Annotated in this window: 42 protein-coding genes and 2 pseudogenes; 1 reads left to right on the forward strand and 43 read right to left on the reverse strand. The window is 29.5% G+C overall.

What is annotated here, in order from left to right; translation table 11 throughout:
- On the reverse strand, positions 1–245 hold a 245-nt coding region (locus tag KPL38_RS07185), incomplete at its 3' end, for a transposase (RefSeq protein ID WP_512699145.1).
- 157 nt (positions 246–402) lie between these two features.
- On the opposite strand from KPL38_RS07185, the gene KPL38_RS07190 reads away from it, so the two are divergent.
- Positions 403–1,602 (forward strand): pyridoxal phosphate-dependent aminotransferase, encoded by a 1,200-nt coding sequence (locus KPL38_RS07190; RefSeq protein WP_216288469.1) that lies wholly within the window; start codon positions 403–405, stop codon positions 1,600–1,602.
- Positions 1,603–1,649: 47 nt separating this feature from the next.
- Here KPL38_RS07190 and KPL38_RS07195 read toward each other — a convergent pair whose 3' ends face one another.
- From KPL38_RS07195 to rpsB, 42 genes and pseudogenes are all read right to left on the reverse strand, one after another.
- Complete coding sequence (locus KPL38_RS07195; protein ID WP_216288470.1) at positions 1,650–2,519, reverse strand: GNAT family N-acetyltransferase; 870 nt, start codon at positions 2,517–2,519, stop codon at positions 1,650–1,652.
- A 438-nt stretch (positions 2,520–2,957) separates the two neighbouring features.
- Positions 2,958–3,794, reverse strand: a pseudogene (locus KPL38_RS07200) (4-hydroxy-3-methylbut-2-enyl diphosphate reductase); the annotation flags it as partial.
- A 41-nt stretch (positions 3,795–3,835) separates the two neighbouring features.
- Positions 3,836–4,498 carry a (d)CMP kinase gene (gene cmk, locus KPL38_RS07205; protein ID WP_246577855.1) on the reverse strand — a complete coding sequence of 221 codons (663 nt, stop codon included), beginning with the start codon at positions 4,496–4,498 and terminating at the stop codon, positions 3,836–3,838.
- Between the two features lie 46 nt (positions 4,499–4,544).
- On the reverse strand, positions 4,545–5,768 hold the full coding sequence (locus tag KPL38_RS07210; protein ID WP_216288472.1) for a BaiN/RdsA family NAD(P)/FAD-dependent oxidoreductase: 1,224 nt from the start codon (positions 5,766–5,768) through the stop codon (positions 4,545–4,547).
- A 402-nt stretch (positions 5,769–6,170) separates the two neighbouring features.
- Positions 6,171–7,049 carry a MurR/RpiR family transcriptional regulator gene (locus KPL38_RS07215; protein ID WP_216288473.1) on the reverse strand — a complete coding sequence of 293 codons (879 nt, stop codon included), beginning with the start codon at positions 7,047–7,049 and terminating at the stop codon, positions 6,171–6,173.
- 200 nt (positions 7,050–7,249) lie between these two features.
- Positions 7,250–7,960 (reverse strand): pseudouridine synthase, encoded by a 711-nt coding sequence (locus KPL38_RS07220; RefSeq protein WP_216288474.1) that lies wholly within the window; start codon positions 7,958–7,960, stop codon positions 7,250–7,252.
- A 325-nt stretch (positions 7,961–8,285) separates the two neighbouring features.
- Complete coding sequence (gene msrA / locus KPL38_RS07225; protein WP_216288475.1) at positions 8,286–8,762, reverse strand: peptide-methionine (S)-S-oxide reductase MsrA; 477 nt, start codon at positions 8,760–8,762, stop codon at positions 8,286–8,288.
- Between the two features lie 142 nt (positions 8,763–8,904).
- Positions 8,905–9,234: a single-stranded DNA-binding protein gene (locus KPL38_RS07230; protein ID WP_216288476.1), complete on the reverse strand. Its 330-nt coding sequence runs from the start codon at positions 9,232–9,234 to the stop codon at positions 8,905–8,907.
- A 302-nt stretch (positions 9,235–9,536) separates the two neighbouring features.
- Positions 9,537–10,781: a UV DNA damage repair endonuclease UvsE gene (gene uvsE, locus KPL38_RS07235; protein WP_216288477.1), complete on the reverse strand. Its 1,245-nt coding sequence runs from the start codon at positions 10,779–10,781 to the stop codon at positions 9,537–9,539.
- 414 nt (positions 10,782–11,195) lie between these two features.
- Positions 11,196–12,173 (reverse strand): tyrosine-type recombinase/integrase, encoded by a 978-nt coding sequence (locus tag KPL38_RS07240; RefSeq protein ID WP_216288478.1) that lies wholly within the window; start codon positions 12,171–12,173, stop codon positions 11,196–11,198.
- 87 nt (positions 12,174–12,260) lie between these two features.
- On the reverse strand, positions 12,261–12,521 hold the full coding sequence (locus tag KPL38_RS07245; RefSeq protein ID WP_216288479.1) for an HPr family phosphocarrier protein: 261 nt from the start codon (positions 12,519–12,521) through the stop codon (positions 12,261–12,263).
- A gap of 96 nt (positions 12,522–12,617) precedes the next feature.
- Positions 12,618–13,814, reverse strand: coding sequence for a pyridoxal phosphate-dependent aminotransferase (locus tag KPL38_RS07250; protein WP_216288480.1), 1,197 nt, complete (start codon positions 13,812–13,814; stop codon positions 12,618–12,620).
- A 331-nt stretch (positions 13,815–14,145) separates the two neighbouring features.
- The gene (gene rny / locus KPL38_RS07255) at positions 14,146–15,702 is read right to left on the reverse strand and encodes a ribonuclease Y (RefSeq protein ID WP_376769025.1); all 1,557 of its coding nucleotides are present in this window, start codon (positions 15,700–15,702) and stop codon (positions 14,146–14,148) included.
- Positions 15,703–16,014: 312 nt separating this feature from the next.
- Positions 16,015–17,085 (reverse strand): recombinase RecA, encoded by a 1,071-nt coding sequence (gene recA, locus KPL38_RS07260; RefSeq protein ID WP_216288481.1) that lies wholly within the window; start codon positions 17,083–17,085, stop codon positions 16,015–16,017.
- A 161-nt stretch (positions 17,086–17,246) separates the two neighbouring features.
- Positions 17,247–17,822 (reverse strand): CDP-diacylglycerol--glycerol-3-phosphate 3-phosphatidyltransferase, encoded by a 576-nt coding sequence (gene pgsA, locus KPL38_RS07265; RefSeq protein WP_216288482.1) that lies wholly within the window; start codon positions 17,820–17,822, stop codon positions 17,247–17,249.
- Positions 17,806–19,143, reverse strand: a complete 1,338-nt coding sequence (gene rimO, locus KPL38_RS07270) for a 30S ribosomal protein S12 methylthiotransferase RimO (RefSeq protein ID WP_216288483.1) — start codon at positions 19,141–19,143, stop codon at positions 17,806–17,808. The genes pgsA and rimO overlap by 17 nt, the downstream gene beginning before the upstream one ends.
- Positions 19,144–19,326: 183 nt before the next feature.
- A complete protein-coding gene (locus KPL38_RS07275; RefSeq protein WP_216288484.1) occupies positions 19,327–21,633 on the reverse strand; it encodes an FtsK/SpoIIIE family DNA translocase in 2,307 nt (768 codons plus the stop codon).
- A 182-nt stretch (positions 21,634–21,815) separates the two neighbouring features.
- A complete protein-coding gene (locus tag KPL38_RS07280; protein ID WP_216288485.1) occupies positions 21,816–22,523 on the reverse strand; it encodes a ClpP family protease in 708 nt (235 codons plus the stop codon).
- A gap of 55 nt (positions 22,524–22,578) precedes the next feature.
- On the reverse strand, positions 22,579–23,769 hold the full coding sequence (gene dapG, locus KPL38_RS07285; protein WP_216288486.1) for an aspartate kinase: 1,191 nt from the start codon (positions 23,767–23,769) through the stop codon (positions 22,579–22,581).
- A 15-nt stretch (positions 23,770–23,784) separates the two neighbouring features.
- Complete coding sequence (locus KPL38_RS07290; protein WP_216288487.1) at positions 23,785–24,060, reverse strand: YlmC/YmxH family sporulation protein; 276 nt, start codon at positions 24,058–24,060, stop codon at positions 23,785–23,787.
- Positions 24,061–24,145: 85 nt separating this feature from the next.
- Positions 24,146–25,420, reverse strand: a pseudogene (locus KPL38_RS07295) (M16 family metallopeptidase).
- A gap of 92 nt (positions 25,421–25,512) precedes the next feature.
- Positions 25,513–27,648 carry a polyribonucleotide nucleotidyltransferase gene (locus KPL38_RS07300; RefSeq protein WP_216288488.1) on the reverse strand — a complete coding sequence of 712 codons (2,136 nt, stop codon included), beginning with the start codon at positions 27,646–27,648 and terminating at the stop codon, positions 25,513–25,515.
- A gap of 95 nt (positions 27,649–27,743) precedes the next feature.
- Positions 27,744–28,007, reverse strand: a complete 264-nt coding sequence (gene rpsO / locus KPL38_RS07305) for a 30S ribosomal protein S15 (protein ID WP_216288489.1) — start codon at positions 28,005–28,007, stop codon at positions 27,744–27,746.
- Positions 28,008–28,143: 136 nt separating this feature from the next.
- Positions 28,144–29,061, reverse strand: coding sequence for a bifunctional riboflavin kinase/FAD synthetase (locus tag KPL38_RS07310; protein WP_216288490.1), 918 nt, complete (start codon positions 29,059–29,061; stop codon positions 28,144–28,146).
- Between the two features lie 13 nt (positions 29,062–29,074).
- On the reverse strand, positions 29,075–29,944 hold the full coding sequence (gene truB / locus KPL38_RS07315) for a tRNA pseudouridine(55) synthase TruB (protein WP_216288491.1): 870 nt from the start codon (positions 29,942–29,944) through the stop codon (positions 29,075–29,077).
- On the reverse strand, positions 29,941–30,903 hold the full coding sequence (locus tag KPL38_RS07320; RefSeq protein ID WP_216288509.1) for a DHH family phosphoesterase: 963 nt from the start codon (positions 30,901–30,903) through the stop codon (positions 29,941–29,943). The genes truB and KPL38_RS07320 overlap by 4 nt, the downstream gene beginning before the upstream one ends.
- Entirely contained in the window at positions 30,893–31,300 is a 408-nt protein-coding gene (gene rbfA, locus KPL38_RS07325) for a 30S ribosome-binding factor RbfA (protein WP_216288492.1), read from the reverse strand. Before rbfA ends, KPL38_RS07320 begins: the two co-directional genes overlap by 11 nt.
- Before the next feature lie 21 nt (positions 31,301–31,321).
- The gene (infB, locus tag KPL38_RS07330) at positions 31,322–33,397 is read right to left on the reverse strand and encodes a translation initiation factor IF-2 (protein ID WP_216288493.1); all 2,076 of its coding nucleotides are present in this window, start codon (positions 33,395–33,397) and stop codon (positions 31,322–31,324) included.
- 23 nt (positions 33,398–33,420) lie between these two features.
- On the reverse strand, positions 33,421–33,732 hold the full coding sequence (locus tag KPL38_RS07335) for a ribosomal L7Ae/L30e/S12e/Gadd45 family protein (protein WP_216288494.1): 312 nt from the start codon (positions 33,730–33,732) through the stop codon (positions 33,421–33,423).
- Positions 33,725–34,009, reverse strand: coding sequence for an RNase P modulator RnpM (gene rnpM / locus KPL38_RS07340; RefSeq protein WP_216288495.1), 285 nt, complete (start codon positions 34,007–34,009; stop codon positions 33,725–33,727). Before rnpM ends, KPL38_RS07335 begins: the two co-directional genes overlap by 8 nt.
- Positions 34,010–34,019: 10 nt before the next feature.
- Positions 34,020–35,150 carry a transcription termination factor NusA gene (nusA, locus tag KPL38_RS07345; protein ID WP_216288496.1) on the reverse strand — a complete coding sequence of 377 codons (1,131 nt, stop codon included), beginning with the start codon at positions 35,148–35,150 and terminating at the stop codon, positions 34,020–34,022.
- A 13-nt stretch (positions 35,151–35,163) separates the two neighbouring features.
- A complete protein-coding gene (gene rimP / locus KPL38_RS07350; protein WP_216288497.1) occupies positions 35,164–35,625 on the reverse strand; it encodes a ribosome maturation factor RimP in 462 nt (153 codons plus the stop codon).
- A gap of 202 nt (positions 35,626–35,827) precedes the next feature.
- A complete protein-coding gene (locus KPL38_RS07355) occupies positions 35,828–40,156 on the reverse strand; it encodes a PolC-type DNA polymerase III (protein ID WP_216288498.1) in 4,329 nt (1,442 codons plus the stop codon).
- Between the two features lie 23 nt (positions 40,157–40,179).
- On the reverse strand, positions 40,180–41,238 hold the full coding sequence (ispG, locus tag KPL38_RS07360) for a flavodoxin-dependent (E)-4-hydroxy-3-methylbut-2-enyl-diphosphate synthase (protein WP_216288499.1): 1,059 nt from the start codon (positions 41,236–41,238) through the stop codon (positions 40,180–40,182).
- 12 nt (positions 41,239–41,250) lie between these two features.
- Entirely contained in the window at positions 41,251–42,300 is a 1,050-nt protein-coding gene (gene rseP / locus KPL38_RS07365; RefSeq protein WP_216288500.1) for an RIP metalloprotease RseP, read from the reverse strand.
- A gap of 14 nt (positions 42,301–42,314) precedes the next feature.
- Positions 42,315–43,475 (reverse strand): 1-deoxy-D-xylulose-5-phosphate reductoisomerase, encoded by a 1,161-nt coding sequence (dxr, locus tag KPL38_RS07370; protein WP_216288501.1) that lies wholly within the window; start codon positions 43,473–43,475, stop codon positions 42,315–42,317.
- A 570-nt stretch (positions 43,476–44,045) separates the two neighbouring features.
- A complete protein-coding gene (locus tag KPL38_RS07375) occupies positions 44,046–44,852 on the reverse strand; it encodes a phosphatidate cytidylyltransferase (protein ID WP_216288502.1) in 807 nt (268 codons plus the stop codon).
- An 11-nt stretch (positions 44,853–44,863) separates the two neighbouring features.
- A complete protein-coding gene (gene uppS, locus KPL38_RS07380; protein WP_246577860.1) occupies positions 44,864–45,568 on the reverse strand; it encodes an undecaprenyl pyrophosphate synthase in 705 nt (234 codons plus the stop codon).
- 144 nt (positions 45,569–45,712) lie between these two features.
- On the reverse strand, positions 45,713–46,270 hold the full coding sequence (frr, locus tag KPL38_RS07385) for a ribosome recycling factor (protein WP_216288503.1): 558 nt from the start codon (positions 46,268–46,270) through the stop codon (positions 45,713–45,715).
- A gap of 23 nt (positions 46,271–46,293) precedes the next feature.
- Positions 46,294–47,013, reverse strand: a complete 720-nt coding sequence (pyrH, locus tag KPL38_RS07390; RefSeq protein WP_216288504.1) for a UMP kinase — start codon at positions 47,011–47,013, stop codon at positions 46,294–46,296.
- An 87-nt stretch (positions 47,014–47,100) separates the two neighbouring features.
- Positions 47,101–48,021 (reverse strand): translation elongation factor Ts, encoded by a 921-nt coding sequence (gene tsf, locus KPL38_RS07395; RefSeq protein WP_216288505.1) that lies wholly within the window; start codon positions 48,019–48,021, stop codon positions 47,101–47,103.
- Between the two features lie 120 nt (positions 48,022–48,141).
- Complete coding sequence (gene rpsB / locus KPL38_RS07400) at positions 48,142–48,843, reverse strand: 30S ribosomal protein S2 (RefSeq protein WP_216288506.1); 702 nt, start codon at positions 48,841–48,843, stop codon at positions 48,142–48,144.
- Between the last annotated feature and the right edge of the window lie 281 nt (positions 48,844–49,124).

Here is a 49,124-nt window from a genome sequence, read left to right on the forward strand (position 1 = left end):
AAGGAGATATCTGGGATAGAAAGTATCATTTTTATAATCAAAGCAGTTAACATGGATGATAATTTATAATCTCTAGGGTGACCAGTTAGAGCATAATAATGATTAGTGAATGTTTGAGGAATTAACTCTGATAAATCAATATATTGGTCAAAAAGTTTTATTAATCTGGGTTTATCTTGCTGAAAGTAATCATCGATATCTGTGTAAATATCAGTAAGAGATAATTGTTTTAAATTCGATTGCATGGAATTTTCTCCTTTCTGTGAATTTAGTTGTGATGAATATAAATTCGACAAAAGTTGGGGGAATTCCTGTATATATATGATTGTAAACCCTTGTAGTCGCTTGACTACAGGGTTATGCAATTAACTAAGTTTTTAATTACTGATGGGGGGAAACATTATGAAATTATCTAACAGACTTGAATCAATGGAATTTTCAGCAATTCGTAAACTAGCTCCTTTTGCAGAGGATGCGACAAAAAGAGGTGTAAGTGTCTATCATCTTAACATAGGCCAGCCAGATATACCTACTCCAAGTGCATATATGGAAGGAGTTAACAACTATACTGACAAGGTACTTAAATATGTTAATTCACAAGGAATGGATCCTTTAATAGAAAGTTTTATAAAGTATTACAAAGAATGGAATATAGAATTTTCTAAAAGTGAAATACTTGTAACTAATGGTGGTTCAGAAGCTATACTTTTCGCATTAATGTCTATATGTGACCCAGGTGACGAAATCTTAATTCCTGAACCATTTTACACAAATTACAATGCATTAGCCGATTTAGCTTCCGTAAAAGTAGTTCCATTTATTACAAAAGCGGAAGATGGTTTCCATTTACCGTCTAAAGAAGTTATTACAAATAAGATTACAAAAAAAACTAAAGCAATAATGGTATCAAATCCTGGAAACCCAACAGGTGTCGTATATACTAAAGAAGAAGTACGAATGCTTGCAGATATTGTAAAAGAGAACGATATATTTCTAATCTCTGATGAGGTATATAGAGAATTTGTTTATGATAATTTAAAATATACATCTGCTTTATACATGAAAGACATTGAAGAAAAAATAATATTAATCGACAGTATATCTAAGCGTTACAGTGCTTGTGGCGCAAGAATTGGTCTAGTTGCATCAAAACATAAGCATCTTATGGCTCAAATGCTTAAATTAGGACAATCTAGGCTTTGTGTTCCTGTGATAGAGCAAGTAGCTGCAACTAATTTAATCAATACCCCCAAATCATACTTTATAAAAACCCAAAAAGAGTATGAGGAAAGAAGAAATATTCTACATAAGTACTTACTGAAAATACCAGGAGTAGTTTGTGAAAAACCAAGTGGCGCTTTTTATGTAATTGCTAAACTTCCAATAAAAAATGCTGAAGATTTTGCAAAATGGTTATTAACAGATTTTAATTATAATAATAAGACTGTTATGGTTGCACCTGCAGAGGGATTTTATGCAACTGATGGTCTTGGTATAAACGAAATTAGATTATCCTATTGTTTGAATACTACTGCACTAAAAGATGCTATGGGAATTTTAAAAATTGCACTTGAAAAGTATATTTCATTAAATAAAAATTAAAAATATAAAAGGAAATAGATAATTATCATCTATTTCCTTTTATATTTTTATACATTAGTTCTTTGCCAAGTATACAATTCTTTTTTTACATTAAATCCTAAAGAAATATATAATTTATAAGCAACAATATTATTAGAGTCTACCCTTAATGAGACTTCAGAAAAGTTATTATCTATAGCTATATCAAGCAAGAATCTTAAAAGTGCCTTCCCATATCCTTCTTTTCTATATTTTTCTATTATTCCAAAATTCACTATGTTTGCTATTTGATTTTCCACTATTATTTGACCATAACCTACAGTCACATTATCTAATTTGATAAATATAGCACCTTTGTCAAAATAATATTCCTGTGCTTCATCATAATATATATCTTCTATATTTATTGGAATTCTATCATCATTCTTAAATATTTCATTTTGTATAAAGCAACGTGCTTTTTCATCTTTATCTTTTTTCACTATAGAAAAAGTAATCTTTTCTGGAACAAAAATGTTCACATGTTCATTACATTTTTTTTCAAGCTCAAAAAAACCTTTCATTCTTTTAAAACCTAATTTGCTTAAAATATTTATATTTACTTCATTATCCTCACATTCATAAGTTATTAAACTGCTATTAGATAATGAACCAATTAATACTTTATAAAAACTTATTGAATTACTATTATCTAAAACATTAATTGACTTAATAGAACTATGATATTTATTAAGCTTTTGAAACCATATATACCCTATATAATCATTTTCTTTTAATAATAAATTTACATTTCTTCTTAAAAAGATTTTTTGAATAATATTGCTATTATCATACTCTTCAAAAAAATTTTTATTTGATAAACTAAAATTACTGTTAAAATGATTAATTTTTCTGAAATCATCAATATTCTTTAGCCTTAAACTCGTTGATTTGTACATTTAAATTTACTCCATTTTCTTTATTTTTTTAGCAAATTCTATCATTAATATAAATGTAATTATAAATCTATTTTCAATACTTTTACAAGAAAATTATAAAAATTAATTATATTCTTTTATAAAATTAGTATAATCATTATAAAAAGTTTGCTGGTTTTCATTATAGTTTATTATTTTACTTTACCCTTTAATTTTATCACTCCCTATTATAATACTATTACATTATATTAAATAAATGTCTTTAATATTCAACAATAAGTAAATTTATAATTGCCTAGCCTATAGTATACATTCAAGTAAATAACATGTTAATTTTCTAAGCTATTATAATTAGCTCAATCATATAAAATAAAAGGGCATAAAAATATCTATAAATTAAACATCCTAGTTAGTGTTTAGTCTATAGATATCTTTATAATTTTATACCTATCATGTTTAATTCATTTTTAATATTGCTTCCTTAATAATCCAATCAGGTGTTGAAGCACCAGCTGTAACGCCTATTCTTTTTATATTATCATCTTTTATAAACTCATTAGGAATACCTAATAAATTTTCTACATATATTGTGTTTTTACAATTTTTTTTACAAATTTCATAAAGTTTAGTAGTATTAGAACTATTGAATCCACCAATAACAACCATTGCATCAACTTTATTAGAAAGATCTTCTGCTGATTTTTGACGCACTTCTGTAGCACTACAAATAGTATTAAATGCAACTATTTCCTTACTAGTTTTTATGACTTTACCGAGCACATTCTCCCAAGTAGATTGTCTTTCAGTTGTCTGAGATACTACACATATTTTGTTTGTAATGCTATTAAACTCAGTATCATCTTTCAAAATCACTGCAGAATTATTACACCATCCGTTAATTCCAATAACTTCAGGATGATTTTTATCTCCTACAATAATTATAGTATATCCTAAGTCATAATATTTTTTTACTTTTTTGTGTATATTTTCTACATGGGGGCATGTAGCATCTATAATATTAAGATTGGTTTTATTTAATTTATCCAATGTTTCTTCAGATATTCCATGTGATCTTATTATAAGTGTGTCATTATCTTCTAGTTTATCAATTTCATCAAACTCTATAGGATATATTGAGTTGTCCTTTAAAAATTTTACAACATCGTTATTATGTATAAGTGGTCCTAGAGTATAAATTTCTTTATTATATTTGTGTTTCATGTTTAAAGCTGTATCTACAGCTCTCTTAACACCAAAACAAAAACCAGCTGAGTCCGCAAGTGTTATTATTTTCATTCTTTCACGTCCTTAAATAAAATATCATATTAAATTTTATACTAGTTATTTTTAGTATTAGAGTTAATATATGTTGCTATACTTTCGACTACTGTATTAATACTCATAGAAGATGAATCTATTTCTATGGCATCATCAGCCTTTGTTAATGGGTTAATTTCTCTGTGGGTATCGATATAATCTCTTTTTATAATATCATTTAAAATAGTATTGTAATCAACATCTAATCCTTTTGAAATTAATTCATCATATCTTCTTTTGGCTCTCTTATCATTACTAGCAGTTAAATAAAATTTAAAAGTAGCATCAGTAAGCACTACTGTACCAATGTCTCGCCCGTCCATAATAACATTAAACTTTTTAGCAATATTTTGTTGTAACTTTACAAGAATTTCTCTTATTTCGGCAACTGCCGCATACTTTGAAACATTATTGCTTATAGTAGGCATATTTATCATGTCTGTTAAATCTTCATTATTGACAAATAAACGATCCTCAACAAAATGCATTTCTAAAGATTCAATTAGGTTAATCAATTTGTCTACATCTTTCTCTGTAATATTTGCATCCATCGCTTTTAACGTAACTGCTCTATACATTGCTCCAGTGTTAATATACATGAGATTAAATTTTTCACCTATAATTTTAGCTATAGTACTTTTGCCTGCACCTGCAGGGCCATCTATGGCAACAGAAAGTTTCATTATACTCCACCCTTCATTTATAAAATTTATATTTTAATTGTAATTACTATATGCCCACATTATTTCCAGCTAAATATCCTGTTGATAAAGCTATTTGCAAATTATACCCTCCAGTGAAACCATCTACATCAATCATCTCACCTGCAAAATAAAGATTATCAATTATCTTTGATTTCATGGTTGATGCATCTATATCTAAAGTATCTATTCCACCACTAGTTATAATTGCTTCTTCTATTGGTCGAAGACCCTTAATACTAAGAGGTAAATTTTGAAGCAATTTAACTACAGTTTTTCTTTCTTCTTTAGTAATTGAATTAACTTTTTTGTTTTCATCAATGTTTGATAAATGTATTATAGTGTTTATTAGCTTACTTGGGAGTAAATCATTTAATGAGTTTTTAAAGTCTTTGTTTGCATACTTTAAGAAATCATTACGAACACGTTTATCAAGTTCAAGTTCACTTAAAGCTGGTTTTAAATTTATTAAAGCCTTTAAATTCTTTTCTTCTTTTACAAAACTACTACCACTTAAGACAATAGGTCCTGAAATTCCATAATGAGTAAAAATCATTTCTCCAAAGTCCTTATAAATAATCTTATTCTTTTCGTTAATAATTTTTAATTCTACATTTTTTAGAGATAGACCTTGTAAATCTTTAACCCATTCCTCATTAACAGCTATTGGCACTAATGAAGCTTTAGGTTTAATTATATTATGGCCTAAAACACGAGCATATGTTAAACCTTCACCAGATGAACCTGTCTGTGGGTAAGATAAACCACCAGTACATAATATAAAATAATCTCCGTATATTATAGTTCCATTTGCAAGTTCAACTCCAATTACTTTCTGATTATCTCTAATTAACTTCATTACTTTTGAATTTAATTGTACTTCAACTTTCTTGTTTCTTAGTTCCGTATTAAAAACTTTTATAATATCTGAAGACTTATCCGACACAGGAAATACTCTATCTCCTCTTTCAACTTTTACGTTAACCCCAGCCTCTTTAAAAAAATTCATTGTATCTTCATTAGTAAAGGAATATAAAGAGCTGTATAAAAAATGAGGATTACATGGTATATGTTCAAAAAAATCACCTATCTCCTTAGCATTTGTAATATTGCATCTACCTTTACCAGTTATATATAGTTTTCTTCCAAGTTTTTCATTTTTTTCAACTAGTACCACTTCGTGTTTTGATGAAGCTGCAACAGCTGCCATCATGCCTGATGGTCCTCCTCCGATAACAATTACCTTTGACACTAAATCACTCCCCTAAAATATTTGTTTGTGCACTAAAATGTTTAACTCTATCAAAAGCAAATACAACAACTGTATTTGCTTTTGATAGTCTTTTTTGTTAATAAAATCATAAAATGCTAAGAGACCCTACTAATAAAGGATTCTCTTAGCATTATTCATACAAAATTAATAATGCTATTGTGTTTGCGTACAATCTTTAGCTAACCCATCCACAACAATATTAACTTATGAAACTAAATCTGTTTGCTTCTAAAACAGTTTTATAACTATAAATGTGTGTGTAAACAATACATTGTTTTATGTTTGTAACATTATATAGTACCCTATGCATAATGTTTTTCAGACAAAGGTTAGAATTATTTTTTAAAATTCTTTTAAATATATGTATTTATATTACATTGTCTATCTTTCATCTCTATCCTTCAAAGAATAAACTTGATATTCTTCCCATATATCCTCTAAAGTAGAAAACGTTCTTGATATCTTTTCCTTTTCTCTTAAGCCAACAGCGATTATTAGTGCATTGATAACACTAAGTGGTGCAACTAAGGAGTCAACAAAAGATGCCATATTGCTTTGTGCTATTAATGTATAGTCAGCTTTCGCTGCTAATGGAGATAACAGACTATCAGTAATTGCTATAACGTTAGCATTTTTGCTTTTTGCGAAAGCTAAAGCTTCGATAGTTCTTGTAGTGTATCTAGGAAACCCTATCCCTATCACTATGTCTTGTTCATCAACATTAAGCATTTGCTCAAATATGTCACTAACACCATAAGCAACTACTTTAACATTATCTAATATTAGATTTAAATAAAAGGCTAAAAATTCAGCTAATGCAGATGAACTTCTAAGTCCGATTATATATATTTTTCTAGCTTTAAATAATGAATTAACAATATCTTCAAAAGATTGATAATTTATTTTTTCAAGAGTTGCTCTAATATTTTCCATATCAGCTTTTAATACACCTTTTAGCGCATTCTCTTGAGTCATGAAGTCATTTGATAATTCAATTCTTTGCACAGTAGTTAATTTGTTTTTGATTAATTCTTGTAAAGATTTTTGTAGTTTGGGATAGCCACTAAATCCTAATTCATTGGCAAATCTTACAACAGTTGACTCACTCACACCTACACTAATTCCTAATTTAGCAGCTGTCATAAATGCTGCTTTATCATAGTGTTTTAGAATATATTCAGCAATTAATTTTTGACCTTTACTTAAACGTGGAAACTTGATTTGAATAGATCTCATCAAATCTTGTTTATTATTTTCCATAATCAGCTCAATCCTTTCTATGTTAATTTCAATTAAATGAAATAAAAATTTCAATAGATGATAAAATGAAATATTAATTTCATTTTATCATCTATTGAACATAGTTTCAACGAATTATTCAGTTTATATAGAACTTTTTCAGCAGTATTGTATAGTTAGCTAAAAATATTTTCATTTTTTACAAATACTGAAGTTTTAGATTATAAATTCTTCAAATATTTAACTTCATCTTCTTCTAGATTTCTCCATGTTCCCTTTTCCATATTTCCAAGTGTAATTTCTCCTACAGAAACTCTCTTTAATGCAATTACTGAATGACCAATCACTTCACACATCTTTCTGATTTGACGATTTTTACCTTCGTGAATTGTAATTTTAGCTCTGCAGTTAAAACCAACTCTCCTAGTTATTTCAAAATCTGCATGTGCTGTAATGTATCCGTCAATATCAACCCCATTACAAAACTGATCTATTTCTTCCTCAGATGGACATCCTTCAAGTATTGCTAAATAGACTTTGTTAATTTCTTGTCTTGGATGAATTACTTTATTATAGATATCCCCGTCATTTGTTAATATAATTAGACCACAAGTATCATAATCCAAACGCCCTATTGGATATATTCTTTCTTTTACCTTAACTAAATCCAGAATAGTTTCCCTATCCTTTTCATCCTTTACAGTAGATACTACCCCTTCTGGTTTGTTTAATGCAATATAAACCTTATTTTCTTCTATGTTAATGATTTTATTATCTACACATACACTATCTTTTTCAGAGTCAATTTTATGTCCAAGTTCTTCTACTACAATATTATTTACTTTTACTCTTCCTTCTGTAATTATTAACTCACACTTTCTTCGTGAAGCAACACCACAGCTTGCCATGTATTTTTGCAAACGTTCTTCCACTATACCACTTCCTAATATTATTTTAGTTATTAGACATATATTAATTTTTCAATCTATTTTGAATAAAAAGATCAACTATATATAAATAAGTCTCATTATGAATTATATAAGTATATTAATAAAAAATCAATTGCTATAATATTAAAATAAGTGAATTATATTAAAATAATCTCATTATCATATACTAAATCTTGATAATATTGTAACAAGTACATAATTAAATTTAATAAATATGTACGTATAATAATTTACTATTAATTATGAGGTTAAATATTATAAAGCAAGGAAATGTATAGTTTACATTTCCTTGCTTTATAATTCTAATTTAATTATCTAAATTAATGTGACAGTAACCACCAGGGTTTTTCTGTAAATATTTTTGATGATAATCTTCAGCATTATAAAAACAATGTAGAGGCTGAACTTCCGTAACTATTGGTTTATCGAATCTACTTTGTGTTTCTTTTTTTGTTTTTAATATAATATCTAAATCTTTCTCATCTTTATAATATATTCCACTCCTGTATTGATTACCGATATCATTCCCTTGTCTGTTCGTTACAGTCGGATCTATAATTCCCCAAAACTTATTTAATATTTTTTCTAAAGTTACCTTCATTTCATCATATGTTATTAAACAAGCTTCAGCATGACCTGTGTTTCCAACACAAACTTCATCATAAGATGGATTATTTTTTTTACCATTAGCATACCCTACTTTTGTTTCAAAAATCCCACCTATTTGGGACATATAAGCTTCTACGCCCCAAAAACATCCTCCTGCTACAACAATAGTTTTCATTAAAACACCCCGCCTTTTGTATTATCCGTCCGAAATAAATTACTAAAACCTAATAAATAATTATTTTCTTCCAGAGTCCATTAAATACAAATTTATATTATTAACTATACTAAATTATACCACAGGAATAATCTTATGAATACTATACTACTTGTTGTTTATTATCTAAAAATTTAAAATCCTCAGCTACAACCTCAGTACTATATCTTTTATTCCCATCTTTGTCTAAATAACTGCTACTAGAAAGTCGACCTGTTATAGCTAATTGGCTTCCTTTTTTTAAGTGCTTACATATTGTCTCAGCAAGTCCACTCCATGCCACAATATTAATAAAATCAGCCTCAGGTTGTAATTCTTTATGTGATACCCTATTAATAGCTATTGTAAATCTAGTATAAAACCCTTTTCCTTCGTTAAAACTCTTAAGTTCTAAATCTCTTGTTATTCTTCCAATTATTGATACTGTATTCATATAATATCTCTCCTTTTGTTTATAGTATAGTAGAATGGGTTATTCAATACATAACAAGATTTAATCTCTAAAATGTAATTAAACAACTTTTAAAATTGTTGACAATAAAAAGGATTTTTATACAAACAAACGTTTGCTATTTTTAGAAGATTTTCAATTTTTTTATTATTTCATGGTTAAAATCGATAATATTTAGTTTACATTTTAGTGTTAGTTTACATAATAAAAGTTACGTGAACTAACACTAAATAATTAAAGAACACCCTATGCTAGGTGTTCTTTAATTTACAATATTTACACATTTAATAACAAAAATAGTATGAGTTAAGCATATATTCAGCGTTATACCTATCACATAGCTTTTTTAAATAAAGTTTGACATTTTGTTTATGATCTATATCTAAAATAAGTTTATTAAAATGATTTTTTTCTCTATCTGTAGCTTCATTTTTAACATAACCCCATACATGCTCTGAAGTATTTATAAAACTTCCATTATCTTTATCAAGGTTTATTATTTCATCAACATAATCATAGAATTCTTCATAACTACATTTATCTTTTACCAATTTACTGCAAACTTTATAATATCTATAATTTCTTTCCATTAACACATATTTATATTTAGACCACTGTTTTTCTATGATTGTACCATTTGTTAACTTACCAATGTTATCAACTATAATATTACATTTTATTGCCGAAATATCCTTGTCTTTTACTTCTAGCATAATATCGGGATTAAACTCTTTAACTTCATCGTAATATTTTAAAAATTTTTTAACTATTATAGTATCAGAATGTGCACCCGTTTGTCTCTGGAGATTTTGCTGACTATAATGAACTTTTATATGCCCATCCTTTTTATACCATGTTTTAGAAACCTTCACCAATATATCTTTAATAGACTCATTGCCTACGTGATTACACTCATGATGAAGATTATCAAATATTACTGGTATATTAATTTCATTGCTTACAAAAAGCACATCATCGATATTAAATATTTTATCATCATTTTCAATTACAAGCCTATCTTTTACCGATTGTGACAATCTCTTGAAATTTATAATAAACCTATTCATGGAGGCGCTCTTATCTCCATAACCTCCTCCAATATGAAGGATAATTTTATTACTCGAATCAACACCTAGACAATCAAGGAATCTAGCGTGATATTCTAAATCTATAATTGCCTTTACTACAATCTCTTCTTTTTCAGCATTTAGTACTGTGTACTGACCTGGATGCATAGATACCCTCATACCACATTCTTTTATAAATTTTCCTATTTCATTTAATTCATTTTTAAAATATTTGTACCATTTAATCTTATTAATGCTATGACTACCTAACGGAACTATATCTGAGCTTATTCGAAATAAATTTATATTATACTTTTTATTATTTTCTAATATTTTTCTTAAATCTAATATATTTTGTTCAAGAACTTCTAAAAGCATTTTTTCTGAAAACTTTTTTACAGTTAATCTTCTATTTGTTCTTTCATTTATTGTAAGTGGAATGCATGCATATCCTATTTTCATAATTATCTCCTATTTATATTTCATTATTTTTTATATTTAAACATGTTGACATTAATGAGCAATACAAATATTATCCTCATTTCTACAACATTTATTTTTCCTCATTTGAGCACATAAATACTTCTAAAACACTAAAGAGTTACGAAAGTATATATAACTTTTATAACTCTTTCATTGTCTCGCGCTATTTTATATTTAGATATAAATTAGTATTTTTTAATATGCTTATACTTCTTTGCTTGTTGTCTACTTTAATCACGTCTACGGCTACTCAGAAGTAATATATCTCATTGAATGAATGAATGCTTAGTGAAATTGTTATGTATCTATACGAGCTTCCTAATCAATAATTTTGATATGCATGAATTTTAAAGTTTTACATTTAAAACTTAACCTCAAAACTCAAATATCTAACTAAGACAAATCAATCAAATCCCCAGCATTATGTTTTAACTTATCTATTGAATGGATATACCTATTAGTGGTAGCCAAATTTTTGTGTGCAGCAAAATCTCTAACTTTTTCTACTGTAGCTCCTGCGAGTATTGCTAATGTTATTGCTGTATGTCTAGTAGAATGAACCTTTAAATTTTTATGTATACCAGCATTTCTAGCTACTTTTTTTATCATGTAATTTAAAGTGCTTGCATTTAATTTTTCTTTGTTTTTGCCATTAGACGAATGACCAATAAACAAATACTCCTCACCATTTACTATCTTATCTCTTTTAGTCAATTTAATATATTTATCAATCATATTTAGAACACTGCTTTGAAGCTTCACTATGTCATCTTTCCCACCTTTCCGTCTTACTTTCACTACATTATATCCCGTATATGTAGTGATATGTTTTAGTTTAATGTTTATAATCTCAGATTTTCTTAACGCAGTAGTTAAAGCAAGCTCTAATATAGTTTTATTCCTATGCCCTAGTATTGTGGAAGTATCAATACTTCCCAATAAAACCTTACACTCTTCCTTTGTTAAAAATTCAGTTTCTTTATTGTTAATTACTGGTTTTTCATCTTTTAAGTTTCCAAAAGGATTATATTTTATTATTTCAATACCTGTAGAATTGTCTTGATATTTTAATAACCATTTATAAAGTGCACTTAATGATGATATTTTTCTATTTATGGTAGCCGAGGACATGTTTTGATCCATTAATTTCATTATAAAATTTTGTGTATGTACTATAGTCACCTTTCTAATGTCCTCAATTCTAATATCTAATATAGAATCAACACAAAAAAAATCTTTTATATCACGTTCATAACTTTTAGAAGTATAAATACTTTTCCTAGCTTTTATTTCAAGGAAATAGCATATAAAATGTTCGTTATTTATTTTTATATCTGAATTACAGTTATTATCTATAATACTATCTATCATATATGTATTCTCCTTTAATATATTTATATACATTTTAAAAAGCTGCAAACAGAAAGTTAGCAGCTTTTTAAAATGTATAGGTTATAATTATTCCTCTAAAGATTTAATTAGTTTTACTATTTCCTCTAATGCCAATTTTTCATCGGTGCCATTAGCTATAACGTTTACAGTAGTGTCTGGTCCCACTCCTAGAGATAAAATACCTATTAAACTTTTAATATTAGCTTTCTTCCCCATAAATTCTATTCCTATATCTGATTTGAAAGAAGCAGCCTTTCTTACTAATAATGTAGCCGGTCTAGCATGTAGTCCTTTAGAATTACTAACTTTAACTTCTTTTGTAACCACTTTACTTCACCTCAATATTTTTATAGTAGTATGAACTAATAATAGACAAATTACTATTAGTTCATGATAATATAATATCATTAAAAAGTTTCTAAATCAATTCTGAATTTTTTTAACAAATTTTGCTATTCTATCAAGTCCATTTTTTATGTTTTCCACGGAAGTAGCATATGATATTCTAATATAATTATCTACGCCAAATGCTATACCTGGAATAACAGCAACTTTTTCTTTTTCAAGTAAAATGTTCGAAAAAATAATTGAATTTTTTATAACCCTTCCATCCACAGATTTGTTCAATGTTTTACATATATTTACCATAACATAAAAAGCTCCTTCGGGTTTTATGCAGGATAAATTATTAATGCCATTAATTCTTTCTACCATATAGTCTCTTCTTAACTTAAATTGCTCAATCATTTTGTAGACTTGATCTTGATTACCATTTAATGCTTCAACAGATGCATATTGAGCAATTGAATTAGGATTAGATGTAGTATGACTTTGAATATTAGACATCAATGATATTATTTCTGAATTTCCTGCTGCATAACCTATTCTCCATCCTGTCATAGCATATGCTTTAGAAACACCATTAATTACAATAGTTCTGTTGTAAGCATCTTCTGAAAGACTTGCTATGCTAATATGTTTACTACTACCATATAATAACTTTTCATAAATTTCATCTGATATTATAATCAAGTTGTTTTTTTTCGAAAATTCAGCAATTTCTGTAAGTTCTTCACTTGAATATACTGTCCCCGTAGGGTTATTGGGACTATTTAGCACTATCGCTTTAGATTTAGAAGTTACTACTTGTTTAAGATTTTTAATTGTTAATTTAAATTTATTAATTTCTTCTGTTTCTACATAAACAGGTTGTCCATCTGCTAATTTAACTAGTTCTGGATAACTAACCCAATATGGAGATCCAATAATAACCTCATCTCCAGGATTTAAAATAGCTTGAAAAACATTAGCTAAACATTGTTTTGCTCCAGTAGAAACTATAATTTGAGATGGCACATAATTTAAGTTATTATCCGTGTTGAATTTTTTAATTATTGCTTGCTTTAGTTCAATAATACCTGAAGTTGCTGTATATTTAGTCATTCCGTTTTTAATTGCCTCTATCGCCGCTTCTTGAATATTTATTGGTGTATTAAAATCTGGTTCACCAGCACCAAATCCTATGACATCTATACCATTAGCTTTCATCTTTTTAGCCTTAGCAGTTATGGATAATGTCAAAGATGCTGATATTTGTCCAGCTTTTTTAGATAATAACATTTTTTTACCCCCATACTTATATTCGCTTATGTTACTTATATGTCTTATTAATTTGAGTATAGATTACATAATCCAACTAATATTTTATTTTAAATCAATTAATATTTAAAAACATACGCTACTAATATATCATTTCTTTTTAGTAATGTAAATGGAACAACTATATTTTGCATCCTTAAAATATGCAAGAAGTAAAATATTTACTTTAATTAAAAAATAATTTACTATCTTATAAGTCCTATTTATACTTATTATTTAAATTCTTTTATATTAAAAAATCCTCTTGTAATTTAGAAATATTCTAAATTACAAGAGGATTTTTTCTAGTGACTTATTTAGCATAATCTATAGCTCTTGTTTCTCTAATTACATTTACCTTGATTTGGCCTGGATATTCTAGTTCATTTTCAATTCTTTTAACTAGATTTCTTGCCAATTCAGCCGCTCCTGCATCATCAATTACATCTGGTTTAATCATAATTCGAACTTCTCTTCCAGCTTGAATAGCATAGGACTTCTCCACGCCTTCATAAGAATTTGCAATTTCTTCTAATTTTTCTAATCTTTTAATGTATGCTTCTAAGGTCTCTCTTCTTGCACCTGGTCTTGCAGCTGATATAGCATCTGCCGCTTGAACTAATATTGCTTCAAGAGATTGTAATTCAACATCGCCATGATGTGCTGCAATAGCGTTCACTACTATAGGTGATTCATGATGTTTCTTCGCTATTTCTGAACCAATAAGTGCATGTGGTCCTTCGACCTCATGGTCTACTGCTTTACCAATATCATGAAGTAATCCACATCTTTTTGCGAGTGTTGGATCAATTCCAAGTTCTGACGCCATAAGTCCAGCTAAATACGAAACTTCTATTGAATGTTTTAATACATTTTGGCCATAACTAGTTCTGTATTTGAGTCTTCCAAGTAACCTAATAATTTCTGAATGAAGACCATGTACTCCCGTTTCAAAAGTAGCTTGTTCGCCTTCTTCTCTTATGTCGCTCTCAACTTCTTTTTTAGCTTTTTCTACCATTTCTTCAATTCTAGCAGGATGAATTCTTCCATCTACTATTAATTTTTCAAGTGCTATTCTAGCAACTTCACGCCTTATAGGATCAAATGCTGAAAGAATTACCGCTTCCGGTGTATCATCTATTATTAAATCTACACCCGTAAGTGTTTCTAGAGTTCGAATATTTCTACCCTCTCTACCTATTATTCTTCCTTTCATCTCATCATTAGGAAGAGACACTACGTGGACTGTTGTTTCTGCAACATGGTCAGCCGCACATCTTTGAATTGCATAAGTAATAATTTCTCTTGCTTTTTTATCAGCTTCTTCTTTTGCTTTAGTTTCAATTTCTTTAATCATAATTGCAGCGTCATGTTTAATTTCTTTTCTTATTTCTTCTAATAAAACTTGTTTTGCTTCTTCTGCAGTTAATCCTGATAATCTTTCTAATTCCCCTCTTTGCTTTTTGTATAAATCTTGTACACTTTCTTCAACTGTCTCAATTTCCTGTTGTTTTTTACTAAGATTTTCTTCTTTTCTCTCTAGCACATCACTTTTCTTATCTAAAGATTCCTCTCTTTGGATATTTCTTCTTTCTAACCTTTGAACCTCGTTACGTCTTTCTCTTGTTTCTTTTTCCAAATCGGTTCTAAGTCTGTGAACTTCTTCCTTTGCCTCTAAAATCGCCTCTTTTTTTCTTGTTTCAGCATCTTTTACACTTTCATCAAGAATTTTTTTGGCTTCTTTTTCTGCCTTGGAAATATTTGCTTGAGATATATTTTTTCTTATATAAATTACAACAAAAATACCTACTAAAACAACAACCAAAATAGCACTTGCTAATATGAGCATTGTTTGACTTTTAGCATCCATTGATTATCAACACCTCCTTTTCCTATTTTCAAATCTATTTAAGAGTAAACATGAAAGCTAGAAAAAGGTGTCATACTTATTAATTGGTAGCAATTAAAATATGCTAAACCAGTATTTGTATTTATTTTATATTACTTTTCAATTAATGTCAAGATTATAACATTTAAATAAATCATATTACTATTATAATATAGTCTACTAATCATTAGCATATTATTACTTGTTGAAAAATTCAAATTAATATATAAATTCAAAATAGTCAAAATATATATTAATAATTAACTAAAGAAAAAAGCAAGTAAAAACTCGCTTTTATGCTTCCTTTTTATTTGCTTCTTTTTTAGAAGTTTCCTTTTTAGAAGTTTCTTTTTTAGAAGTTTCAGGGCCTTTTGATAATGGTAAATTATGTTTTGTTCTAATTTTATTTTCTATCTCCAACATAACCAAAGGGTTTTCTTTAAAATATTGTTTTGAATTTTCCCTTCCTTGTCCAAGACGTATATCTCCATAAGAAAACCATGCTCCACTTTTTTGTACAATTTCTTCTACAACTCCTATATCTAGAACATCTCCCTCGCGAGATATGCCATGACCATACATAATATCAAATTCAGCCTTTTTAAATGGAGGAGCTACTTTGTTTTTAACTATTTTTATTCTTGTACGATTACCCATAAATTCATCACCTTGTTTAATTGTATCAATTTTTCTGATATCCAATCTAACAGATGCGTAAAATTTTAATGCTCTTCCACCTGGTGTGGTCTCTGGATTACCAAACATAACTCCAATTTTTTCTCTTAATTGGTTTATAAATACAAGAACACATTGGGATTTATTTATAGAACCAGCGAGTTTTCTTAAAGCTTGAGACATAAGTCTTGCTTGCAATCCTACATGTGAGTCTCCCATTTCTCCTTCTATTTCGGCTTTAGGTACCAATGCAGCTACTGAATCGACAACGATAACATCTATAGCCCCAGAGCGAACTAGTGCTTCTGTAATCTCTAACGCCTGCTCACCTGTATCTGGTTGTGAGACTATTAAATTTTCTATGTCTATTCCTAATGCTTTTGCATATTCAGGATCTAATGCATTCTCAGCATCAATAAATGCAGCTGTTCCTCCGTTTTTTTGAGCTTCTGCAACTATATGAAGCGCAACTGTAGTTTTACCTGAAGACTCTGGTCCAAAAACCTCAATAATTCTTCCTCTAGGGACTCCACCTATACCAAGTCCTATATCTAATCCTAAACAGCCAGTAGAAATAGCCTCTATGTTTAACTTGCTATCTTCCCCAAGTTTCATTATAGAACCTTTTCCAAATTGTTTTTCTATTTGACCCATAGCAACTTCTAATGCTTTTAATTTTTCGTTATTCATAAATTTCCCCTTTGGGTTCACCATCCTTCTATTAACGAACATCTGTTCTATTTGTAGTATACACTATTTGATTTATATGGTCAACATATAAATCAAACATCCTATTTTTGTCCATTATAGGAAACCTTTATCTGTATTATTAACAGTTTTTCTAAACTTAATCATTTATCAACTCTAATTGTCCCTTTATTTTTAACAAAATAGTCAACACCTGATATTATTGTAATGACTACAGCAGCGCCCATGAAAATATTAGTTAACATATTTAAAATTTCTTTTACATTCATTGACATGCCAATAGTTTTATTACCATAAGATAAATTTATCAATGCAGTAATTATTGCTATTATCTGAATAACGGTTTTTAATTTTCCCCATTTACTAGCAGCAATTACTTTTCCTTCTGCCGCAGCTATTGTTCTTAAACCTGTTACTGCAAATTCTCTAGCAATTATAATCATAGCCACCCAACCATACACAAGATGGAGTTCGACTAATGATACAAGAGCAGCAGTTACTAATAACTTATCGGCTAATGGATCCATAAATTTACCAAAGTTAGTTATTTGATTTCTACTTCTAGCTATATAACCATCCAATTTATCCGTAAGAGAAGCTATTATAAAAATGACTGTAGCTAATTCTCTTCCATAAGGTATTCCTTTAGCTGCTATAAAGAGTAAAAATATAGGTACTAAAAAAATTCTTATCAATGTAAGTTTATTTGCAAGATTCATAGTACACAACTCCTATTAGATCATATTCTAAAGCTTTGACAACTTTAACTTTAACAAATTCACCTCTATTATATAGCTTATCAGATTCAAAAAAAACAGTTCCATCTACTTCTGGTGCCATCTCATAATTTCTACCATAGTAAGTTTTTCCATCTAATCCATCTACTAGAACTTTGTATATTTTTCCTATTTTATTCTTATTTATCTCTTTAGATATATTTTGTTGCAAAATCATCAATTCTTCTTCACGTTTAACTTTTATTTCTTCTGGAATTTGATTTTTCATTTCCGCAGCTTCAGTTCCATCTTCCATTGAATATTTAAAGACTCCTAATTTATCAAATTTAGTATCTTTAATAAATTGTTTTAATTCTTCAAAATTTTCTTCTGTCTCTCCTGGGAATCCAACTATTAATGTAGTTCTAAGTGTTAAACCCTTAATACTTTTTCTCATCTTACTTATATTTTCTGTTATAACTTTTTTTCTTCCTTTTCTTTTCATCAACTTAAGTATATCGTCGCTTATATGTTGAATTGGTATATCTATATATTTGCATACTTTATTATTTGAAGATATCTCACTAATAATTTCATCAGTAATTTCTTCTGCATAGCAGTAAAGTACTCTAATCCACTGAATCCCACTTATTTTAGAAATCTTATTTATTAATATATGTAAACTTTTTTTGCCATATAAATCAATCCCGTATCTAGTAGTATCTTGAGCAACTAATATTATTTCTTTGCACCCATGTTCACTTAACTCTTTAGCCTCTTGTAATATATTCTCCATCTTTCTGCTTCTATATTTCCCTCTAATATTAGGTATTGCACAATATGTACATGCATTATCACAACCTTCAGAAATTCTAATATAAGCAGAATAAGTTGCTGTAGTTAATACTCTTTTACCCTCATTTATATTTTCATCACTGTAATTGCAATATTGTATTTTTATTTTTTTTAAAAGAACTTCTTCTATACTACTCAATAACTTATTATAATCATTGACCCCGAGCATTATATCGAGTTCTGGCATTAATTCAAGCAATTCTTTACCATACCTTTGAGTTAGGCAACCAGTTGCAATTAATACCTTACACTTATATTTTTCTTTATATTTTGACATTTCTAAAATAGTATCTATTGATTCCTGTTTTGAAGACTCTATGAATCCACAAGTATTTACTAAAATTATATCTGCTAGTTTAGGATCATTGGTCATATTATACTTCTCGCTTAAGCTACCTATTATAATTTCACTATCAATTCTATTTTTATCACAACCTAGATTTATAACTCCAACTCTTAAATTTTCCACCAGTCATCCTCCTTGTTTGTCTCCGCGCGTATATCTCATTTATAAACCATTACCTTCCTTGCTTAATTCCATAAGTAGATAATAATTTATTATCTACTTGCATTTGCACACATGAATTATTGTAATTGTGATTTACAAATTAAACAAGGGTATTTACAACTTTTTTTATAAATATTTATATCATTAATTATTTAATTCTGTGTTGCTTAATAATACTTCTCTAGGTTTGCTTCCATTTCTACCTGAAATGATTTTGCGATCCTCCATTTGTTCTATAATTCTTGCTGCTCTATTATACCCTATTTTTAACTTACGTTGCAATAAAGACGTGGATGCTTGATCATTTTCAACAACTATTCTAATTGCCTCATTCAGTAACTCATCAGTATCATCATCTTCATTTTTAGTACTTGAACTACTTTCTATTTCATCTATTATTTCCTTTTCATAATTAACTTCTGTCTTCTGGTCTTTTATAAAATTAACAACCCGCTCAACTTCTTCTTCAGACACAAAAGCCCCTTGTATTCTAATTGGTTTAGGTTCTCCCGTAGGATAAAAAAGCATATCACCTTTACCAAGTAATTTCTCTGCGCCAGAAGAATCTAAAATTGTTCTTGAATCTATTTGACTAGAAACTGCAAAAGATATTCTTGAAGGTATATTAGCCTTTATTACTCCAGTAATAACATCAACTGACGGTCTTTGCGTTGCAATTACTAAATGCATTCCTGCTGCTCTTGCCATCTGGGCTAGTCTTCCAATATATTCTTCTACATCATTAGCGCAAACTGTCATAAGATCTGCTAACTCATCTATTATAATTACAATCCAAGGTAGCTTGCTTTCAACAATGCCTTTACTAGCCAATTCATTATAGCCTTCAATGCTTCTAACATTATTTTCAGCAAAGCTCTTATATCTTCTTGACATCTCATTTACAGCCCAATTTAAAGCACCTGCAGATTTTTTGGGATCTGTTACAACGGGTATCAATAAATGAGGTATACCATTATAAATATTTAATTCGACCACTTTAGGATCAATTAAAAGTAGTTTAACATCCTCTGGTGAATATTTATAAAGTAAACTTATTATTAATGAATTTATACAAACACTCTTTCCAGAACCTGTAGCTCCAGCTACTAACAAATGTGGCATTTTAGTTAAATCTGAAACAACACAATTACCACCTATGTCTTTACCCAAACTAAATGATAAATTTTTGTTGGTTGCCAAAAACTCATTAGACTCTATTACCTCTCTTAAGTATACTGCACTTAACTCTTTGTTTGGCACTTCAATTCCTACAGCCGCCTTGCCTGGTATTGGCGCTTCAATTCTTACTCCTGATGATGCTAAATTAAGTGCAATATCATCAGCTAAGTTTACAATTTTGCTCACCTTTACACCTGCATTAGGCTGAAGCTCAAACCTTGTTACTGAGGGACCTTTCGTAACTTGAATAACTTTTGCTTCAACTCCAAAACTACTTAATGTTTCTTGCAACTTGTTAGCATTATTAAGTAATTCCTTCTTATCATTTTTATTCATTTTAGATGTATTATTTTCATTTAGTAACTCTAGCGTAGGATATTCGTATTTATAGTTTTGCTTTGTATTCGTAGTATTTAATAAAATTTCTTTCTCTAATTCTTGCTTAATAGAATTATCTATATGTTTTACTTTAGAACCTCGCACATTCCCATCTTTAGTATTCTTATTTGCTTCTTCATTATTCGGTATTTCTGAATCATCATCAATATTATTTGACTTAATAAAATCAATTATCTTAATTTTATTACTAATGTTTTTAATAAAACTATTTTTCTCTTCATTTGGAACTACTAATTCTTTTTTCTTATCATTATTTTCTATGTATAACTCCTTATTAGTATTTTTTGTCGCAGTTTTTTTACTAATCAAACTACCTCGAAGGCATACAAAAATATCACGAAGCGATATGTTTAATATTAAAATTAAGCATATAAAATAGATAGCAATAAAAATTATACAACTTCCAACAGCACCAAACAGCGTATACATTGGCACATCAATTGTATAACTTATAATCCCACCATGTAATGAACTTTGTGAGTTATAAATTTTTTTAATCCCCATCAAAAAATTTCCTTTAGAATAATACTTATTTAAAGATAACATTTGTATAAATAGTAATGTATTTATTATAAAAAGTATAATTCCATAAAACTTCTTACTAAAATTTATCTTACCCTTTTTTACAATATAGCAAACACCAATAAATATTATAAAAAATGGTGAAAGATATGCCCCTATCCCTAAAATTGCAAAAAGTACATGATTAACGAATTCACCTATCATACCTGATATAGAATCTGAACTTGAAAATATAGTTGAGAATATACTTAATAAAATTAATATGCCAACTGTTATTAGTATGATTCCAATTATTTCACTATCAGCATTGATACTCCTCGCTGCTTTAGATTTATTGCTTTTTCTAGCCAAAGTATCACCTCTATTTTTATTAGTTCTATCTTTATTATTTCTACAAACTTTATAAATTTCCTCTAACTTTCAATAGATTTGTAAATGAATTTTGGATTAATAATATAAAAATCATATTATATATAGTTAAATTTCATAAAAATAGATATAAATAGATCAAAATGACCTATTTATATCTATTTTTATGCTTTATCTATCATTTCATTTAATTTTGATAATGCTTCACTAATGCCACCAACCTCATCTATTAATCCATTATCAACTGCTTGTTTTCCTATTAGTATTGTACCCATATCGTTTAAAAGCTCATCAGTTTGAATCATTAACCTATTTACAGTTTCTTTATCAATTTTAGAAGTTCTAATAATGAATTCAGTTATTCTTTCCTGCATTTTATTAAAATAATCAAAAGTTTGAGGTACTCCTATTATTAAACCATTCATTCTTATAGGATGAATTATCATAGTTGCAGATGGGGAAATGAATGAGTACTCAGCAGCAGTTGCAAGTGGAATACCTATTGAATGGCCTCCTCCGACTACAAGCGATACAGTTGGTTTACTAACACTTCTAATCATCTCTGCTATTGCAAGACCAGCTTCCACATCTCCACCCACTGTATTTAGAACTATGAGGATACCTTTTACTTTTTCATCTCTTTCCATAGCAATTAATTCTGGAATAACATGTTCATACTTAGTAGCTTTTGTCTGAGGTGATAGCATCATATGCCCTTCTATTTGACCAATAATTGGTAACACTTGAATTTTATCATCCTGAGTTGGTATATTAGTTGTCCCCAGTTCTTTAATACTTTCAACTTGTTGATTCGAATTTTTTTTGTTGCCATTTTTTTTCTTTTCTTCCTTGTTTCTATCAGCTTTCAACATTTACATTCCTCCTAATCCATTTTATTTTGTGCATTAAGAGAAACTCTATACATTTTTATCCTAAATTAAATTCTTTGTGTAACGCATTTATTGCTCTTTTAACATATATGGTTTCTACTAGACACCATATAGTCATATGAGAATCTGCTGTTTGCAACACTTCAATATTTTCCCTTGTTAAGGCTTTCAATATTCTAGCCATGACACCCGGTATACCTTTCATTTTTGAGCCTATAATTGCAAGTTTGCTACAATTTTTCACGAAAGTATATGTCATATTAAGTTCTTGTATTAAATTAGAGAATTTTACAAAATCTTTTTCATCAATTGTAAATATTTTTTCTTTAGGAAAAACATTTATAAGATCAATACTTATAAGATTTTCAGCTAAAATATCAAAAAGATCGTTATAGTTTTGTCCTGAATCTTTACTTATATTTACTTGAACTCGATTATCCATATGAGTAATACCCGTAATAATATTTTCATAACTTTCAGTTTCAAAATTACTAATTACTGTTCCAGCACATTCATTCATAGTATTTTTTATTACTAAAGGAATATTATATTTTCTTGATATTTCAACAGCTCTTGGGTGTATAACCTTTGCTCCTTGTTCCGCAAATTGAAATATTTCATCATAACTTATTTTCTTAATTAAAGTAGCATCAGATACTATTCTAGGATCAGCTGTCATAATTCCATCTACATCAGTGTATATTTGAGTTTCTACAGCGTTAAGTGCTGCCCCTAGTGTTGCAGCAGTAACATCACTTCCGCCTCTTCCTATAGTCGTAATATGCCCATTTTCATCTATGCCTTGGAATCCTGCTACTACAGGGATTTTTCCTTTTTCTAAAACATTCAATATTTTTTTTGTGTCTACATTTAGTATTGCTGCATTGTTATAATTAGCATCTGTATTTATACCTGCTTGTCCCCCAGTTAAAGGCACAGAATCAATTCCATTGTTATTCAATTCATTACACATTATTACAGTACTTATAGTTTCACCACAGCTCATTAACAAATCTATTGCAAATGGATTTGAAACCTTTAACTTCGGATCTATTAGCGATAGTAATGTATCCGTAGCATAAGGCTCACCCTTTCTTCCCATAGCAGATACTACGACCACTGGAAAATATCCTTGATTTTTTGCATTTAAGACTTTTTTTACTACAAGTTTTCTTTTTTCCTTACTTGAGACTGATGTACCCCCAAACTTTTGAATCAATATTTTCATTTATATCCTCCAAAATCAAATATGTGATTTTTTTAAAAATTCATTATCGACATCAATTATTATAGTTCTAGAACCAATTTTTTTAACATAGTCCCAAGGTACTTCAATAATATCATTATTGTGAAAAAAACTAAATTTAGAACTGCCTTCATTTATGATTAAAAACTTTAGAAGACCATTCTCATCAATAACTACATCATTACTACCTAAGTTACTATATTTATCACCATCATTAATATTAATAATTTCATATCTTTCCATTTCGCTATACAGTTTTGTATTATCTTCCATGCAAACATCTCCTTAACAATTCTCATAAAATAATATGGGATTTATTAAAGAGTTATGCATAATTTATATATTTTTGTTAATAAATTTACTTATCTACAGAAATAATTTCACCCTTAAATACTTTTTTAAGCACTTCATTTTGTTTACCTACATATGCAGAATTAACAATGCCATTTTTAAAAGTCTTTTCCATAACTGAATTAACCCTATGCATGTCGATTTCATTGATTTTTTGTAGAACATCTTTAGGTGTATTAATTTTGTTCATAAACATTACAGATCTACCATTACTAAACATTCTACTACTCGTGCTTTCAAGTCCTAAAATATAGCTGCCCTTTAGCTGTTCTTTAGCTTTAAACAATTTTTCATTATTAATTCCAACTGTAGCAAATTTTCTAACTTCTTCTTTTATAGCATTTATAGCAGCTTCTGCTTTTATAGGATTTAGTCATGCATAAATACTCACAACTCCGGTATTTTTAAATGCAGATATATAACAATAAATTGAATAACACATGCCTAATTCCTCACGTATTTTTTGGAATAAAATTGAAGAAGATCCCCCACCTAATATATTACTTAATAATATTAGGCAATAAGTATCGTCATTACCAAGTTCTATACCTGGTATCCCGAGGCTTACATGAAGTTGTTCAATATCTTTTTTTCTGAAAAAATGTTGATTCAATATCTGAGGGTTGCTATACTTAGTTATTTTTTTATTCTTACAACTCCATTTACCAAAATATTTTCGAACTATATTTTCAATATCTTTCATATCGAATTTTCCAGATATAGATATAACCGAATTTTCTGGTATATAATATGAATCTATGTAATCTACTATCATTTTTTTACTAAAAGATTTTACCGTATTAATAGTACCTAAAATGGGTAAGGAGATTGAATCTGAATCCCAAATTGCTCTTGTATGTAAATCTGCTAAAACATCCTCAGGTGAATCCTCACTCATATTTATTTCCTCTACAATTACACCTTTTTCTTTTTCAATATCATCTTCTGAAAAGTTACTATTAAAAAGCATATCTGATAGAATATCTAAAGATAATTCTAAGTAAGTATCTAATGCCTTTATGTAAAAACATGTAGCTTCCCGACCTGTAAATGCATTAAGTTGGCCACCCACATCTTCAATAGCTTCAGCAATTTGTTTAGCAGTTCTATTATGAGTTCCTTTAAATAACATATGTTCAATGAAATGTGATATACCATTGTTGCTTGCATTCTCGTTTCTAGATCCATTTTCTACCCATAAACCCACACTCACAGAATTTACATATTCAATATCTTCAACTACAACTCTTAAACCATTATCTAATTTAAATAAATTATACATATGCGCCTCTCCTTAATGAGAATTTATATTTACTATGTGCATATAAGGGTAATATTATTAAAAAAAAATAAAAAGGCATTTAAGCCCTTCTATTATTCATTCACTTTTTTTTCGTTCTGTTTCTTTTCAGCGTCTTTATTCTCACTATCTTTAATAGCGTCTCTTCTTGAAAGATTTACTCTTCCTTGATTATCTATTTCCATTACTTTTACTAATATTTCATCACCAACTGAAACAATATCTTCTACTTTATTGACTCTAACAAAATCAAGTTTAGAAATGTGTACTAGACCTTCTTTATTAGGAAGAATTGCAACAAAAGCTCCGAAAGCAGCAATTTTTGTTACTTTGCCTAAGTATATTTCCCCTACTTTTACAGACTTAGTCAGCTCTTCAATGATTTTAACTGCTTTATTCGCACAAGCGCTATCAGCAGACATAATTACAATTTTTCCATCATCACTAGTGTCTATTTTAACACCAGTTTCTGCTATAATTTTCTTTATAGTTGCTCCACCTTTACCTATTACATCTCTAATCTTGTCAGGTGCCACAGTTAGTGTGTACATTCTAGGAGCATACTTTGATATTTCTTTTCTAGGTTCACTTATACATTGTTTCATATTTTCTAGTATATGAAGTCTTGCCACTTTTGCATCAGTAATTGCAGTCTTAATGCAATACTCTGACAATCCATGAAGTTTTGTATCTACTTGAATAGCTGTAATACCTTTTTCAGTTCCAGCTACTTTAAAATCCATATCCCCAAAGAAATCTTCTATACCTTGAATATCTGTTATTACTCTTTCCTTAGTTAAGTCAGCGCTTGTAATCAAACCCATTGCTATTCCTGCTGCTGGTCTCTTAATTGGGACGCCTGCATCAAGAAGTGATAAAGTACTTGCACATACACTAGCTTGCGATGTTGAGCCATTAGAACTTAATACTTCTGACACCACACGAATAGCATATGGGAATTCTTCAGCTGATGGTATAAGTGGTTCTAATGCCTTTTCAGCTAGTGCTCCATGTCCGATTTCACGTCTACCAGGCCCACGAAGTGGTTTAGTTTCTCCCACACTATATGCTGGAAAATTATAATGATGCATGTATCGTTTTGTCTTTTCATCACTTATTCCATCTAATGTCTGAGCTTCTCCTAATGCTCCAAGAGTTGTAACTGTCATTACTTGAGTAAGTCCTCTTGTAAATAAACCAGTACCATGTGCTCTTGGAAGTATACCTACCTCAGAACTTAGCGGTCTAACTTCATCGAAAGCTCTTCCATCAGGTCTTCTCTTTTCATTTAACATCATATTTCTAACTATTTCTTTTTGCATATTATAGAAAACTTCACCTATATCTGCTTTTTTATCAGCATATTTCTCATCAAATTCAGAACTCATCTTTTCTTTTATTTCATCTACTTTTGAATTTCTCTCATCTTTATCCATTATGTACATGGCTGTCTTAACCATATCAAATGAAAATTCTCTGACTTCACTTTCAAGAACTTTATCTACTTTATGCAATTTAGGTATGATTTTTTCTTTCCCAAATTTAGCTACAGCTTCTTCTTGGAAGGCTACAATTTTCTTACATGCTTCAAAAGCAAAGGCAATTGCTTTTATCATTACATCTTCAGGTATTTCGTCCCCATTTGCTTCTATCATTGTTACATTATCTTTTGTTGCGCAAACTGTAAGTTTCATAGAACTAACAGTTCTCTCCTCAAATGTAGGATTTAATATAAATTCACCATCAACTAAGCCAACTGAAACAGTTCCAACGGCATCAGTAAAAGGTATGCTTGATAAACATAATGCTAGTGAAGCTCCGTTCATAGCAAGTATTTCGGGTAAATTATCATGGTCAACTGATAATACAGTACAAATAATTTGAACATCATTTTTATAACCTTTAGGAAATAATGGTCTTAATGGTCTATCTATACCTCTTGCAGTTAAAATTGCTTTTTCTGATGGTCTTGCTTCTCTTTTTATGAAACCACCAGGGATTTTACCAACAGCATAAAGTTTTTCTTCATATTCTACACTTAGTGGAAAAAAATCAATACCATCTCTTGGTTTTTCTGAAGCATTTGCATTAACTAAAACTACTGTTTCTCCATAGCTCATGAAAATTGCACAGTTTGATAACATTCCAACCTTACCATATTCAACTTTAAGATTTCTACCTGCTACAGTAGTCTCTACAATATGAATCATATATTTGCCTCCATTCAATTTATATTAATGTATATTTGCTAATTATTAATATTTTTCATTAACCTAAAATAACAGAGCGGCTAAGCCGCTCTGAATTATTTTCTTAGTCCGAGTTCTGCAAGAATTGCACGATATCTTTCAATATCTTGATTCTTTAAATAACCTAACATACCTTTTCTTTGTCCAACCATCATTAATAGACCTCTTCTTGAATGGTTATCTTTTTTATGAACCTTTAAATGTTCATTTAATTCTGTAATTCTTTCAGTAAGTAGTGCTATTTGCACTTCTGGAGAACCAGTATCTCCTTCATGTCTTGCATGTTTTAACATTATCTCTTGTTTTTTAGCTTTTTCCATTTTACAACACCTCCGAATATAATCCCCATATTCCAAGTACACCGTTGGTGATTCGGTTAACTTAGCATAAGGTTCAATCCATTATAACAAACTAAGATTAATTTGTAAATTAATTTTTACATCATATCACTTATTTTTATAGTTCATGCGTATAAGCATAGTTATTATCTTTTACAAGTTGCTGCTTTAATTCACCAATAGTATTAAATTTAACCTCATCTCTTATTCTGTTTATAAAATTTATTTTAACTGTTTCACCATAAATTTGCTTATCAAAATTAAGAATATGTGTTTCTACAGATAGCTTTCCACCTTCTACGGTAGGATTATATCCTATGTTAGTTATAGCCTTATAAAGATAACTGTTATATTCAACTACAGTATAGTATACTCCACCCTTTGGGAGAATATATTCCTTGTTATAATTTAAATTCACGGTTGGAAATCCAATAGTTCTTCCGATTTGTTTTCCTTTTATTACGTTTCCAGTAATGCTATGTGGACGCCCTAAAAGTTCATTTGCCTTAATAATATTACCTTCAGCAATTAAATGGCGTATTTTTGAACTGCTAACAACTTCATTATCAATATTGATGGCTTCACAGACGTATAGTTTATATCCTAGTTTTGTACTATACTTTTGTAACATTTCTACATCACCTAAATTTTTATAACCAAATCTATAATTAAAACCAATAACTATTCCTTTTGCATTATAACACTCTACCATATTTTTTATAAAATCTTCAGGAGTTATCTTCATAAACTCCTCATCAAACTTTGCTATATTAACTACATCAATACCAGTATCTTCAAGTAAGCTTATTTTTGTATCATTATTCATTATTAATTTTGGACATATTTCTTTGTTAATAACCGACAATGGATGATTTTCAAAAGTACAAATCATACTTTTAACATTGTTTTGTTTTGACAATTTTATAGTTTTGTCTATAAGATGCATATGCCCTAAATGTAGCCCATCAAAACTTCCAAGTGCAATATATGTTGAATATTCTAATTTTGTTTTAAAATTATCTTTTATAATTAACATTTCTATTATGCTCCTATATAAATGATTTTATTAATCTAATACCATCAATACTCTTATCTGCAATTCCAATAAAATCATTTTCATTATTATATATACTATACATATTATTGACTTCAAACTTACACGTTAATGCTTTATCCTTTACTACAACACCATTCAATAAGAACTTAACGAACCTATCCTCTATTACAATTTTTGTATTATCCTGGAATATTTTTTCTATAGGAATAATATGTTTTTGTAAATTTTCTACATTTAATTCATTAACATTTATAGAATCATCAATATGGAATTGTCCTGTAGCAATTCTTTGTAAATTCCACATCATACCACCACATTTTAATGTTTCTCCAATATCATAACATAAACTTCTAATATATGTACCCTTAGAGCATTTTACTCTAAACTTTATATAGGGCGACTTAACATCCATAATATCTATACTATAAATTACTATAGCTCTCGGTTTACGCTCTATTTCTATTCCTGCTCTCGCTAATTCATAAAGTTTTTTTCCATTAACCTTTAGAGCCGAATACATAGGAGGAATTTGATTGTTTTCACCTACAAACGAATTAATAACACGTGTAATTTCTTCATCACTCGAATTTACTTCACTTTCTTTTAGGATTTTTCCTTCTCTATCATAAGTATCTGTAGTAACTCCCAATTTTAATTCAGCTTCATAAATTTTAAAGTCCCCCATTATATAGTCAATAGCCTTTGTTGCTTTTCCTATACAAACAGCTAAAACCCCGCTAGCCTCCGGGTCTAGAGTGCCAGCGTGGCCTACTTTTTTTACATTGCTAATTTTTCTTATTATGCGAACTACATCAAAGGAAGTCATTCCTGTAGGTTTAAATACATTTAGTATGCCATTCATTTAATCAACTCTTTTTCTAAAATTTCCATCAATTTAGCTTTAGTATCATGAAAATTTGCTTCTGCATAAAAGCCTGAAGCTCTGATATGACCTCCACCCTTAAAAACTTCTGCAATTTTGCTAACATCTACAAAGGATTTAGATCTTAAACTTACTTTAACACCATCTTCAACTTCTTTTATGAGAATTGCGACCTCAACAGTATCTATTGAAGTCCCAAAATTAATAATATCTGATGTATCTGAAGATTCTAAATTATATTTTGCTAAAGTCCCTTTAGATATATACATAATACACACTTTACCATGGAGTTCTACAGTAATATTATTAATAATTTCTCCACAAAATTTTACTTTTTCTAACTTATTATTGTCAAAAACCATTCTATGAATTTCACTAAAATCTATACCTGTATTTATAAGCTTTCCTGCTATACCATGAGTCACACATGTTGTGTTTGAATGTCTAAAACAGCCCGTGTCCGTAATTATAGATGTGTACAAACATGTACTTATCTCTCGATCTATTTCTATATCAAGAAGTTTAAGCACATTGTACACAATTTCTCCAACAGCTGAAGCTTTTATATCAACAAAATTTATATCTCCATACAAATCATTAGATAAATGGTGATCTATATTAATTAATTCAAAGTTTTTGTTTTTTATATTTAAATTTGCATTAATCCTTTTAAAATCACCACAATCTAAAACTACTACACAATCTGTGTCCTTTAATAAGTCCTTTGTTTTACCACTTACTTCACTAGAGCATGGCAAGAACAAAAATGTTTGTGAAATAGCTTCTTTTGATATTATATATACTTCTTTGTTTAGTTTTCTGAGTCCAATAAGTAAAGCTAATGCGCTACCTATGCAATCACCATCAGGCGATGTATGAAAAGTTATAGCTATCTTTTGAAAACATTTTATCTTATTAGTAATCTCACTAATTGTCATCATTATTTTCTTCAGCTATATTTTCTTGTTTCTTTTCTTCATCATTCTTATGTTTTTCCTTTATCTGATGAAATATATTTTCCATATGCATTGCACGTTCAATAGTTTCATCTATTTCTATAATAACCTGTGGAACATGTCTTAACTTAACATGAATTCCTATTTCTTTTCTAATAAGACCAGCCGAACTTTTAAGCGCTTTGATTGTTTCTTTCTTAGCAAGTTCATTTCCAAATATACTAACATAAACCTTTGTATAGCTTAAGTCCTTTGTTGTATCAACTTTTGTTACACTAACCATAGCACTTAACCTTGGATCTTTTATTTTGTTTTGAATTGTATTGCTTACATCTTTTTTAATTTCTTCATTTATTCTACCATTTCTATAACTAACCATACAACCCACTACTCCTTATGCTTATATTAATTTAGGTTTTAATTCTTCCATTATAAATGCTTCTATAATGTCGCCCTCTTTAAGATCATTGAATTTTTCAATACTTAATCCACACTCAAATCCAGCAGCAACCTCTTTTGCATCATCTTTAAATCTTTTTAATGAAGCTAATATTGATTCATTAATTACTATTCCATTTCTAATTACTCGTACACTACTATTTCTAGTGATTTTACCACTTAATACATAAGAACCTGCTATTGTTCCTACATTTGAAACTTTATATATTTGCCTTATCTCTACTCTACCTAAAACAACCTCTTTATATACAGGGTCGAGCATTCCAGCCATAGCATCTTTTATATCATCAAGAGCATCATAAATTACTCTATAAGTCTTAATTTCTACTCCTTCTTTTTCTCCAATTGAAGCAGCATTATTATCTGGTCTTACATTAAACCCTATAATTATTGCATTTGATGCAGCCGCAAGAACAACATCTGTTTCTGTAATAGCTCCAACTCCAGAATGAATAACTCTTACTTTAACATTGTCAGTAGACAATTTTTCAAGTGATTGCCTTATAGCCTCTACAGACCCTTGAACATCAGCTTTAACAATTACACTAAGTTCCTTAACATTTCCTTCTTGTATTTGACTATATAAGTTTTCCATTGAAACTCTATTACTAGATTGAAAATGTTCTTCTCTTAAATTTGTTTTTCTAATTTCAGCCATATTTCTTGCAGTTTTTTCATTTTTAACTACATTAAATCTATCTCCAGCTTCTGGCACTTCAGATAAACCAAGTACTTCAACTGGTATAGATGGTCCTGCAGTCTTTATTTTTTTACCCTTATCATCAAACATTGCTCTTATTCTTCCATAAGTTGAACCAACTATTATAGAATCTCCAGTATGTAATGTACCATTTTGTACAAGTAAAGTAGCAAGTGGTCCTCTACCTTTATCAAGTTTTGCTTCTATAACAGTTCCTTTAGCTTTTCTATTAGCATTTGCTTTAAGTTCTAACATTTCTGCTGTAACTACTACCATTTCAAGTAAAGTATCAATACCTTCTTTAGTGTGAGCCGATACTGGAACACAAATTGTATCTCCACCCCAATCTTCTGCTACAAGGCCTTGTTCTGTTAATTCCTGTTTTACTTTATCTGGATTAGCTCCTGGTCTATCTATCTTATTTATAGCTACTATTATTGGTACCTTAGCTGCCTTACAATGATTTATTGCTTCTATAGTTTGTGGCATAATACCATCATCTGCTGCTACAACAAGTATAACTATATCTGTTATTTGAGCACCTCTTGCTCTCATTGCTGTAAAAGCTTCATGTCCTGGTGTGTCTAAAAATGTTATTTTTTCGCCATTAACATCAACAGTATATGCGCCAATATGTTGTGTTATTCCGCCAGCTTCTGTTTCTGTAACCTTAGATTTTCTAATACAGTCAAGAAGTGATGTCTTGCCGTGATCAACATGACCCATAACAGTAACTACAGCTGGTTTTTTATCTGTACCTACTTCATCCTCATCGTCTTCAATGTCTTCATCATCTGCAATCTTCCCTTCTTCAGGATCTTTTAGTACTGCAAGTGCACCATATTTCTCTATTACCTTTTCAGCTGTTGCAAAATCAATTTCCTGATTCATTCCAGCCATAACACCAATAAAAATAAGTTGTTTAATTACTTCAACATAAGGTCTTTTTAACGTATCAGCTAAATCTTTAACAGTAATTGTACTGTCGATTACTACAACTTCATCATCAATTGCCTCAACAGTATTGTTACCACTTCCTACCTCATCTCTACCTTTTTTACCTCTTTTTCTAATAACGACTTTGTTTGCATCATCATTAGCTATATTTTCATAATGTTCTACTGTTTCATTTTTACTTTCTTTAAGTCCTGAGTTTTCATCACTATATAGTTCTTTTATTAACTCAGCATCCTCTTCTTCAATCACACTCATATGATTTTTGGCCTTTATACTAAACTCTTCGAATAGTACATTAATTAATTCTTTACTTGACACCTCTAACTCTTTTGCTAATTCATATATTCTGACTTTTGCCAAATCATTCACCCCCGAAATTTGATTTATTCATTGTTTTCATTCCATAAGCTTAATAGCTTACTGCTCATTCCTTTATCATTTACGCAGACAACATTAATTTCTGGTCTTCCTAAACACTTGCCTAAAATTTCATTTGGAACCCCTTCTATAAGAGGTATAACGTTTTTACTTCCTAATCTTTTGAATTTATCTTTAGTATTTATTGCACTTTCTTCTGACAGAATTATAAGGGTTCCTCTTCCATGTGCGAGTGCGTCTTCACACTGATTGTAACCTTCAATAAGTTTACCTGCCTTTTTAGTTAAACCCAAGAATTGAAAAAATTTATTATTCATTATCTATCTCATCCTCATAATTTATCTTATCCTTTAGTTTTCCATAAATTTCTTCGCTAATTTTTCCACCTAAATTTCGCTCTAATCTTTTTGTTTTATAAGATTTTTCAAAGCACTCTATGTTATTACAAATATAAGCACCCCTACCAGGCTTTTTACCTGTTAAATCTATAGATATTTCTCCTTCTTTACTATGCACTATGCGTAATAATTCTTTTTTACATTTCATTTCCATACATCCTGTGCACATGCGTTGAGGTATTTTTTTAACCTTCATAAAGTATCACCTACTCCTGCGTAATGGTTTCGACTTCTTCATTTTCGACTTCTTTATTTTCACTTTCTTCTACTTCTTCAACTTCATCCATATTATATTGTGCTTGAGTTCTAGATTTAATATCAATCTTCCAACCAGTTAGTCTTGCTGCCAATCTAACATTCTGACCTTCTTTTCCAATAGCCAAAGACAATTGATTATCTTCCACTATTACCTTTGCAGATTTAGAAGCTTCTTCAACCACTACATTCAATACCTTTGCAGGACTTAAAGCATTTGAAATATACTCCTCGGATTTCTTACTCCACTTAATAATGTCAATTTTTTCATTTTTTAATTCATTAACTATATTTTGAACTCTAGTACCTTTAGGTCCAACACAAGCTCCCATAGCATCAACATTTTCATCATTTGAATATACTGCAATTTTTGTTCTTGACCCTGCTTCTCTTGAAATACTTTTTATTTCGACTACACCACCAAATACTTCTGGCACTTCTAATTCAAATAGTCGTTTTACAAGACCTGGATGAGTCCTTGATACCCCTATTTGAGCACCTTTAGTAGTGTTTTTAACTTCAACAATATATAGTTTCAATTTTTCATTAAAATTATATTCTTCTCCAGGCATTTGCTCATTAGTTCCAAGCACAGCTTCAATTTTACCTAAATCTATAAATACATTGCCTCTATCTTTTCTTATAACAGTTCCTGTAATAATATCAAACTCTTTTGTAATAAATTCATTGTATATTATATTTCTCTCGGCTTCTTTAATTCTTTGAACAACTACTTGTTTTGCAGATTGTGCGGCTATTCTGCCAAATTTTCTTGGAGTAACTTCAATATCAACAATATCATCAATCTCATATTTAGGGCTGTATTCCTTTGCTGCCTCTAGTGATATTTCATTAACTTCCTCAACTACTTCTTCTACAACTGTTTTTTGACCATAAACGTGTATCTCACCTGTTTCTCTGTTCATTGTCACTTTTACATTTTGACTATTATTAGATAGAGTAGCAAAATTCTTTTTATATGCTGCAACTAATGCATCTTCAATAGTTTCGAAAAGTAAATCCTCACTAATTCCCTTTTGATCTACAATTTCTCTCAATGCTTCAATAAATTCCTGATTCATTTTAACTTCCTCCTTACAGCACTGGTTTTAAACTCACAATGGATATCTTTTCTTTTGGAATAAATATATTATTCCCATCATATTGAATTTCTATTTGTGCATCAGAAAATCCTAATAAATTGCCCTCAAGTTTTTTCATTCCCTCATATAGACTACTAAAGTTTATTAGTACATTCTGACCTATGTATTTTTTTAGGTGATTATCATTATATAAAATCCTCTCAATTCCTGGGGAGGATACCTCTAAACAGTAACTATCTTTTATTGGGTCTTCTACATCTAATACTTCGCTTATTGCTCTACTTGTTTTTTCACAATCTTCTAATGAAATTCCATTAGAATTGTCTATATAAATTCTCAGATAATTTTCTCCTGCTTCTTTTATATATTCCAAGTGATATAATTCGCAATTATTTTTTTCAACTATAGGTTGAGTTATTTTTCTAATCTTTTGTAACAAGGTATTATTTTTCACTTTAACACCCTCCTTTTATTAATATTTTATACAATTATTAACATATTTAATCAAACTATTATAATTAAAACGCAACTAATAGTTGCGTTTCAATAAATAGAGAGTAGGCGGGCCTACTCTCGTACAATAAATTACCAATGGTAACTAATATATATTATTCTATCATATAAAATTTGCTAATTCAAGGGTTTATTACATTTCCTTAAAAAAACGATAACTGATTTGTATCAGGAAGATCCTTTAAACACCCATGATTATCTAGTGATTCTATAACTGTCTTAGAAACTTTGCATCGAATTCTCAAATCTTCTTTGGATATAAACTCTCCTTCATCCCTTAACAGAACTATACTTTTAGCAGCGTTTTCTCCTACACCTTCAAGGGCACTAAATGGAGGTCTTATTGAATCTTCTTCAATTGTAAATTTAACAGCTTCTGACTTATAAAGATCTACATTCAATAGTTTTATTCCTCTTTTATACATTTCAAAAGATAATTCAAGCGCTGTGAGAAGACCTTTTTCTTTCATTCCAATATCTTTACCCATAGCTGATAATTCATCCATTTTTGCTTTTATAGCTCCTTCACCTTTTACAATCAGATTTGCATCAAAATCATTCGCTCTTATAGTAAAAAAAGTAGCATAATATTCCTTTGGATAATAAACCTTATAATATGCTATTCTAATAGCCATCATTACATATGCTACTGCATGGCCCTTAGGAAACATGTATTTTATTTTTTTACATGAGCCTATATACCAATCTGGGACGTCATGCTCTTTCATTACTTTCTCATGTTCTTCTGAAAGTCCTTTACCTTTTCTTACTTTCTCCATGATAGTAAAAGCAGTTTTCGGTGGCAAATCTTTATGTAATAGATAAACCATTATATCATCTCTTGTTGAAATGCAATCTTTAAGTGTTGTAAAACCTTCTTTAATATAATATTGTGCATTGTTAATCCATACATCCGTACCATGAGATAACCCAGAAATCCTAACTAAGTCAGAAAAAGATTTAGGTCTCGTATCTAAAAGCATTTGCCTAACAAATTTTGTACCAAATTCTGGTACGCCATAACTTCCTACTTCACAATCCAATTCTTTAGCAGTAAGTCCTAATGCCTCTGGGGACGTAAATAAGCTAATAACCTTAGGATCCGATAATGGAATAGTTAGAGGATCAAGTCCTGTTAAATCTTGAAGCATTTTTAGCATTGTGGGATCATCATGGCCAAGAATATCAAGCTTTAATAACCTGCCACTTATGGAATGATAATCAAAATGTGTTGTTATAATATCTGAATTTGGGTCATCCGCTGGGTGCTGTATTGGGCAAAAATTATATATCTCATTGTCACTTGGAACAACCATTATTCCACCTGGATGTTGCCCAGAAGTTCTCTTAACACCAGTACACCCTTGTACAAGCCGCTCTATTTCAGCTTGAGGTACCATGATATCTTTTTCACCCAAATATTTTTTTACATAACCATAAGCAGTTTTCTCAGCAATGGTTCCAATGGTTCCCGCCTTAAAAGTATGACCCTTACCAAATAGTACCTCTGTATACCTGTGTATGTCTGCTTGATTGTCTCCTGAAAAGTTCAAATCTATATCTGGTTCTTTATCTCCTTCAAATCCTAAAAAAGTTTCAAATGGAATATCAAAACCATCTTTTTTATATAAAGTACCACAATCAGGGCAATTTTTATCAGGTAAATCAGCACCTGAACCAATAGATCCATCTAAAATAAATTCACTTTTTTTGCAATTTGGACATATATAATGAGGCGGAAGTCCATTTACTTCAGTTATATTAGACATATTAGCTGCAAAAGAAGATCCAACTGAACCTCTCGATCCTACTAAATAGCCATCAGCAAGTGACTTTGCTACTAATTTTTCAGCTATTAAGTAAAGCACTGCATATCCATGACCTATAATAGAGTTTAATTCCTTATCCAATCTTTTCTTAACTATCTCAGGTAATGGGTCTCCATATATAGAATGAACTTTATCTGAGGTCATCTTCCTGATGTCCTCTTCAGCCCCTGGTATTGTAGGCGTAAAAGTTCCATCTGGTATTGGTTTTATAACTTCTATAATTTCAGCGATTTTATTTGGATTATAAATTACAACTTCTCTGCACTTTTTTTCACCTAAATATGAAAATTCTTTTAACATCTCATTCGTAGTTTTAAAATATAGTGGAGGTTGGTCATCTGCATCTGAAAACCCTTTTCCAGCCATTAAAATTCTTCGAAAGACTTCATCAGAAGGCTCTAAAAAATGTACATCTCCTGTTGCTACCACTGGCAAATTGTTTTTTTCTCCAATTGAACATATCTTTCTATTAATGTCCATTAATTCATTTTCATCTTTCACTGTACCATTTTTAATCATAAACTTATTATTTAAAAGGGGTTGTATTTCTAAGTAATCATAAAATTCTACTATTTTTTTCATATCTTCTTCAGATTTTCCTTGTAATACTTCCTTGTATACTTGTCCAGCTTCACATGCCGATCCTACTATAAGACCCTCTCTATACTCTTTAATTACAGTTTTAGGAAGTCTAGGCCGTCTATGAAAATATTCCAAATTTGATTTTGAAATAAGCTTATAAAGATTCTTAAGACCAATCATATTTTTAACCAATATAATTACATGATAAGTATTAGCCTTCTTTATATTGAAATCGCCTAAAAATTCTTTGTTCAAAGTTTCTAAGTCTAAAATGTTCTTTTCTTTAAGTAAATCAAAACATTGTAATAATATTTCTGCAGTAGCTTTAGCATCATCGGCCGCTCTATGATGATTTTCAAGTGATATTCCCAAATGTTTTGCTACGTTATTTAACTTAAATGTTTTAATATCTTTGAACAAAAATTTAACTAAAGGAATTGTGTCCATAATTGGATTTTCAAACTTCATATTTAACCGATGTGAATTTTTTTTGATAAAAGCTGTATCAAAACCAGCATTGTGGGCCACAACCACACTATTTTTTGCAAATTCTAAAAACTTAGGAAGTATTTCTTTAATAGATGCTGCATCCGAAACAGTGTCATTTGTAATTCCAGTTAACTCTACAATTTTATAAGGTATGTCTATTCCAGGATTTACAAATTCATTAAATCTATCAACTACTTTTCCACCCTCAATTTTTATTGCACCAATTTGAATAATGCTGTCATTTTCACTTGAAAGACCAGTTGTTTCTATATCAAAAACTACATAGCAATCATCTAAACTTTCTTTTTTATTATTAATGACAATTGGAACTCCATCATCGACTAAATACCCCTCTACACCATATAAAATTTTAATTTTATACTTTTTAGCAGCATCCATAGCTTCCGGGAAAGCTTGTACTACACCATGGTCAGTTATTGCAACAGCAGCGTGTCCCCATTTAGCAGCTCTTTCAACAAGCTTAGTTGTAGGACTCATCCCATCCATAGCACTCATTTGTGTGTGCAAATGAAGCTCAACTCTTTTCTCCTGTGAGGTATCCATTCTTTCTATTTTTTTAAGTTTTACTATATCTCTTGCCATTACAACAACTTCTTTTGCATAAGTATCAAAACTAGCTTCTCCACGTACCTTGCAAAACAGTCCTACTTTAACTTCATCCATTATTTTTTCAACATCTTTTGGCTTTGGAAAACATTTAACTGTTATTGAACTCGAATAATCTGTAATAAAAAATGTAATTATTATTCTACCAGTTTTCGTTTCAATTATATTTACCTTGAATATATCTCCACTTGTACATATTATTCCAGAAGTTTCATTAATATCCTTTATTTCTGTGATTTCATCATTTATGTTTCTTCCCATTATGGTATTTGCATCAGCTTTTTCACCTTTTTTATAACCTGGTCTACTATATTTATTTGATGCATACCCGTTGCTCTCTTTATTTTTATTTTTGGGTTTGTCTTTATTTTCGATATTAATATTTTTTATTATTTCCTTTACTATAGTTTCATTTTCCTTTTCTTTCTTTTCAAAATAATTTTCTTTTGAAAGTTTACTGTTATGTTCTAATTTAACTATAGTATTAACTCCAAACATATCATTTATGGTGTTTTTTAAAAGCGTTTCTATGTTCTTGTCCCTCAAGATTTTGCACATAAAATCATTGCCACACTGAATTTTAAGGGTACCTTTTTCAATTATTCTAGAAGATTTAAGCAAACTATCCTTGCTTGATGGTTGTGAAGTAGCTATAACATTTACAACATCTAACCAATATTTGTCTTTTACATCCTCTAAAGTAGCATCTGACACATCTCGATAGCAAATTAGTTGTATATCCTTAAATTTACATAATCGTTTTAAAATAATCTTTTTAATTAATATCTTTTTATTATCATCTATGTCTTCAAGAGATTTAATTAATACCCTTAATTTATTGCTTTTTTTAAGGTATTGAACTCTCAATACCTTAATATCATCTACTAATGATTCTTCATTTAAATTGAAATCATTTTTAAGCATTTCAGCTAGACTGACATTCATTAGTATTCCTCCTGGTAAGACCTTTATAGTTTATTTATCTCGTGAATAAGTTCTTCAACTAAATCTTCTTCCTTAACAGTCTTAATTATTTCACCTTTTTTAAATATGAGTCCAACCCCATTTCCTCCAGCAATGCCAATATCAGCTTCTTTTGCCTCTCCAGGACCATTAACTGTGCACCCCATTATTGCAATCTTTATATTCTTAGTACATAATTTCAATCTTTCTTCAACTTCATTCGCTATTTTTATAAGATCAATTTGAGTTCTTCCACAAGTTGGACAGGATACAAATTTAATTCCATCATCTATATAACCTAACGATTTTAAAATTTCTCTGCCAACTTTAACCTCATCTACTACATCCCCAGTTAATGATACCCTTATAGTGTCTCCGATGCCTTCAGCTAAAAGTGATCCAATACCTATGCTTGATTTTATTGTTCCTCTCCATGTAGTACCAGCCTCAGTAACCCCTAGGTGTAGTGGATAATCAACTTTTCCCGATAGTATTTTATAACTTTCAATCATCATAACTACATCTGAAGATTTTATAGAAATAACTATATCATAAAAATTTAAATCTTCAAGTATTTTAACATGCCTCAATGCGCTTTCTACTAAAGCCTGCGCACAGACATATCCGTACTTTTGAAGGATATCTTTTTCTAGTGATCCTGAATTAACACCAATTCTTATAGGTATACCTTTCTCTTTAGCTGCATCTGCCACTAATTTTATTCTATCTATACTTCCAATATTGCCTGGGTTAATCCTTAATTTTGATACCCCATTCTCAATAGATTTTAAAGCTAGCCTATAATCAAAATGAACATCTGCCACAAGTGGTATGTTAATTCCTTTCATGATACCTTTAATAGCCTCTGCTGCTACCATATCAGGCACAGCACAACGTACAATATCGCATCCTTCCTTTTCAAGCTTAAGGATTTGTTTTATTGTAGCCTCTACGTCTCTTGTATCTGTGTTTGTCATTGATTGCACTGCTATCTTAGAATCTCCACCTATATAGATATTTCCAATCTTTATCTTCTTTGTTTGTTTTGCTCTAATAACCTTCATATACTTCATCTCCTAGAATTTTAACGGACTAACTATATCCTTAACAACTACTAACACCATTAATGCCATTAAAATCATAAATCCAATATAATTTATAACACCAACTTTATTGTCATCTAATTTTTTACCCGTTATTATTTCGAATAATAACATAAAAATCCATCCTCCATCTAAAGCTGGAAAAGGTATTATATTGAATATTCCTAGTTGTACACTCATTAACGCCGTAAAATACATTAAAGTTGTAAAACCAGCTTGTGCAGACATTGTTGAAATTCTTATTATGCTTATTGGTCCTCCTACGTCATTAGCAGAAAATTTTCCGTGGAATATAGTACCGAAAAATCCAAAGGTTTGTTTTGCAGTACTAATAGTTTGATCAAAGCCATAATTTATAGATTCACCTAAGTTCAACTTTTTCTCTACACCAGAAACCCCAATTCCAATTTTATATCTATTTTCTTTTACATCTTTAATAGGTTTAAGCGAAAATTTCTTAAGTTTCGAGTCTCTAACAACCTCAATGTTCATATTTCCACCTTTAGCAACATAAATTTCGTTTAAAAATTCATCCCATCTATCTATATTAACCTTATTAACCTTAGTAATTTCATCACCAGTTTGTAATCCAGCTTTCATTGCAGGACTATTGGGCAGTACTTGCCCTACTATTGGTAATATATATCCCTTTGCGGCACCTACGAAAATAAATAATACAACTGCTAGTATTAAATTCATAATTGCACCAGCAGAAACTATGCTAAGTTTTTGAAGCGGTGTTTTGCTCGTAAACGATCTTGGATCTGCACTTGATTCCTCTTCACCCTCCATTTTAACATAACCACCAATAGGAAATGCTTTAATTAAATATTCCGTTTCTTTTCCTTTAATTCCAAAAAGCTTAGGCCCCATACCTAAAGAAAATTCGCTTACCTTTACTCCATTTAATTTGCATAACATAAAATGGCCTAGTTCATGTATTATAACCAAAAGACTAAATGCTAATATAGCCATAATAATATATGGAATGTTTACTATAATGCTTGTAAGACTATTAAACATAACAATTTTCCTCCCTATTTTTTATCATAACTATTTTTTACATATTCTTTAACCATTAAGTCAATTGCTAAAATTTCTTCTAAATTTGGATTAGCATTGTGTTCGAATTTACCCATACATTCTTCTACAATATCCTCTATTTGAAGATATTTGATTTTGTAGTCTAAAAAAAGTTCAACAGCTGCTTCATTCGCTGAATTCATAATAGCAGGCATATTTCCGCCCATTTTTCCTGCCATAAATGCTAATTTAAGACATTTGAACGTATTCATATCCGGTTTATCAAAAGTCAAATTACCCATATTATAAAAATCTAGTTCTTTAATAACAGTTTTAATTCTTTGGGGATAGTTTATAGCATACTGAATGGGGAGTCTCATGTCAGTAGAACTCATCTGTGCTATTACACTCCCATCTATATACTCAACCATAGAATGTATTATACTTTGGGGATGAACTACCACCTGAATATTTTCATAATCAATGCCAAACAACCAATGTGCCTCTATAACTTCTAGTCCTTTATTCATAAGTGTTGATGAATCAACTGATATCTTTTTACCCATATTCCATTTAGGGTGTTTAATAGCCTCTTCAGGTTTTATGTCTATTAGTTGTTGTCTGCATTTGCCTCTAAATGGGCCACCTGATGCAGTTATTATTAATTTGTTAACTGTTTCTAATTTATTACCTTGTAAACATTGAAAAATAGCACCATGTTCTGAATCAACAGGTAAAATATTTACATGATGTTCTCTAGCCGCATCAATAACTAGTTTACCTGCTGCAACTAGTGTTTCTTTATTCGCTAAAGCAATATCTTTTCCTGCATTAATAGCTTTCATAGTAGGAACCAAACCTATCATACCTACAACTGAAGTTACAACAATATCAACTTCCGGTATTGTGCTTATATAATTTAATCCATCTAACCCCTGCAAAATTTCAATTGTATATTTTTTTGAGCTACAATATTTTTTAAGCTTTATTGAAGCACCCATATCCATCATTGCAACATATTTTGGATTAAATTCATCAATTATTGGTATGATTTTTTCCCAATTAATATTAGCGGATATGCCAACAATAGTAAAATTATCAATATCTTTTCGAATAACATCTAAAGTTTGAGTTCCTATGGACCCAGTAGCTCCTAAAATAGTAAGTTTCTTCACGTATATCTCTCCATTCATTTAAAACTATGTTTTATAATTTATATGTTAATAAAATTAGTATTACTACAAAATAGCTTCACAAAGAATTATATCCAATAATACCATAAATTAACTTAATAATCATAATATATTTTTCGAATTTAAATGCCTAATAAAGTTTTATAATAATAAACAGAGCAAGATTATTATTCATTTCTACATTTTATTTAAACCTTTCACTCACATTTATTAATAATTTTTTTAGTTACTAATTCTTCTACAGAATATAATATATCATATTTGTATATTAAAATAAAGCAAGTAATACTATCGGTGATTATATAGCTATATTATTAAATTTAGAATGTTATTTTATATTAAATTCAATATTAATATTATTATATTCAATAATTAATACATATATTAGTACATAATATGATTTAATCATTGCTTCAAATTACTTTATCTAACAATAAAATCATATATTGTCATGAATGCCAATCTACAATTGATTGTTTTATTTACATTCTACACAATATATGATTTTTTACCCCACATATTATAAATAAGTTTATTGTTTTTTTATCTTAATTATAATTTCATTATAAATGTAATATAATAAAATGCAACTACAGACACAAATAAAATACTATCAAATCGGTCCAAAATTCCACCATGACCAGGTATAAGACTCGAGTAATCTTTGGCTCCAACAAATCGCTTTATTGATGACGCAATTAAATCTCCAAATTGTCCAAAAATACCGCAAAGTACACCAATTATAGAATAATGATATAACTTTATAGGCACACCATATCTTGATATAACATATCCATAAATTGTGCATCCTATAATGCTCCCCAGGAGCCCACCAATTGATCCCTCAATTGTTTTGTTAGGGCTTACTTTAGGACATAGTTTATGCTTACCACCTTTTCCTAAAATTCTTCCACAATAGTAAGCTGCCGTATCACAACCCCATGAACAAATAAATATAATCCATACTAAGTATTCACCATAGCTTTTATTATTTATAAATACTATAAAACTAAAAAATACTGCTACATATAAAAATCCAAATATAGTAAGAGCAATATCTACGAAATTATAACTTGTATAAATAACAGGAATACATAATAATAATAACGTTACTGCTATTAAAATATATATATTAAAACTTAATAAAAAATCATTGCCCATATTTAGATAATATACTATGCATAATATATATCCTACAATTCCAATAGGCTTATAATGTTTTTTTCTAGAAACCTTATAAAACTCATACATCCCCAGAAGTGAAAGCACCATAACAATATATTTTAAGTAATCTCCTCCTAAAAATATAAATATTATTAATGGAGCTAAAACAAGTGCTCCTATATATCTATTATTCATAATTTTCTCCCCTATTTAACCTTTCCAAATCTTCTATCTCTTTTTTGATAATCTGATATTGCAAGTTTCAACTCTTTTTCATGAAAATCCGGCCAATTAATATTTGAAAACCAAAATTCAGAATATGCGCTCTGCCACAATAAAAAATTACTTAATCGCAATTCTCCACTTGGTCTAATTATTAAATCTGGATCTGGCATATCTCTAGTATACATATAATTTGAAAATATATCCTCAGTTATTTTATCTTCTGATATTTTCCCACTATTTAAATCTAAACAAATTTCTTTTACAGCGTCTACTATTTCATTTCTTCCACCATAATTTAAAGCTAAATTTAAAGTTAATCCCTTATTATTTCTTGTTTTTTCATAAGCATTGTCTAATTCGACTCTGCATATCTTTGGTAATTTAGATATATCGCCTATAGAATTAATTACAACATCATTAGCATTTAATTCTTCAATCTCGCTTTTCAAGTAATCTACTAACAATTTCATTAAAGAATTGACTTCTTTTAAAGGCCTCTTCCAGTTTTCAGTTGAGAATGCATATAGTGTTAAATATTCAACTCCCAATTTGTTTGATTCTTTTACAATTCTTCTAATTGCCTCTACACCTGCTTTATGCCCAAGCGCTCTGGGCAAATTATGTTCTTTAGCCCATCTACCATTTCCATCCATTATTATTGCAATGTGTCTAGGTATTTTGGACATATCTAAATCATAATCATTACTTATTTCTTCATTTTTTTTTAAAAAAGCGAATAATTTTTTCAATAAAATTCCCTCCTTTTTTCTAACTGCGTTATAATTTTAAATAGAACCTGCAGTTATGCAGGTTCTATTTAAAATTATATACTAAACTGACATTATTTCTTTTTCCTTATTATCAATTAATTTATCTAACTCTTTAATAAATTTATCTGTTTCCTTTTGTGTAATGTTTTCAGCGTCTTTAGCTTCATCTTCAGTGATTTTGCTACTTTTTTTCAAGCCCTTAATTTTATCATTAGCATCTCGCCTTATAGATCTTACAGCTACTTTAGCTTCTTCTCCCGTTTTTTTCACTACTTTAATCAAGTTTTTTCTTGTTTCTTCAGTAAGTTCAGGAATAATTAGTCTAATAACTGATCCATCACTAGACGGATTTAATCCTAAATCAGATTTCAATATAGCCTTTTCAATGTCCTTGACTGTAGATTTATCCCATGGCTGAATTAATAATACTCTAGGTTCAGGTGACGAAATATTTGCTACTTGACTTAATGGTACAAGACTTCCATAACTTTCAACACGAATTCTATCTAGCATTGAAGAATTTGCTCTTCCTGCTTTCAAACTTGAAAGCTCATGTTTTAAAACAGTAATGGACTTATTCATTTTTTCATCAGCGATACTAATAATTTCTTTAATCATAGAATTTCCTCCATTTATAGTGATTATTTAGTTGAAGCAGATACTAAAGTACCAATTTTTTCTCCTAAAATTGCTTTTTTGATATTTTCAGGTTTATCCAGTCCAAAAACTAATATTGGTATATTATTGTCCATACATAATGATGTAGCCGTAGAATCCATAACTTGAAGCTCTTTTTCAAGTACATTAAGGTAACTAAGATGATCAAATTTTTTTGCATCTTTATACTTGTGAGGATCTTTATCGTAAACTCCGTCCACTTTTTTAGCAAGTAAAATTACTTCAGCCTCTATTTCTGCCGCCCTAAGTGCTGCAGCTGTATCTGTTGAAAAATATGGATTACCAGTTCCAGCTGCAAATATAACAACTCTACCCTTCTCTAAATGTCTCATTGCTTTTCTTCTTATAAAAGGTTCTGCTACTGCCTTCATTTCAATGGCAGTTTGTACTCTAGTATTTACGCCTATATTTTCTAAAGAATCTTGAAGTGCTAAAGCATTAATGCAAGTTGCCATCATTCCCATATAATCTGCAGTAGTCCTATCCATGCCTTCGCCGCTTCTACCACGCCATATATTTCCACCACCAACAACTATTCCTATTTCAACACCTAATTCAACCATTTCTTTTATTTGATGTGCTATTACATTTGTAATTTCAAAATCTATTCCAAATCCTTTTTCACCAGCTAAAGCTTCTCCAGAAATCTTTAACATAATTCTTTTATATTTAGCAACCTCCATAAACATTATACCTCCTGAATTAAAGCAATACTATTTTAAAGTATTGCTTATTTTAAAAAAGAGAACACCTAGTGTTCTCTTTAATTATTATTTGCCTTGAACTTGTCTTTGAACTTCTTCAGCAAAATTTTCTTCCTTCTTTTGTATTCCCTCTCCTCTTTCAAATCTTACATATCTTGTTACTTTTATGTCAGCACCAAGTTTTTTGGATTCTTCTTGAAGATATTTTTTAATAGTATAGTCAGAATTTTTAACCCATATTTGTTCAAGCAAACAAACTTCTTTAAAATATTTGTTAACTCTACCCAAAACCATTTTTTCAACGATTTTTTCAGGTTTGCCTTCATTTATTGCTTGAATTCTATATATTTCTTTTTCTTTTTCTAAGGTTTCATTATCAACACAAGTATTGTCTAAGAATAAGGGACTAGCAGCTGCAATCTGCATTGCAATATCTTTAGCTACTTTAATTAACACATCATCCTGTTTTTCACAAGATAATTCTACTAAAACGCCTATTCTTCCACCAGCATGAACATAGCTTTGAACTATACCTTTTTCAATTGAAAACCTTTGAAATCTTCTTACAGACATGTTCTCACCTAATTTTGCTATTAAAGCTGTAACAGCATCATTAATAGTCATAGCTGCATCAGCTATGTATTTTTCACTAACTAATTGCTCAATAGTTGTAGAACTCGTTTGAACTGCTTGAATTGCTATGTTCTTTGCTAAAGTAATAAAATCTTCATTATCAGCTACAAAATCTGTTTCACAATTAACTTCAACAACAGATCCAACTTTCATATTCTCTGAAATATATGTGCAGACTAATCCTTCTGCAGCTATCCTTCCAGATTTTTTAGCAGCAGCTGCTAAACCTTTTTCTCTTAAAAGTTCAACTGATTTTTCCATGTCACCATCCGTTTCACTAAGAGCTCTTTTACAGTTCATCATTCCGGCACCAGTTTTTTCTCTTAACTCTTTAACCATGCTTGCAGTAATCATTATTATTTCCTCCTATTCCTATCTAACTTAAAAGGTAAATGAAAGAATTAACTTCCACCTACCCCTTAACTTTCCTACCAATAATCATCTTATTATTTAATTAGATAAATATAGTTACTATTATTCTGATAATTGTTCTCCCTGTTTTCCTTCTATAATAGCATCAGCTAATCTTTCAGTTATTAACTTAACTGCTCTTATAGCATCATCATTTCCTGGAATTACATAATCGACTTCATCTGGGTCACAGTTTGTATCAACTATTGCAACTACAGGAATTCCAAGAATTTTAGCTTCAGAAATTGCATTTTTTTCTTTTCTTGGATCTACAACAAATATAGCTCCAATTTTATTTGCATCCATGTTTCTAATTCCGCCTAAATTCTTTTCTAATTTTTCTCTTTCGTTTTTAAGATGACTTACTTCTTTTTTAGGAAGAACTTCAAAAATCCCGTCTTCTTCCATTTTATATAATTCTTCTAATCTCATTATTCTTGTTTTAATTGTTTTAAAGTTAGTTAACATTCCACCTAACCATCTATTATTTACAAAATGCATTCCTGCTCTTACAGATTCAAATTTAATAGCTTCTTGAGCTTGCTTTTTTGTTCCTACAAATAAGACGTCCTTACCTTCTTCAGATACAGATTTAATAAAGTCATATGCCTCATCGATTTTTCTTACTGTCTTTTGTAAATCGATAATGTATATCCCGTTTCTTTCTGTAAATATGTATGGTGCCATTTTAGGATTCCATCTTCTAGTTTGATGTCCGAAGTGAACACCTGCCTCTAATAATTGTTTCATTGAAATAACTGCCATTAATAATAACCTCCTTGGTTTTTACCTCCATTACCATCATCTTACTGAAGCCCAAATATAGGGACCCTTCCATAATTAAGTAATGTGTGTATTTTCTCACGTGTGTAGTATATCACAAAGTAATAATGTATTCAACAAAAAATATTATAAAATAATACATTTTTATAAAAACCTCAATTGCAAAAGTAAATTCCACCCCAATACATAAAACAGTGGAAGTTAGTCTTACAAATTAAAAGGTAGATTTTACCTTTACAAATTATTATAATAATATTAGATAT

This window comes from Clostridium psychrophilum (assembly GCF_018861705.1).
GTDB classification, from domain to species: domain Bacteria; phylum Bacillota; class Clostridia; order Clostridiales; family Clostridiaceae; genus Clostridium_AD; species Clostridium_AD psychrophilum.

Excerpts from the sequence above, each read along its gene's own strand:
- KPL38_RS07335 (WP_216288494.1), bottom strand. The coding sequence starts at position 33,732 with ATGAATAATAAATTTTTTCAATTCTTGGGTTTAACTAAAAAGGCAGGT.
- rbfA (WP_216288492.1), bottom strand. The coding sequence starts at position 31,300 with ATGGTTAGTTATAGAAATGGTAGAATAAATGAAGAAATTAAAAAAGAT.
- pgsA (WP_216288482.1), bottom strand. The coding sequence starts at position 17,822 with ATGAATCTTGCAAATAAACTTACATTGATAAGAATTTTTTTAGTACCT.
- KPL38_RS07310 (WP_216288490.1), bottom strand. The coding sequence starts at position 29,061 with ATGTTAATTATAAAAGATAATTTTAAAACAAAATTAGAATATTCAACA.
- pyrH (WP_216288504.1), bottom strand. The coding sequence starts at position 47,013 with ATGGAGGTTGCTAAATATAAAAGAATTATGTTAAAGATTTCTGGAGAA.
- rnpM (WP_216288495.1), bottom strand. The coding sequence starts at position 34,009 with ATGAAGGTTAAAAAAATACCTCAACGCATGTGCACAGGATGTATGGAA.
- KPL38_RS07195 (WP_216288470.1), bottom strand. The coding sequence starts at position 2,519 with ATGTACAAATCAACGAGTTTAAGGCTAAAGAATATTGATGATTTCAGA.
- KPL38_RS07320 (WP_216288509.1), bottom strand. The coding sequence starts at position 30,903 with ATGACAATTAGTGAGATTACTAATAAGATAAAATGTTTTCAAAAGATA.
- KPL38_RS07300 (WP_216288488.1), bottom strand. The coding sequence starts at position 27,648 with ATGATTCATATTGTAGAGACTACTGTAGCAGGTAGAAATCTTAAAGTT.
- KPL38_RS07355 (WP_216288498.1), bottom strand. The coding sequence starts at position 40,156 with ATGAATGTCAGTCTAGCTGAAATGCTTAAAAATGATTTCAATTTAAAT.
- nusA (WP_216288496.1), bottom strand. The coding sequence starts at position 35,150 with ATGAATCAGGAATTTATTGAAGCATTGAGAGAAATTGTAGATCAAAAG.
- rpsB (WP_216288506.1), bottom strand. The coding sequence starts at position 48,843 with ATGGCAGTTATTTCAATGAAACAATTATTAGAGGCAGGTGTTCACTTC.
- msrA (WP_216288475.1), bottom strand. The coding sequence starts at position 8,762 with ATGAAAACTATTGTTGTAGCAGGAGGATGTTTTTGGGGCGTAGAAGCT.
- uvsE (WP_216288477.1), bottom strand. The coding sequence starts at position 10,781 with ATGAAAATAGGATATGCATGCATTCCACTTACAATAAATGAAAGAACA.
- uppS (WP_246577860.1), bottom strand. The coding sequence starts at position 45,568 with ATGTCCAAAATACCTAGACACATTGCAATAATAATGGATGGAAATGGT.
- KPL38_RS07190 (WP_216288469.1), top strand. The coding sequence starts at position 403 with ATGAAATTATCTAACAGACTTGAATCAATGGAATTTTCAGCAATTCGT.
- KPL38_RS07230 (WP_216288476.1), bottom strand. The coding sequence starts at position 9,234 with ATGAATACAGTATCAATAATTGGAAGAATAACAAGAGATTTAGAACTT.
- rpsO (WP_216288489.1), bottom strand. The coding sequence starts at position 28,007 with ATGGAAAAAGCTAAAAAACAAGAGATAATGTTAAAACATGCAAGACAT.
- ispG (WP_216288499.1), bottom strand. The coding sequence starts at position 41,238 with ATGAAGGTTATTAGAGCAAAACAAACAAAGAAGATAAAGATTGGAAAT.
- rny (WP_376769025.1), bottom strand. The coding sequence starts at position 15,702 with ATGGATGCTAAAAGTCAAACAATGCTCATATTAGCAAGTGCTATTTTG.
- KPL38_RS07290 (WP_216288487.1), bottom strand. The coding sequence starts at position 24,060 with ATGGAAGATAATACAAAACTGTATAGCGAAATGGAAAGATATGAAATT.
- cmk (WP_246577855.1), bottom strand. The coding sequence starts at position 4,498 with ATGAAACTTTCTGTTGCCATAGATGGCCCTGCAGGTGCAGGCAAAAGT.
- KPL38_RS07250 (WP_216288480.1), bottom strand. The coding sequence starts at position 13,814 with ATGTTATTATCTAAAAAAGCTGGACAAATATCAGCATCTTTGACATTA.
- frr (WP_216288503.1), bottom strand. The coding sequence starts at position 46,270 with ATGATTAAAGAAATTATTAGTATCGCTGATGAAAAAATGAATAAGTCC.
- KPL38_RS07240 (WP_216288478.1), bottom strand. The coding sequence starts at position 12,173 with ATGATAGATAGTATTATAGATAATAACTGTAATTCAGATATAAAAATA.
- KPL38_RS07280 (WP_216288485.1), bottom strand. The coding sequence starts at position 22,523 with ATGTTGAAAGCTGATAGAAACAAGGAAGAAAAGAAAAAAAATGGCAAC.
- dapG (WP_216288486.1), bottom strand. The coding sequence starts at position 23,769 with ATGAAAATATTGATTCAAAAGTTTGGGGGTACATCAGTCTCAAGTAAG.
- KPL38_RS07375 (WP_216288502.1), bottom strand. The coding sequence starts at position 44,852 with ATGAATAATAGATATATAGGAGCACTTGTTTTAGCTCCATTAATAATA.
- tsf (WP_216288505.1), bottom strand. The coding sequence starts at position 48,021 with ATGATTACTGCAAGCATGGTTAAAGAGTTAAGAGAAAAAACTGGTGCC.
- recA (WP_216288481.1), bottom strand. The coding sequence starts at position 17,085 with ATGAATAACGAAAAATTAAAAGCATTAGAAGTTGCTATGGGTCAAATA.
- truB (WP_216288491.1), bottom strand. The coding sequence starts at position 29,944 with ATGAATGGCATACTAAATGTATTTAAACCTACAGGAATGACTTCCTTT.
- rseP (WP_216288500.1), bottom strand. The coding sequence starts at position 42,300 with ATGTTTAATAGTCTTACAAGCATTATAGTAAACATTCCATATATTATT.
- KPL38_RS07215 (WP_216288473.1), bottom strand. The coding sequence starts at position 7,049 with ATGGAAAATAATAAACAAGATTTGATGAGATCTATTCAAATCAAGTTT.